Origin of the sequence: Bacillus sp. CGMCC 1.60114 (assembly GCF_042676365.1) — a bacterium.
In the GTDB taxonomy this organism is placed as follows: Bacteria; Bacillota; Bacilli; order Bacillales; family Bacillaceae_G; genus Bacillus_A; species Bacillus_A rhizoplanae_A.
Genome location: NZ_JBHTHG010000105.1, coordinates 25,977 through 80,314, shown reverse-complemented (window position 1 = coordinate 80,314; position 54,338 = coordinate 25,977). Strand labels below are relative to the sequence as shown.

General features: G+C 34.5%; 55 protein-coding genes, 6 pseudogenes and 1 riboswitch. Of the genes and pseudogenes, 23 read left to right on the top strand and 38 right to left on the bottom strand.

Going from position 1 to position 54,338, the window contains the following annotated elements; all coding sequences use genetic code 11:
- Positions 1-398: 398 nt before the first annotated feature.
- Positions 399-806 (top strand): ribonuclease, encoded by a 408-nt coding sequence (locus ACFQZ1_RS15035; RefSeq protein ID WP_377882987.1) that lies wholly within the window; start codon positions 399-401, stop codon positions 804-806.
- Between the two features lie 69 nt (positions 807-875).
- On the opposite strand, the gene ACFQZ1_RS15030 is transcribed toward ACFQZ1_RS15035, so the two are convergent.
- The 4 genes from ACFQZ1_RS15030 to ACFQZ1_RS15015 all read right to left on the bottom strand — a co-directional run bounded on the left by ACFQZ1_RS15030 (position 876) and on the right by ACFQZ1_RS15015 (position 3,899).
- On the bottom strand, positions 876-1,166 hold the full coding sequence (locus tag ACFQZ1_RS15030; RefSeq protein ID WP_377882986.1) for a GNAT family N-acetyltransferase: 291 nt from the start codon (positions 1,164-1,166) through the stop codon (positions 876-878).
- A 73-nt stretch (positions 1,167-1,239) separates the two neighbouring features.
- Positions 1,240-1,911, bottom strand: coding sequence for an HAD family hydrolase (locus ACFQZ1_RS15025; protein WP_377882985.1), 672 nt, complete (start codon positions 1,909-1,911; stop codon positions 1,240-1,242).
- Between the two features lie 93 nt (positions 1,912-2,004).
- Complete coding sequence (locus ACFQZ1_RS15020; protein ID WP_377882984.1) at positions 2,005-2,571, bottom strand: hypothetical protein; 567 nt, start codon at positions 2,569-2,571, stop codon at positions 2,005-2,007.
- Between the two features lie 308 nt (positions 2,572-2,879).
- Positions 2,880-3,899, bottom strand: a complete 1,020-nt coding sequence (locus ACFQZ1_RS15015) for a zinc-binding alcohol dehydrogenase family protein (protein ID WP_377882983.1) — start codon at positions 3,897-3,899, stop codon at positions 2,880-2,882.
- Positions 3,900-4,045: 146 nt separating this feature from the next.
- Between ACFQZ1_RS15015 and ACFQZ1_RS15010 the strand changes: the two genes are divergently transcribed.
- Entirely contained in the window at positions 4,046-4,405 is a 360-nt protein-coding gene (locus ACFQZ1_RS15010) for a winged helix-turn-helix transcriptional regulator (protein WP_377882982.1), read from the top strand.
- 150 nt (positions 4,406-4,555) lie between these two features.
- Here the strand turns inward: ACFQZ1_RS15010 and ACFQZ1_RS15005 are convergent, their stop codons facing one another.
- The 3 genes from ACFQZ1_RS15005 to ACFQZ1_RS14995 form a co-directional block, all read right to left on the bottom strand.
- A complete protein-coding gene (locus tag ACFQZ1_RS15005; RefSeq protein WP_377882981.1) occupies positions 4,556-6,010 on the bottom strand; it encodes a sodium:solute symporter family protein in 1,455 nt (484 codons plus the stop codon).
- Positions 6,011-6,026: 16 nt separating this feature from the next.
- Entirely contained in the window at positions 6,027-6,233 is a 207-nt protein-coding gene (locus ACFQZ1_RS15000) for a DUF3311 domain-containing protein (protein ID WP_377882980.1), read from the bottom strand.
- A gap of 408 nt (positions 6,234-6,641) precedes the next feature.
- Positions 6,642-7,520, bottom strand: a complete 879-nt coding sequence (locus ACFQZ1_RS14995; RefSeq protein WP_377882979.1) for a methyltransferase domain-containing protein — start codon at positions 7,518-7,520, stop codon at positions 6,642-6,644.
- A gap of 366 nt (positions 7,521-7,886) precedes the next feature.
- Here ACFQZ1_RS14995 and ACFQZ1_RS14990 point away from each other — a divergent pair, with 366 nt between their 5' ends.
- The 6 genes from ACFQZ1_RS14990 (at position 7,887) to ACFQZ1_RS14965 (ending at position 11,289) form a co-directional block, all read left to right on the top strand.
- Positions 7,887-8,114, top strand: a complete 228-nt coding sequence (locus ACFQZ1_RS14990; RefSeq protein ID WP_377882978.1) for a hypothetical protein — start codon at positions 7,887-7,889, stop codon at positions 8,112-8,114.
- A 309-nt stretch (positions 8,115-8,423) separates the two neighbouring features.
- Positions 8,424-8,546, top strand: a complete 123-nt coding sequence (locus ACFQZ1_RS14985) for a hypothetical protein (RefSeq protein ID WP_377882977.1) — start codon at positions 8,424-8,426, stop codon at positions 8,544-8,546.
- Positions 8,547-8,840: 294 nt separating this feature from the next.
- Positions 8,841-9,281 carry a MarR family winged helix-turn-helix transcriptional regulator gene (locus tag ACFQZ1_RS14980; protein ID WP_377882976.1) on the top strand — a complete coding sequence of 147 codons (441 nt, stop codon included), beginning with the start codon at positions 8,841-8,843 and terminating at the stop codon, positions 9,279-9,281.
- A gap of 157 nt (positions 9,282-9,438) precedes the next feature.
- Positions 9,439-10,263, top strand: a complete 825-nt coding sequence (locus ACFQZ1_RS14975) for a class I SAM-dependent methyltransferase (protein WP_377882975.1) — start codon at positions 9,439-9,441, stop codon at positions 10,261-10,263.
- 191 nt (positions 10,264-10,454) lie between these two features.
- The gene (locus ACFQZ1_RS14970) at positions 10,455-10,697 is read left to right on the top strand and encodes a hypothetical protein (protein WP_377882974.1); all 243 of its coding nucleotides are present in this window, start codon (positions 10,455-10,457) and stop codon (positions 10,695-10,697) included.
- Positions 10,698-10,761: 64 nt separating this feature from the next.
- Positions 10,762-11,289: an HXXEE domain-containing protein gene (locus tag ACFQZ1_RS14965; protein ID WP_377882973.1), complete on the top strand. Its 528-nt coding sequence runs from the start codon at positions 10,762-10,764 to the stop codon at positions 11,287-11,289.
- A gap of 221 nt (positions 11,290-11,510) precedes the next feature.
- Here ACFQZ1_RS14965 and ACFQZ1_RS14960 read toward each other — a convergent pair whose 3' ends face one another.
- Positions 11,511-12,602 (bottom strand): DUF3626 domain-containing protein, encoded by a 1,092-nt coding sequence (locus ACFQZ1_RS14960; RefSeq protein WP_377882972.1) that lies wholly within the window; start codon positions 12,600-12,602, stop codon positions 11,511-11,513.
- Positions 12,603-13,286: 684 nt separating this feature from the next.
- Here ACFQZ1_RS14960 and ACFQZ1_RS14955 point away from each other — a divergent pair.
- Positions 13,287-14,621, top strand: coding sequence for an MFS transporter (locus tag ACFQZ1_RS14955; RefSeq protein WP_377882971.1), 1,335 nt, complete (start codon positions 13,287-13,289; stop codon positions 14,619-14,621).
- 343 nt (positions 14,622-14,964) lie between these two features.
- Complete coding sequence (locus tag ACFQZ1_RS14950; protein ID WP_377882969.1) at positions 14,965-15,492, top strand: DinB family protein; 528 nt, start codon at positions 14,965-14,967, stop codon at positions 15,490-15,492.
- 536 nt (positions 15,493-16,028) lie between these two features.
- Here the strand turns inward: ACFQZ1_RS14950 and ACFQZ1_RS14945 are convergent.
- The 7 genes and pseudogenes from ACFQZ1_RS14945 to ACFQZ1_RS14915 all read right to left on the bottom strand — a co-directional run bounded on the left by ACFQZ1_RS14945 (position 16,029) and on the right by ACFQZ1_RS14915 (position 20,876).
- Positions 16,029-16,313, bottom strand: coding sequence for a hypothetical protein (locus tag ACFQZ1_RS14945; RefSeq protein WP_377882968.1), 285 nt, complete (start codon positions 16,311-16,313; stop codon positions 16,029-16,031).
- Between the two features lie 198 nt (positions 16,314-16,511).
- A complete protein-coding gene (locus tag ACFQZ1_RS14940; protein WP_377882967.1) occupies positions 16,512-16,994 on the bottom strand; it encodes a DUF2691 family protein in 483 nt (160 codons plus the stop codon).
- A gap of 96 nt (positions 16,995-17,090) precedes the next feature.
- Positions 17,091-17,256: pseudogene (locus ACFQZ1_RS14935) on the bottom strand (IS1595 family transposase); the annotation flags it as partial.
- A gap of 139 nt (positions 17,257-17,395) precedes the next feature.
- A complete protein-coding gene (locus tag ACFQZ1_RS14930; protein ID WP_377882965.1) occupies positions 17,396-18,046 on the bottom strand; it encodes a 2OG-Fe(II) oxygenase in 651 nt (216 codons plus the stop codon).
- Positions 18,047-18,431: 385 nt separating this feature from the next.
- The gene (locus tag ACFQZ1_RS14925; RefSeq protein WP_377882964.1) at positions 18,432-19,406 is read right to left on the bottom strand and encodes an alpha/beta hydrolase; all 975 of its coding nucleotides are present in this window, start codon (positions 19,404-19,406) and stop codon (positions 18,432-18,434) included.
- 78 nt (positions 19,407-19,484) lie between these two features.
- A pseudogene (locus ACFQZ1_RS14920) lies at positions 19,485-19,714 on the bottom strand (DDE-type integrase/transposase/recombinase); the annotation flags it as partial.
- 316 nt (positions 19,715-20,030) lie between these two features.
- Positions 20,031-20,876 carry a LysR family transcriptional regulator gene (locus ACFQZ1_RS14915; RefSeq protein WP_377882963.1) on the bottom strand — a complete coding sequence of 282 codons (846 nt, stop codon included), beginning with the start codon at positions 20,874-20,876 and terminating at the stop codon, positions 20,031-20,033.
- A 110-nt stretch (positions 20,877-20,986) separates the two neighbouring features.
- Between ACFQZ1_RS14915 and ACFQZ1_RS14910 the strand changes: the two genes are divergently transcribed.
- The gene (locus ACFQZ1_RS14910) at positions 20,987-22,234 is read left to right on the top strand and encodes an MFS transporter (RefSeq protein ID WP_377882962.1); all 1,248 of its coding nucleotides are present in this window, start codon (positions 20,987-20,989) and stop codon (positions 22,232-22,234) included.
- Between the two features lie 360 nt (positions 22,235-22,594).
- Here ACFQZ1_RS14910 and ACFQZ1_RS14905 read toward each other — a convergent pair whose 3' ends face one another.
- Positions 22,595-22,918: a hypothetical protein gene (locus tag ACFQZ1_RS14905; protein ID WP_377882961.1), complete on the bottom strand. Its 324-nt coding sequence runs from the start codon at positions 22,916-22,918 to the stop codon at positions 22,595-22,597.
- A gap of 389 nt (positions 22,919-23,307) precedes the next feature.
- On the opposite strand from ACFQZ1_RS14905, the gene ACFQZ1_RS14900 reads away from it, so the two are divergent.
- On the top strand, positions 23,308-23,607 hold the full coding sequence (locus ACFQZ1_RS14900) for a hypothetical protein (RefSeq protein WP_377882960.1): 300 nt from the start codon (positions 23,308-23,310) through the stop codon (positions 23,605-23,607).
- Positions 23,608-23,859: 252 nt separating this feature from the next.
- Here the strand turns inward: ACFQZ1_RS14900 and ACFQZ1_RS14895 are convergent, their stop codons facing one another.
- The 4 genes from ACFQZ1_RS14895 to acnA form a co-directional block, all read right to left on the bottom strand.
- A complete protein-coding gene (locus ACFQZ1_RS14895; protein ID WP_377882959.1) occupies positions 23,860-24,315 on the bottom strand; it encodes a DUF6843 domain-containing protein in 456 nt (151 codons plus the stop codon).
- 22 nt (positions 24,316-24,337) lie between these two features.
- Complete coding sequence (locus ACFQZ1_RS14890; RefSeq protein WP_377882958.1) at positions 24,338-24,844, bottom strand: DNA topology modulation protein; 507 nt, start codon at positions 24,842-24,844, stop codon at positions 24,338-24,340.
- 63 nt (positions 24,845-24,907) lie between these two features.
- Positions 24,908-25,684, bottom strand: a complete 777-nt coding sequence (locus ACFQZ1_RS14885) for a Cof-type HAD-IIB family hydrolase (protein ID WP_377882957.1) — start codon at positions 25,682-25,684, stop codon at positions 24,908-24,910.
- Positions 25,685-25,808: 124 nt separating this feature from the next.
- Positions 25,809-28,532: an aconitate hydratase AcnA gene (acnA, locus tag ACFQZ1_RS14880; RefSeq protein WP_377882955.1), complete on the bottom strand. Its 2,724-nt coding sequence runs from the start codon at positions 28,530-28,532 to the stop codon at positions 25,809-25,811.
- A gap of 285 nt (positions 28,533-28,817) precedes the next feature.
- Here acnA and sspO point away from each other — a divergent pair, with 285 nt between their 5' ends.
- A complete protein-coding gene (gene sspO / locus ACFQZ1_RS14875; protein ID WP_098307008.1) occupies positions 28,818-28,967 on the top strand; it encodes a small acid-soluble spore protein O in 150 nt (49 codons plus the stop codon).
- Between the two features lie 186 nt (positions 28,968-29,153).
- Here the strand turns inward: sspO and ACFQZ1_RS14870 are convergent, their stop codons facing one another.
- Positions 29,154-29,834 carry a polysaccharide deacetylase family protein gene (locus ACFQZ1_RS14870; RefSeq protein WP_377882989.1) on the bottom strand — a complete coding sequence of 227 codons (681 nt, stop codon included), beginning with the start codon at positions 29,832-29,834 and terminating at the stop codon, positions 29,154-29,156.
- Positions 29,835-29,925: 91 nt separating this feature from the next.
- A complete protein-coding gene (locus ACFQZ1_RS14865; RefSeq protein WP_377882954.1) occupies positions 29,926-30,189 on the bottom strand; it encodes a hypothetical protein in 264 nt (87 codons plus the stop codon).
- A gap of 206 nt (positions 30,190-30,395) precedes the next feature.
- Here ACFQZ1_RS14865 and ACFQZ1_RS14860 point away from each other — a divergent pair, with 206 nt between their 5' ends.
- Complete coding sequence (locus ACFQZ1_RS14860) at positions 30,396-30,542, top strand: small acid-soluble spore protein P (RefSeq protein ID WP_377882953.1); 147 nt, start codon at positions 30,396-30,398, stop codon at positions 30,540-30,542.
- A gap of 149 nt (positions 30,543-30,691) precedes the next feature.
- Positions 30,692-31,075: an Hsp20/alpha crystallin family protein gene (locus ACFQZ1_RS14855; RefSeq protein WP_377882952.1), complete on the top strand. Its 384-nt coding sequence runs from the start codon at positions 30,692-30,694 to the stop codon at positions 31,073-31,075.
- Positions 31,076-31,388: 313 nt separating this feature from the next.
- Here ACFQZ1_RS14855 and ACFQZ1_RS14850 read toward each other — a convergent pair whose 3' ends face one another.
- Both ACFQZ1_RS14850 and ACFQZ1_RS14845 read right to left on the bottom strand, forming a co-directional pair.
- The gene (locus ACFQZ1_RS14850; RefSeq protein ID WP_377882951.1) at positions 31,389-32,621 is read right to left on the bottom strand and encodes an MDR family MFS transporter; all 1,233 of its coding nucleotides are present in this window, start codon (positions 32,619-32,621) and stop codon (positions 31,389-31,391) included.
- A gap of 87 nt (positions 32,622-32,708) precedes the next feature.
- Entirely contained in the window at positions 32,709-33,101 is a 393-nt protein-coding gene (locus tag ACFQZ1_RS14845) for a hypothetical protein (protein WP_377882950.1), read from the bottom strand.
- A 140-nt stretch (positions 33,102-33,241) separates the two neighbouring features.
- Between ACFQZ1_RS14845 and ACFQZ1_RS14840 the strand changes: the two genes are divergently transcribed.
- Positions 33,242-34,450 (top strand): alanyl-tRNA editing protein, encoded by a 1,209-nt coding sequence (locus ACFQZ1_RS14840; RefSeq protein WP_377882949.1) that lies wholly within the window; start codon positions 33,242-33,244, stop codon positions 34,448-34,450.
- A gap of 123 nt (positions 34,451-34,573) precedes the next feature.
- On the opposite strand, the gene ACFQZ1_RS14835 is transcribed toward ACFQZ1_RS14840, so the two are convergent.
- The 10 genes from ACFQZ1_RS14835 to ACFQZ1_RS14790 all read right to left on the bottom strand — a co-directional run bounded on the left by ACFQZ1_RS14835 (position 34,574) and on the right by ACFQZ1_RS14790 (position 44,712).
- A complete protein-coding gene (locus ACFQZ1_RS14835) occupies positions 34,574-35,668 on the bottom strand; it encodes an acetyl-CoA C-acyltransferase (RefSeq protein WP_377882947.1) in 1,095 nt (364 codons plus the stop codon).
- Complete coding sequence (locus tag ACFQZ1_RS14830) at positions 35,661-37,124, bottom strand: acyl-CoA synthetase (protein ID WP_377882946.1); 1,464 nt, start codon at positions 37,122-37,124, stop codon at positions 35,661-35,663. Before ACFQZ1_RS14830 ends, ACFQZ1_RS14835 begins: the two co-directional genes overlap by 8 nt.
- A 39-nt stretch (positions 37,125-37,163) precedes the next feature.
- Positions 37,164-37,724, bottom strand: coding sequence for a biotin transporter BioY (locus tag ACFQZ1_RS14825; RefSeq protein ID WP_377882945.1), 561 nt, complete (start codon positions 37,722-37,724; stop codon positions 37,164-37,166).
- A gap of 113 nt (positions 37,725-37,837) precedes the next feature.
- Positions 37,838-39,457 carry a long-chain fatty acid--CoA ligase gene (locus ACFQZ1_RS14820; RefSeq protein WP_377882944.1) on the bottom strand — a complete coding sequence of 540 codons (1,620 nt, stop codon included), beginning with the start codon at positions 39,455-39,457 and terminating at the stop codon, positions 37,838-37,840.
- A 101-nt stretch (positions 39,458-39,558) separates the two neighbouring features.
- Entirely contained in the window at positions 39,559-40,986 is a 1,428-nt protein-coding gene (locus ACFQZ1_RS14815) for an amino acid permease (protein WP_377882943.1), read from the bottom strand.
- A 152-nt stretch (positions 40,987-41,138) separates the two neighbouring features.
- Positions 41,139-41,714, bottom strand: coding sequence for a GNAT family N-acetyltransferase (locus ACFQZ1_RS14810; protein ID WP_377882941.1), 576 nt, complete (start codon positions 41,712-41,714; stop codon positions 41,139-41,141).
- Between the two features lie 24 nt (positions 41,715-41,738).
- A complete protein-coding gene (locus ACFQZ1_RS14805) occupies positions 41,739-42,752 on the bottom strand; it encodes a S66 family peptidase (protein WP_377882940.1) in 1,014 nt (337 codons plus the stop codon).
- A gap of 424 nt (positions 42,753-43,176) precedes the next feature.
- The gene (locus ACFQZ1_RS14800) at positions 43,177-43,422 is read right to left on the bottom strand and encodes a DUF2164 domain-containing protein (protein WP_377882939.1); all 246 of its coding nucleotides are present in this window, start codon (positions 43,420-43,422) and stop codon (positions 43,177-43,179) included.
- Between the two features lies 1 nt (position 43,423).
- On the bottom strand, positions 43,424-43,897 hold the full coding sequence (locus tag ACFQZ1_RS14795; protein ID WP_377882938.1) for a peptidoglycan recognition protein family protein: 474 nt from the start codon (positions 43,895-43,897) through the stop codon (positions 43,424-43,426).
- A gap of 11 nt (positions 43,898-43,908) precedes the next feature.
- Complete coding sequence (locus ACFQZ1_RS14790) at positions 43,909-44,712, bottom strand: protein phosphatase 2C domain-containing protein (RefSeq protein WP_377882937.1); 804 nt, start codon at positions 44,710-44,712, stop codon at positions 43,909-43,911.
- A gap of 163 nt (positions 44,713-44,875) precedes the next feature.
- Between ACFQZ1_RS14790 and ACFQZ1_RS14785 the strand changes: the two genes are divergently transcribed.
- Complete coding sequence (locus tag ACFQZ1_RS14785; RefSeq protein ID WP_377882935.1) at positions 44,876-45,685, top strand: YitT family protein; 810 nt, start codon at positions 44,876-44,878, stop codon at positions 45,683-45,685.
- A 32-nt stretch (positions 45,686-45,717) separates the two neighbouring features.
- On the opposite strand, the gene ACFQZ1_RS14780 is transcribed toward ACFQZ1_RS14785, so the two are convergent.
- Positions 45,718-46,092: a VOC family protein gene (locus ACFQZ1_RS14780; protein WP_377882934.1), complete on the bottom strand. Its 375-nt coding sequence runs from the start codon at positions 46,090-46,092 to the stop codon at positions 45,718-45,720.
- A gap of 398 nt (positions 46,093-46,490) precedes the next feature.
- Here ACFQZ1_RS14780 and ACFQZ1_RS14775 point away from each other — a divergent pair.
- Together ACFQZ1_RS14775 and ACFQZ1_RS14770 are read left to right on the top strand one after the other, a co-directional pair.
- Positions 46,491-46,931 (top strand): annotated as a pseudogene (locus ACFQZ1_RS14775) (PAS domain S-box protein); the annotation flags it as partial.
- Between the two features lie 42 nt (positions 46,932-46,973).
- Positions 46,974-48,398, top strand: a pseudogene (locus ACFQZ1_RS14770) (PAS domain-containing sensor histidine kinase); the annotation flags it as partial.
- A 180-nt stretch (positions 48,399-48,578) separates the two neighbouring features.
- Here ACFQZ1_RS14770 and ACFQZ1_RS14765 read toward each other — a convergent pair.
- Positions 48,579-49,145: an undecaprenyl-diphosphatase gene (locus tag ACFQZ1_RS14765; protein ID WP_377882933.1), complete on the bottom strand. Its 567-nt coding sequence runs from the start codon at positions 49,143-49,145 to the stop codon at positions 48,579-48,581.
- A 429-nt stretch (positions 49,146-49,574) separates the two neighbouring features.
- On the opposite strand from ACFQZ1_RS14765, the gene ACFQZ1_RS14760 reads away from it, so the two are divergent.
- The 4 genes and pseudogenes from ACFQZ1_RS14760 to ACFQZ1_RS14745 form a co-directional block, all read left to right on the top strand.
- Positions 49,575-49,973 carry a MerR family transcriptional regulator gene (locus tag ACFQZ1_RS14760; RefSeq protein WP_377882932.1) on the top strand — a complete coding sequence of 133 codons (399 nt, stop codon included), beginning with the start codon at positions 49,575-49,577 and terminating at the stop codon, positions 49,971-49,973.
- Entirely contained in the window at positions 49,963-50,874 is a 912-nt protein-coding gene (locus ACFQZ1_RS14755) for a DMT family transporter (protein ID WP_377882931.1), read from the top strand. The genes ACFQZ1_RS14760 and ACFQZ1_RS14755 overlap by 11 nt, the downstream gene beginning before the upstream one ends.
- 130 nt (positions 50,875-51,004) lie before the next feature.
- Positions 51,005-52,425, top strand: a pseudogene (locus tag ACFQZ1_RS14750) (IS4 family transposase).
- 142 nt (positions 52,426-52,567) lie between these two features.
- A pseudogene (locus ACFQZ1_RS14745) lies at positions 52,568-52,678 on the top strand (IS6 family transposase); the annotation flags it as partial.
- 165 nt (positions 52,679-52,843) lie between these two features.
- Here the strand turns inward: ACFQZ1_RS14745 and ACFQZ1_RS14740 are convergent.
- Both ACFQZ1_RS14740 and ACFQZ1_RS14735 read right to left on the bottom strand, forming a co-directional pair.
- A complete protein-coding gene (locus ACFQZ1_RS14740; RefSeq protein WP_377882930.1) occupies positions 52,844-53,008 on the bottom strand; it encodes an anti-repressor SinI family protein in 165 nt (54 codons plus the stop codon).
- 16 nt (positions 53,009-53,024) lie between these two features.
- Positions 53,025-53,121, bottom strand: a riboswitch (cyclic di-GMP riboswitch).
- A 150-nt stretch (positions 53,122-53,271) separates the two neighbouring features.
- Positions 53,272-53,397 carry a hypothetical protein gene (locus ACFQZ1_RS14735; RefSeq protein WP_377882929.1) on the bottom strand — a complete coding sequence of 42 codons (126 nt, stop codon included), beginning with the start codon at positions 53,395-53,397 and terminating at the stop codon, positions 53,272-53,274.
- Positions 53,398-54,338: the final 941 nt, after the last annotated feature.

Sequence of the window (54,338 nt, the reverse complement as noted above, 5' to 3'; positions counted from 1 at the left end):
CAAAACCTCCAAAATAAAAAGAGCCTATGTAGTCTATCGTACTACATAGGCTCTGAAAGTTCCCGAAGAAGTTGATTAACTCGAAGAGTTTGTCAACAGCCCCTAATTAGGCTTCTTTTATTTTTTCGACAAAACACGACAATATCTATATATCAAGTTTGTTATGATAATCAAGGAAATATAACATTTTTATATCCAGATTAAATAATATATTAAAAAAATTAGCAATCTTACTTCTTGGTTCTTCACTAGCTTTTACCCTTGCTGCATGCGATGACACACTTGACAAAGCTTCCACTACTAAAAATTCCGGAGACTCGCAGCAAGCAACAGCTAAAGCTGAAAATAAAGACAAAAGCATCTATGAACAGGAGATTAAGCCACAATTCGATGCAATAATGACAGAATATGATGCAATTTGGAATCAACAATGGAAACCTGTCTGGACAGAAATAACTGCAAATCCTAAAGCGATTAATCCTGCTACATTAAAAGAGAAAATGAATGCTATCTCTAACAAGTATGATGAGTTATCTAAAAAAGTTGTGGATTTCAAAGCTGAAGACAAAATTAGCGATTCTGCTTTAAAAGAAAAAATAGCTAATTTTCGAAATGAATTTGTTTTAGCAACAAGTTATAGAGGGAATGCTGCTAGAGCTATTGTAGAAGGTTTAGATGGTGCTGCACCTATAAAAGATAGAATGGAAGAAGCAAAAAAATCTGTAGGGTTATCTGATAAACACCTTACAAACGCTGTAGGAAATTTAAGCTCCGCAGAATCAGAACTAGGAATAAAAAGAAAGTAATCCTATTGATACAAGGATTTCTACCTTAACGTTGTAAATCCGCAAAATCCTGACGCTACCCCATTTCTATCAAGCTAAGAAATAAATTGTTCCCCAAAACGAAAAAAATGAGCCAGTATGATTTAAGCGCTTCATGGAATTTCTTGTAAACACTAAAAAACCAACAATACGTTCACCGTCTTCTGCAACAAATATTACACCGCCCTGTTGACTATTTGTAATAGTTTTCTTTTTCTGCATTTCAATATCTACATGAAATTCTTCGCTTGTAACAAGAAAAAATTCATTTTGAGAGATAATGCTTTTTCGAGTATATAAAATGCCTTCTGCGTCTTTTTCTGTTGCCTCTCTTATGAACAATCCAATCCCCCCAATATTATTTATCTACATGTTCAATTTTTGGTTTTTTGTATTCTTCTATACCCTTGCTTTATTAAACTCTTTGGAATATATTAATTTTGGACAACAACTCTTGTAAATCATCAATTACATGTTCATCTGTGAATGGCCGTCCCCAAAATGTATCCTTCTTCCATATTGCATGCATTCCTACATTCCGAGCTCCTATTACATCATTCTCCGGATGATCGCCTACGTATACACTTTCTTCAGGACTAACTCTTAATCTTTCTAAAGCCCTTAGGAAGATTTCAGCATGTGGCTTTTTAAGACCCTCTTGCTCGGACACTAGTATAATATCCATATACTTCTCAATCTCTAGAGCGGAAATATTCAGTAACTGAAATTTAGTAAATCCATTTGTAATCATACCTAATAATAACCCTCTATTTTTAAGTTCTTGTAAAACATATTCCATATGAGGAAAGGGAGTACAATGATGTTGAAAATTGCTTATGTAATCCTCTAATAATTGCTCCCAAGTTACACTTGAAATAGAATATTCTTGGAGTAATTGCTGATATACTTTGTCTTTCCAAACGTATCCTCTATTATCTAGTTCAATGAACCTCGTTACATATTGTTCTTCAGGTATATGCTTAAATTCATTGATGTACCTTTTATATTGATCTCTAATAAAGAGCTTAAGAGAACAATCCCTATCTAATAGAGTTCCATCTAAGTCAAAAATCATAGCTTTAATCACTCTTTCTTCCCCTTTTCATCAGAATTCTTGCTACTATTTAAAATAAGTCCTAGATAAAAAAACAAATTGTATACATAGTTGATTCACAAATCATCATTTTACTTCTTTCACTTTAATAGACATACTACCAATCGTACTCGCACCGTTTTTCATGGTTACTTTTACATCCCCCGCTTCTTTAAACGTATAAGGAGACAGTTCATAAATTTCTTTTATTTTAAATTTCTGATTCAAGTTTTGTATAGATCTAGCCGTAAGCAAAGACATTTTAGGTTCCCAAACTTCTTCTTTTCCAGATGGATACGTGATGAACATTCGAACATCTGCTGGGTGAATATCCTTCCAAAGTATTATATACATTTTCGTTTCTTGCCCTTTTTTAATCAACGTATCCGAATAATACCCTAACTCTCCAACGTTTCCAAAAACAGTATGTTTCTCATTGTTTACTGTAATATCATTAAACGGGAGTTTGTATGTCATTTTATGATATATTCCGTAAACTAAACAAAAGATAGAAATAATCGCAAGTCCTAGAAGAAATTTTTTCAGTTGTTTCCCTTGAAAACTTACCATCATAACTGAATTTGGAGCGAATTTTTCTGCTAATAAAAAAACAAGGATCACAATTAAAATTCCAATCCCGATAAAAATATACATACAATTCCCTCCCCCTTGATATATGTAAATTGTACCCCTTATAACGCTTTTTCTCACCGCCCTCTCGTTTTCCTTCCTTATTAATATAAAAATTTTGAAAGTGAAGAAACTCACTCTTCTACAGCCATTAAATATTACTAACAAGATGTTTTCTCTGAAATAATATATATATGAGCGATCCTATAAAATTAGAAAGGACAAGCCGTTTATTTTGGGAGAAGATAAACATAATAATTTTTCACCCATATAAAAATGGAACCGTAATACATACAGCTCCATTTTCCATATACCACTATTCCTTTATATTTTTAAAATGTTTCTAATACAATTTTTCCAATTGTACTTCCCGTTTCAATCATCGCATGTGCTTTTCTAATATTAGCAGCGTGAATTGGCGATAACGTCTGGTTTAATGTCGTCTTAATCGTATTTTGCTCAAGCAATTCACTCACTTGATTTAATAAAAGGTGTTGGTTAATCATATCTTCTGTATAGTACATAGGTCGTGTAAACATGAATTCCCAAACAAATGTAGCACTTTTACTTTTTAATAAACCTAATGCTAATGGTTTCTCATTTTCTACAATTGAACAAATCCCCCCTTGTGGTTTGATCACTTCTGCCATACCGTTCCAATGTTGATCCGTATTATTTAAGCAAAAAATGTAATCAACTTCTGCTATTTCAATCTGTGACAATTGTTCTTTAAATGACTTATGGTGATTGATCGCATAATCAGCACCTAAGCTTTTCACCCACTCTTTCGTTTCATTTCGAGAGGCTGTTGTAATGACGTTAAGACCCGCCCATTTCGCTAATTGTATCGCAATAGAACCAACACCACCTGCACCGCCAATGATTAAAATATTTTTTGATTTGTTCTTTTCCTTATTATTAAAATCAATTGCTAAACGTTCAAACATTCCTTCCCACGCTGTAATAGCTGTTAAAGGTACAGCAGCTGATTGTGCGTGAGTTAAATTTTTCGGTTTTGTTCCAACAATTCTCTCATCTACTAGATGATATTCACTATATGTACCAGGTCTTGTGATACTCCCTGCATAAAAAACTTCATCACCCGGTTGAAATAATGTACAATCTTCTCCAACTTCTACAACAACGCCACTAGCATCCCATCCAAGTATTTTAGGCTCTTCTTCTTTTTTATCTTTTGGCGCACGAACTTTTGTATCAACGGGATTAACAGAAATGGCATGAATTTTAACGAGTAAGTCTCTTCCTTTCGGTGTAGGTCTTGGTAATTCAATATCAATCAAACTATTCTCATTTTCGATAGGTAGATATTCTAATAAACCAATTGCTTTCATGTTCATTTCCTCCATTTAATAAAATTTGTCTTCTCCTTGCATTATAAATTGCAAAATTAAATTATGTAAGAAGGCACATTCATGTAGTATAGTATCATTAGTGTTACTGTTACCATCAATAAATATTACTATGGAGTGCTGTCTTTATGAGGAATAGAAAAAGCGGTTATGGTTGCCAGGAGGGTTGTCCTGTTGAAATAACACTTGATGTTATCGGCGGAAAATGGAAAGGTGTTATTTTGTATCATCTATTAGATGAAAAAAAGCGTTTCAATGAGTTGCGGAGATTAATCCCCGGCATTACACAACGAGTGTTATCTTTACAATTAAGCGAACTAGAAAATGACGGAATTGTACATAGAAAAGTTTACCCAGAGGTTCCCCCTAAAGTAGAGTATTCTTTAACTGAATTCGGAAGGACACTAGAACCGATTATTGTCCAAATGAGGAACTGGGGAAAAATGTACAAATCTCGGTTAGTGGAAAAATCAGAAACACTATCATAATAACTGTTTAACCCACATGTTTTCTTGTAACAGTATGATACTTTTTTAGCACATATACACTGGGAATCAATCAGTCACAATAGAAAATTAAATTGAAATAGGAAGCTGTATTATATCAGCTTCCTATAATTTTAAAAAATATATTTAAGATTAGCTCCCCACATGTTTTTGTGACGAAATTGAAGGCTGACTAGAATTTTCTTGTTTTGTGATGGGAGATACGAAGATTGGGTTACTTTTGAATAGCACACTGACTGCATATGCAACGATTACATTTAATATAAGAGCAACAAGGCCGATATTTATATTGTAAATACTAATTTTTCCTATACTCATTCCAAGTACCGCCACATCTCCGACAAGAATACCTGCGGCAATTCCAATTGGAGTAAGTTTACGAATAAAGAAAACACCGATAAATCCTGGAAGAATCTGTCCAAATCCATAATAAGCTGTATTAACAAGAGATATCATTAAGCTAGGGGCAAAAATCGTTATGGCCATAGATAGCAGTAAGTATAAGATAACTACAGCTTTAATTGATTTTAGCTGCGCTTGTTCCGATATATTCTTTATAAGATTACGAGAAACTAAAGCACCAATGACGAGACTAATCATAGATAGCACTACAATGCCTGATAACACTGCTCCTGCTGCAATGACGCCAATTAACCAAGGAGGCAGCAGAGAAATTGCCGTAGACATAAATGCACTGTTAGGTTTGGCTAGATTTGGTATTGTAGCCAGAGCAAAATACGAGATAATGATTAAAAACGGAAACATAAACATATAGAGCGGCATGACAATCTGTGCTTTTTTTATCGCTCGTTCAGAACGGCCAGTAAAAAACACACCTGTAACATGAGGAACTGCATAAAATGCAAATGCTTGAAAAATGATAGTTGAAATTGCAAAGTTCATATCCATTGGTTTGTCAACTTTGACTAAAGCCCCCTGCTGTTTCGCCATTTCAAATAGGTGGGACACACTGCCAACCTTGTGTAAAACTGCTCCGCCTACAATCACAATAGCAAGAAACATCAGGATATCTTTTACGATAGAAATAATAGCCGGTGCTTTGACGCCTGATACTGATATGTATATATAAGCCATAACTCCAGCGATAATAGTCGCTACAGGAGCTGATAAGTGAAACCCCAGTGCATTTAAAGAAACAACCAGCCCTTCGAATTGTAATTGAGCCCATGGAATCAAAAAAACGAGTGCTGTTATCGTAACAGTCAATTCCAGACCTCGATGCGAGTAATGACCTTTAAAAATATCCGCTATGGTCATAGCACCGTACTGCTTACCTGCCCTCCAAATTAAAGGTGCAAAGAAATAACCGACAGCATAAGCCAATAAGATATACCCTAAAAACCATATTCCATAACTTGGCCCTTTTGCATATACACCACCTGGAAATCCTAAAATAGTACCTACACCGTAGATTTCACCTACAGCTAAGAAAAATAGTAATATAGCGTTAAATTTTCGGCCTCCTACTAAATATTGCTCTACGCTGAGTTGCTCACTCTTCTCTCTTGAATATACAGCATACAGAATAGTAGAAAGTATGATAACAGAAAAAATAATAAGTGACATACGGTATCCTCCTTTTCTATAAATCCCCCTTCAAATTATGACGATCATACAACATCCAAGATAACCAAAGACAAAGCGAGGTAAGCGGCAGCCATAGAAAAATCCAAAAATAAATGATTGGGAACCCCATGATGCTTATATCAGATGATGCAATAAATGGTAAGACACCAACAATAGCTACAAACGGAATAATCATTCCAATAAGAATACTGCCGAACTTCATAGTGTACACCTCCTTTCAAAATAATATGACAATTTATAGAATTATCATTTTCTACATAAAATGGTAATTTCCTTTTTTGATTCAAAATTAATAACAATGAATATAGACCAAAGCATATAAAAGCACGGTCGACAAGTAAAATCGGCCGTGCTTTTTGTAAACTCATAACTTATCTTACACAATTTTGGTGATATCGAAACATCACGAAACATAAGAAGCAAAATCATGCTAAAAATAGGGAAGATAGCACATTAGTGCGAATTAAGATCATAGGGGCCTCGTCCATCCAGTCTTGATAGATAAATTGAACTACCCCCACCTACCGTTTCGCGCTTGAGATGGGAGTCTGCTCGCCAGATATGATAAATAAGCAGTTTTCTTCATTTTGAATTCTAAAACCTATGTTTCTTATTTTTTTACCACTCCAAAAGTAATTTTCATACTTGGAGCGTAAATTAAAGAGGAATTAATATTAAACGCTTTAGAAAATCGTAGTTCTGCTTCATACTGATCCTGTGCTTCAGTAAATGTAGCCCCTCGATTTATTAAGTTCTCAATAAACTCTTTCCTTTCAGTAGGAGCTGCACCTAATCCTTCTTCTTTGAGTGAATCATATAATCTCTGTTTATCTGTTTCATTCATATTAGAGTCAAGAAAATTAACTTTATCACTAACCCGGCAATCAATGTTTTTTACACCTAATTCGCTCATATAGGTCGGTAACTTAATCCCGATGTTTCCATCTTTTCCATTTCGTTTTGTATCTTCTTCAAACAGTTTTTGAAGAAAACCAAGCTGAATAATTTCTGATTGGTCGTGTTTGTTAAGATTGTACGAAGACATATTGGAAATCCAGTGCGGTTCAAAACATATGATATTACCTTCATCAATGACTGAATGAATCATTTTCTGCAACATTTTTATCGGATCAGCCATATGTAATAAAAATGCATGACACACCGCTATGTCATACTTACTCTCTAATTCAATTTCAGTAACATCAGCTTCAATAAATTCAGCTTCATATGGAAGGTCCTGAAACAGACTCTTTGCTGTATGAATCAATTGCTGTCCTTTATCAATGCCTGTGTATCTTGAACCTAGCGGTAACAGAGGTAACAGTTTTAGCCCTAAATATCCATACCCGCATCCAAAGTCAATAATATGTACGGGTTTAGAAATTTTCCAAACTGAATTCACTAAAAACCCTAAATAGTCATCGTTGTAATATAAATCTCTTGTATTCTTTAAATAATCCAACTTATGATCCCAATAATAATCTTCCAATATAACAAGCTCCTTTCTCCATGTTTAGTTAGTATTTCGAGTTAACTTAAATCACAAAAGCAGAAATTTATTTCAGTGGAGCTTTATCCTTCATCTACGAATGGTTATGTTCTCTTGAAATTCCCTTTCCTTTCTCCTGTTAAATACCGCAAACAATATACCAAGACAGAAAGAACCTATAAAAGATGAGAGAACTCAATCATCCACGCCCTTATCAAAATTAAGACTAAATAGAAGAGATTTTAGTTGTATGCTATATATATTCAATTAACATAACCTACCATTTTATGTATAATCAAATGGTATATTTCGGAAACTACACGGATTGTAATCTGAAAAATGGGTTAAAAGAATAGGAGGAGTATTATGACTCGTTGTACAAATTGTAAGGCGAAATGGAAAGCAAAAGATGTATGGTCTCTTTTTTTTCAAAACGCTGGTAAGGATTGTCCGTATTGTAATCAAAGACAATATATTTCAGCCGAAACCTTTCGTTTTTCAAGTGAAATTTTACGTTGCCTCTTTTTATTCCTTTTTCCGTTCTTCGTTGAACTAAGCGATGAGAGCCCTTTAGAAGACTTTAAGAAAAAATAATATAGATTTACTCCGTTTTACCTCCCCTTCTATTTTAATAAAAAAAGATTAACCAAAACATTCTCTTTTTAATTTCACTAAAAACGAGAGATTATGGTGAAAAAAATTCTAAGCGTAAGAAAATCAAGGATTTCACTTCCAGTAAATGTATTAACGTAGAAAATATGATATTTAGTTGAATGTACCTCTAATATAAGACTAAACAAAAAAAGGAGAGTATGTATAACAACCCTCACGCCTGAAGACAAGTTCTATTCAGCTGCCTTGTTCCGAAACTTTCGTATATCTTTCATAATAAAAAGGACAGATATGAAAACAACAGCATTACAGAGAAGCATTAAAAACATATTAAACATCGAGTTTCCTCTTGTTGATGCTATGGCACCTCCCAATCCAAAAAAGAAAAGCAAAGAGTTAGATGGATATAGATAATTCCTACGTATGATAACAAATAAAACACTAAATATGACTAATATATATGTAACGTATTTCAATACTTCTACCAGCGCTTCCATTACTTACTCACCCCTATCTCATTCCTTTATATTCCATTTTATCATGTAATACACAGAAAAAATATATTGTATTCATGTGAAATTAACATAGCAGCTCATTATATTACTCCCTCCTTTTGTAAATAATCATTTACAATAAACAGAAGAAAACGTTTATTTTACCGAAAAATAGTAATATAATATTTACTAAATTGATAGAGGGAGAACAATGATGGCTGATAAAGATTTAGTAAACGAATACTTGAATCTGTTGATGAATATGTTTGGAACTTTCAAGTTATTATCCGAAAAATCATCAGAATTTACACATATAGAACAACATGTAGTTGAGTATGTTTCCCAGCAAAGTAAACCTGTAAATTTGAAAACGATAGCTCATGATTTAAACATACCGAAGCAACAACTTAGTGTAACAGTGCGTAACTTAGAGAAGGCTGGCTATATAATTAAGAAACAAGATGATTCAGATAAACGAGCAATTTTAATTTCACTAACGAAAAAAGCTGAAGATGTACAGTATGAACGCTGGAAACAGATATATAACAATTTCACGGATAATCTTGAAAAACTTTCGGATGAAGATCGGCGTGACTTGTTGTACGGATTACATAAAACAAATAGAATGCTAGCAAAAATGGTCGAGGATAATTAATCATGAAGTAAAGAGAACGTGTTTCGATTAATGGAATCGGACACAAAATCCCTTACGTAAGAATAGGCTGAATTTATTTTCACAAATAACACTATTATTGATTTTTCTTCTAGTACAACAGGAGCTCTGATACAGCAGTTTGAAATGGAGGATTTTTATGGTGAAAATGATAGATTTACAATCGGTTCAAGGCACAATGCTCATCCCCCTATGGGGACGTGCCAGTGGCAGCGAGAAGAATCCAGAAATTTTGGATGACAAAGAAGCTATTAACATTATCAAAGAATGTGATTTTGATTTTGCCGATATAGCCGAAACTTTTGGCGAATACGGCGGGATAACCTACATCGTTCGTGCTCGCAAAATTGATGACACAATCCGAAATTTTATCACTAAGCACCCTCGAGCTACCATTGTGAACATCGGCTCTGGGTTAGATACCACTTTTTCAAGAATCGACAACGGTACGATCAATTGGTATAATCTCGATTTACCCGATGCAATAGCTTTTCGTAAAACTTTAATAGCAGATTCACCGAGAAATGTCAGCATTGCCAAATCTTTTTTTGATATTTCGTGGTTTGACGATATTAAGTTTAATGAGAATGATGGAATACTCTTCGTCTCAGCAGGAGTTTTTTATTACTTTCAAGAAAATCAACTTAAAGAAATGTTTTCTGCCATGGCACAGCGCTTTCCTGGCGGCGAATTGTATTTCGACGCGGAATCAAAATTTGCGCTGGGGCTTTCAAACCGTACAGTTAAAAAGTCTGGTAACAAAGGCGCCATGATGTACTTTTACGTCAATAATCCAAAATCTATGGAAAAATGGTCATCAAAAATAAAGGTATTAAACTGTGAATCGTTCTTTAAAGGAATACCTACAAAAAAACAATGGGAAAGCAGCACACGCGTAATGGTACGAATTGTTGATTTGATAAAGATGCTGAAATTCGTCCATCTGCGCTTTGAGGACAGATGAAAGTAACTCTAGAGACCTAATAAGATTACAAGGTATGAAAAATGCCAGTATAATTGACGGAATGTTGATAATGGAAACAATGAAAAAACATGGCTCTTTGCCATGTTTTTTTTCATAAATATCTTTTAGGGATATCGATTTGTCTAATTGAATATATATTATGGAATCATTCATCAAAAAGGGGATATATGATGACATTATCAAAACTGATTCAAACCTTGTCATTATTAAGCGCTGTAGCTGTTCTTGTTGTCTCTGTTTATGGTTTTATCACCGACTCGATCAGCTCCAATATTTTAATGATTCTACTATTTGTAATGACCGTACTTCAAGCAGTTAGAGCTTATCAAATAAAACAAAAAGCTACATTTATGCTTACCTTTTGGGTGGCTATATTTATACTCCTTGTATTAGGAAAAATATACTTCTTATGATACAAAAATGAAGCCTTTAGTAAAGGCTTCATTTTTATTAAGTTAGAATTTTAGGGGGATGACAATGAATAATATACAAGTGATGGTATGGCTTTTTCCAATACTTTTTATTTTTCACGATTTTGAAGAAATAATTTTCATACAACCATGGATAAGGAAAAACAGACGCTATTTATGTGAAAGATTTCCTAGGTTATCAAAAAGGTTATTACCTCATTTTGATAATATCACAACATCATCTTTCGCCCTTGGAGTGGCAGAAGAATTTATTTTAATTAGTATAATTACAATTGTTTCTTATGTGATGAATTGGTATAGCCTATGGGTAGGTTTGTTTATTGCATTTACTTTACATTTAGTAATACATTGCTTTCAAACATTAATCATAAGAAAATATGTCCCTGCTATTATTACAAGCATTATTTGTTTACCTATCTGTATTTATATCATTAAGCATATAGTACAGTTATTCCCATTAGATACTATTGTCTTGTATTCAATTTTAGGCTTTATAATTATGGTGGTCAATTTAGGTATCATTCACAAAGTTATGGATATATTCAACAAATGGTTAGTTCAATATGAACAGTAAAACGAATGCACTTATCTTGGAGTTTATTGATTCGTGAATACAATTTCTTTCATAGACGACTTGATGTACTTTGGAATGCGAGGGCAATTCATCCCCATCTTAAACTGGACTATGCCTTGTGCGTATTGAAGGTGGGGTTTTCTTGCCCGTTAATGCGGGATAAAAAAGAAAAGAACCAATTTTTTGGTCCTTTTGTACGCCTTCTTGAATTAACACACCCTTTAGTTCAATTTTCGATTTGGCTTTCCATATCTCACTAAAACGTGCCACAATAGTTTTAATTCCTGAAGCACCTCCTTATATGTTCCGCGATCGCTCCAAGATACTGGATTGCGATTCAAGTCCAATACGGCAGATCCAATTATGTTCGCATCGATATAATTATTTCGTGCAATGCGCTTTGCCAAGGAAGGCATTGTTGGACCTCTAAAATCCGTAGGAACCTCGTCTACCATAAGTACAAAGCCCATGTGCCAATAAAGTTCAATGGAATACTTAAGGCATATTTGTTCTAAGGTTCTCCCTACATGAGTGTCCTTGAATGAAGGATCTGCAACAAGCACTTCCACGTCTTCTTTAAGGGAAATATCTCCATGAACCTGTGCTTCAATATAGTGGTTAAGATTGCGGTTTGGCTCTTTGTTTGCTAGGTCCGTAAATGGCCTTTCTAGATTAACAAGCAAATGATTGATTAACCTTGCTGGCGTCAGGTTTCTTTCACCGATTGCAAAATCTTTTAAGAACGCCTCTTCCAAGAGAGCAGCCAAAATGATGTCAAACTCTTCATAAGTCCCCTTTTCTTTTGGGTCTTGATGCGAATCCAAATACGTGTATGTGGTGCGATAAGAAACCTCAGGAGATAGAAGAAAATAGCATGATCCAAAACGTGGAGCAGGCCCATCTAGATGTAACATCAAATTTAGTGCCCCATATTTAGGCCGTTGGTTATTGGTTGTGCCCTCCAGTTGATATGCTCCTCCAAAAATTCTTTTCTCCCAAAGGTCGCGTTCACCACCAGGGTAAGCGGATACGCTGCCATTAGATAATAATGTTTCAAACTGGCTCTTATATACTCCTTGCTCAAGCAGTGCTTCAGCAACGCTTTTCATAGTCGAATCTGGTCTATCTGGATGAAAATGTAGACCAATCTTTGCGTAAGACTTTAAATTAGCAACAGCATTTTCAAATATTTTATCCGAGATATTAGACATTTTAAGTATGTGATTAATTGTTGCTTTAGCCTCATGTTTATGGTTCCTTGCATACTTTGTAATATGCTCTAAAGCCAATAGTTGAGACCTCGATAATTCCATGAACAGATCTCTCCTTTCAAAAAAATTCCCTTAGTATAATTTGTTCTCCTTGTATTTCAAATGAAGTTTGATTCACAATCTATTCCCCAAGCCGTAGATTTAAAAGTACTTAGCTAAATTTCAATATGAGATTGAATGAATCCTTCTGAAAAGTATTTCGACTTATTCTTTACGGAAAGTGTTTCGAATGTTTATGAATGGAAAAATATGAATTGTTATTCATGTGGATACACCAACATCGTGTGATATTCACAGTGCTGGTAATATCTTCAGCAAGCATCTGTATATTGACTTTTATGCATAACTTAACTATGATTAAATATCAAACAGACAGTATTTTCTAAAAATTCTATATTTTATAGTTAAGGAGGTGAAATAACGAGGAAAGAACGTAACGACATACATCTGGATAGGATGTTACATTTCCGATTTCCTAGCTTACTTAGAAAGCAGGGAGAAAAGATTGCATTTTTTATAGGTTCAACACGGTGCGAAATATCACAATTCATAACTACACTGCTTCACTTGGATGAAGCATACAAAATGTAAAAGAAGTTATTATTTTTGAATTACATAAAGAATGTTTCGTTTTATCAATTGTTGTTTTACTTACTTATTTCGTTTCAATGTGAATAAATCTACTACAGCTGCGCTAACATATCCATGAAAATAAGGGGGCACATGATGAAGAATAAATATAGATATTTTATCATTTTAATGATCGTTCTCATGACTGTTATTAATTATATAGATAGAGGTGCACTTTCATATGCACAATCTGCAATTATAAAAGAATTCCACTTAAATCCTGTAAGTTGGGGGGCAATTCTCGGCTACTTTGGATATGGATACATTTTTGGGGCCTTATTTGGCGGAGCACTGGCAGATAAAAAAGGACCGAAATTTATGTGGATTCTTGCTGGTGCTAGCTGGTCACTCTTTGAATTAGGAACAATATTTGCTGGGCAAGTAGGCGCTGCGCTATTTGGTGGTTCAGCATTAGCTGGTTTCGCTGTGTTTCGAGTATTATTTGGTTTTGCGGAAGGTCCTACATTCTCAACGATGAATCGAACAATGGCTAACTGGGTTTCTCCAAAGGAAAAAGGCTTCGCTGTAGCACTTGGATTAATAGGAACACCAGTAGGTGCTCTCGTTACTGCACCAATTGTTGTTGGTCTTCTCTCTATTACCAACTGGAAGATCACGTTTATTATTTTAGGTATAGTAGGATTACTATGGACAATCGTATGGTCTAAAGTCTTTACGGATTTGCCTGAAAATCATCCAAAAGTTTCAGAAACAGAGCTGCAAGAAATTCGAAATACGGATAGCTTACTTGTTGGTGAAAGTCAATTCGAAAACAATCATCAAATACATACACCTTGGTACCATTTTTTCAAAAACCCTACCTTAGTCATGAATGCCATTGGGTATTTCGCGTTTTTATATGTGAATATTTTACTATTGACCTGGACTCCTAAATATTTGCAAGATGAATTTGGATTTTCATTAGCCTCGCTTGGTTATTTAGGAATGATTCCATGGGTTGGTGCTATTTTTACAGGATTATTAGGCGGGAAAATTTCAGATAAAATACGTGAGAAAACGGGGAATCTGCGTCTGGCAAGATCTTGGTTTACAGTTGCTTCCTTATTTTGTACAGCTATCTGTTTTATGCTCATTCCGACTGTCAAGAGTCCTGCAATGGTACTCACCTTAATGTGCATAGGGAATGCATTCAATTACTTACCGAACTCGATTTACTGGACGGTTGTATTAGATACTGAACCAAATAAGGCGGGCACATTTGGTGGCGTAACTCATTTCATTGCAAATCTCGCTACGATCATTGCTCCAACTTTAACAGGAAGCCTTGTTGTCAAATATGGATATCAAGCAATGTTTATTGCTGCTGCAATTGCAGTCATAATAGGCATGATAGCCATGGTTTTTGTGAAACCAGGGAAACAAAAACCTTCATTAATAGATTCTAAAGCTGTTCATAGTCGAAAAGCGTAATGTCAATTGTTTCGATATCTCGATAATCCAAAGACAAAAAACACCTAATTAAATAAGTGATTTTTTGTCTTTCTGGTTTATAAAATACATTTTTAAATCTTTCAAGGATGTTTCCTGTATCTTTAGTGTTCCGTATGTTTCATTTCCAAGTCTAAATGCAAGGCTTATTCTATAAAAGTCTTCATAATATCAAAAAAAGAAATTAGAGTGATTGCTGTAATAAATGTTTACCAAAAACTAATGTATAATAATGTAAATGATTTTGAAATTTTGAAGATATTGTCTGCATGAGGATGATGTTTGAAAATGTACTTTTGTATCATTAACGAGAGGGGAAATTTATGTGAACTTTAATGTAAATGAAGCTGTTGAGATTCTTGATCGTACACCACAAACATTGGAATATTTTTTATCTGGCTTATCTAATGGATGGTTGCAATGCAATGAAGGAGAAGCGACATGGAATGTCTCTGAAGTGATTGAGCATCTCATTGAGGGAGAGAAAAACAATTGGATACCGAGGCTAGAATTTATTCTCCAGGAAGGTGAAAATAAACCCTTTCCTCATTTTGATCGTTACTCCCACTTAATCAATAAATCTGAAGGATCTATTGAACAAAAATTGTTTGAGTTTAAAACAATTAGAAAGCATAACATAAACAAACTTACATCACTTATTAATTCTGAATTACATCTTGAATTGACGGGATACCATCCTGCATTTGGTGTAGTGAAGGTAAGAGAATTAATTTCAACATGGGTTGTTCATGATTTAACACATATTTCTCAAATCGTTCGTGTTATGTCTGAAAGGTACAGAGAAGACGTTGGCCCATGGGATGTATATTTGAGTATATTAAAAAAGAAATAACAAAAATCATCGATTCCTTAACGTACAGGAAATCGTTTTTTTCTTTGTAGAATTGTATTTAGCGTACGAAATTCACGTTTTGATGGCTCTACCCCATCGCTATCAGGTTAAGAAATTCATTGTTCCCCAAAACGAAAAAAACGTTATTCTTTTACGGGTAATTTTGATAAAAACCTGTAAAATTATGATGTCATAATCACTCATTCTAATAGAATTTGTTTTTATTAATGTAAATCGTGGAACTGGCGCGGGGGCCAAAAATGCACTTGATTCCGAATCGATGTTTCCATGAGTTTCAGTCCTTTCTGCTTCAATCCCTCTATAACAAAACGCACTTTTCGTAATCACACAAACGAAAACACGGCAGAGAAATAAAACCGGCCGTGTTTTTTGTACAGTCATAATTAGTGTTACAGAACATAAAAAAACGAACAGATTTATGCATTCCGTTCGTGTCAGGAGTATACCTAATCATTGTCACTCGACAGAAGAATCATGTTTTTTCTAAATTATAGGATGAATCCCTACTGAAAAAACTAGTTTATAAAAATTTCTTCTATTAGGATTTCTTCGGAAATCTCATCATTCGGTTTATATCCCTGTTGTAACAAATCATTAATGTAAATTCGATTATAAATAAATGCAAATACAAACGCCGATAAAAATGGTAGAAATATTGAAAGAATTAACAATATTAATCCCCATTTCCAGTCACCTCTAAAAAAAGGCGAAAAAAAACTAAAAAAAAGTACAGTCCAACTAAATCCAACTTTTGCTACTTTTAGCTGCCTTGTTCGTTCATGAATCAGATAAACATCCATATAAAGACCATTCCCTTTTAACTATATATAAACTTATAAATATTTTAGCTCAATTTGTATCACAAGTATACCTAATTATTGTCACACTTGTATTTGAAATTTCCTTTTTATGTAGGTTCTATTAAGCTGAAATGTTGATATTTAATTATGAACAATGACTGTCTAAATTTGACAGTCATTGTTCAGCTAACATATGCATTAGATACGCCAGTTTTCAGATTTATCTATAAATCGAAAATCCACATATCCTTGTGACAAAATTTCTTGTTGTATATTGGGAAAATCCCCTATATTTTTCACAAAAATAGCTATCTCATAACAATCTATAATTACGAACATCAAACTACATTTACTATTTAAAAATTCTTGGATAGTATGTACTGGCGTATTTTTTATTTCGAGTATGGGTATTTCGTGTGGGTAAGCTCTAAGATTTAAAAATATTGGATAAAAGTATTCTATCCCTTTTAACTCTTCTTTTAACTTACTCCCAGTCTCAAACTCTTTGTTATCTAAAAATCTATAATCATCATCCCAATCATTATTCGTTTTTACTAATACATCATTTTCATCGATGTGCCAATTGTAATTCACCATTTTTATAAATAATTCTAATATGTTCTCTATTTGAAGGTTATATTTACCCCTAGGCACTTCAAAATAAACACCGACTTTATCCATTTTCAATACATCCTTTTGCTTTTTAATTTACCACTTATTGAACTAAGCTATCTGTTAGTTCAATAAGGCTGTCTTACATTCATTAGATGATTAACTTTATTTGACGAATTCTTTATTTGTTAAATAGCGCTCGCATAGGCTGATACTTACAAATACATCTTTAATATTCGTTGTTGTTGCGACAAACCCTTTCATTTCAAGAAATTAAACCCCTACCTTTAGTGATTACCGCACCTTTATATCGGTTAATCCAATGACTTAACGAACATGATAATCGTACACATATATTCAATAGATGTTAGTAACAGCTCTTTTGGTAATTTCATTTTTTTACTGAAAACAAAAAAACTGCCTAATTGTAACAGTATAATCCCATACTAAACTCGTAATTGAGTGGTATCTTAATACAAAGTTCTTCTTCTCATCCATTGCGTCGCAACCCATTTTTCACCTTTGATAACAGGTGCACCGCCATGTAAAGTGAGCTCGTTTAATGATGCATCCTGATAAAAATATTCAAAATATACCGCCATTCCTTTTTTCGGAGATACAGAAAGGTTGAGTTTTGGAAAGAAAGTCTCTCCGCCTTCTTCTACATGATTTAAGTACATGACAAGAGTACTAATACGATTGTTATTTGCTGCCGCACTGTTTTCTGCAAAAAAATCATAATGCGCTTTATATTCTTGGTCAACAGTATAATTTAAAATATGTAATCCTTCTCCATGTTCAACTGGAACATTCATGATTGAAGCGATTCGTCTTTCGATTCTAGTAGCAGCCTCACTTTCTTCTAAAAACGTACCACTACTCGTCCGAATATCATTTATTTTGCGCGAAGCACCAATTTTAGAACGTTTCATTTTATTTTTAGACATTTCAATTAACATTTCACACTCTTCATCGCTTAATACATTCGCTAACACGACAATAAGAGGCTCTTCTAATCTTGAAATAATTTGGATTTCTCTATCTTCTGTTACAATTGTGTTTCCAACGTGGTTAAAAATCGTTAGTTCCTTATTTTTAACTGGTTGATTTTCCGCTGTCATGTTCCCCATCTCCCTTAAAAATGATTGGATATTATGAATATATCACACTTTCTCTCTATTCACTTTATTCTGATAATAATAACAAAAACTTTTCCGTTATATGTTTTAACACGAGAAAAAATCTCGACCCAAACGAGAGCTGAGATTCATATTCTTTTCTCTTTCTCATATTGTGTTAAGGAGAGATGGTTGATAAAGCAGAAGAACCGTACGGGTAAACATGCTTCATAAGCTGTTTGGAAAGAAGAATCATGGCTCATTGAAAACCCCTAATCCTCCAAAACCTCCGAACAAAGCAATTAGACTTCTCCACGTAGCTGTAACATTTTAAGATTAGTGAAAAATAGAATCGTTGCAATCATCCATAATAAAAATACAAGTACTATCATCCCATTATTCGAATTCGAATAAAATCGATAGCATATTGGGCAATTTTCTTACGATTAAGTACAATTCCTGAATGACCACAATTATATACATACCGTCTAGGCCTTCCCCACGATTCCCATAAATGGCTTGTATCTTCAATATGAACGTATTGATCATGTTTTGCTGAAATTAGTAAAATATTATCTTTATTCATCATAGGAATAGCTTGACTAGGATCTATTATCTTCCAATATTCAACCAAATCTTTATAAGTGACTCCATTATCTTGTAAATCAGCTTTGATGTATTTACCAGGATTCGTCTTCCATATTGAATAAGAAAGACGGTTCGCATAAAATACGGAAACTAACACATCAATTTCTGATTCAACAAGGGCCGTTAAATTAGTAATAAATCCTCCTAAGCTAACACCAATTAAAACCACAGGCCCTTTTTTATTTTTCTTAATCCATTGTATCAATCCCCTTAAATCGGCTACAGCCTGTTGGGTTGATTGTACTGTTCGCTCAATATTGGCACTAATCATGTATTCTCCACTATATAGTGAACACTCAGGTTTTCGTTCAAAATGATATGGCAGCGTAAAATAATACATATTCCATCCCAGGCCAATCATTTGATTATGAAATATGTTTTTTACACGTTTACTGGAATCCATTCGCCACCCGTGGACCAAAATAACATTAGTTGCATCTTCATTTCCAGCTAAAAACGCTTCTCCTGGTATAATGTCATTACATGAATACCCTGACTTAACATTACTATTATATAAAAATTTAACGATTTTATAATTTTGTTCATTCGAACCTTCAATACTGAATTGAATATCTACAGGTCCTGTCTTATAAAAGGTTTGAACATCTTCTCCATCCAAATTTGCTTTCGGAAAAGAAGAAAATTGGCATTCATTACTTCTTTTTTTATGCAAATCATATAAAGCAAATTGATCTATTATTTTTGAGAAAAACAAAAATTCTTCCTCCAATTCTATAATTAATCATGAAATATCGTAACATCTTAAATACTATTTTGTTATAGTACTTCTGATCTCTTTTTTCAACTGTTCAATTGCTATAGAATGGGCCAAATTCTTATCTACTGTCATGATGCGAGGCTTAGCAACATGACAAGACCGCAAAACTTTCTTGAAAAAACGCTTCGCAGCCATTGTGTCTCTTGTTTCACTAAGATAAAAATCAATCGCGTTTCCTTTGGAATCCACTGCACGATATAAATACATCTGCTGGCCTTTACTTTGATATATGTCTCATTCACCCTTCAGGAACAACTTTATTATTTGTGAACAGAAACAATAACTGTTTAAATTTCCCTCAACTAAAATAATAACCTACCTTCTTGCAAATCCTCTGGATGTTTGACATACAAAGTATAATCCCCCATCGCTTTGTGCAGTACATCTAATAAAACTGGTGAAAGTTTTTAAAACCAGGTAAATACGCCGCATTTCGAATCGTATTAAAAAAATCATCTTTCCTTCTTAGTATAGCTGTTTCACTGCCCAATAGTGAAAGCGGGCAGTCTTCCTTATTCCAATTAATTTCGTTATTTTCTAAGAATTGAGCTACACAGCAATTTAGTTTATCATCTCAACAAATCTCTGTAGGGCAGCCGAAAAAAGTACATCTTTTCTCATAATAAAATAAGTTGGTACCTTGGAATATTTCTGAGGTAGAGAAGTCAAAGTTAAAGACTGCTCATGGTCTTTTAGAATTGATTTAACCATGATAGCTATTCCCATTCCTGCCTTCACACAACCGATAATTGCTTCAATCGTACCGAATTCTAATACACGCTTTGGATAAATGCCCTCTTCTTTTAACCACTTTTCTACTATGCTACGATAATGGCAGCCATCACCAAAGGCTAACAAAGCAATTTTATTCAGCTCTTGGATATCAATTAAAGGCTGATGGCTAATAATTGTTAATTCTTCCTCACAAAACAGAATTGAAGTCAAGTCTGGATGATGAACATCTTCGACAATGAATGCTCCTTCTAGTTTACGTTCGAGTACAAGTTGAGTTAGCTCAGTGCTTGTATGAGTCTCCAACACCAATTCAACATCAGGATAATTTTCATAATAGTTTTTCAGAAGAGGAGGTAAACGGACTGCAGCTGTAGAGTTGGTAGATCCAATCTTCAGTGTACCAAGAGGTTTAGAATGATTACTTTGTACTAATCTTATTGATTGTTCAGTTAAATCTAAAATCTGCCTAGCATATGTTAACAAGATCTCGCCATTGGAGTTTAAAATTACGCCCTTTCCATTACGGTAAAATAATGGGACTCCTAATTCATCTTCTAACTGTTTAATTTTCATAGTCACATTTGATTGAACATATCCTAGTGATTTTGCTGCTTTCGATATGCTTCCTTCTTCGGCTACCCTTTTAAATACAGTTAGATCTTTAATATCCACATAACTCACCTCCAAGATATCAATTTTTTTGATGTTTTTTATCTTTATTATTTATTTTACATGATATCCTCATATTCATACAATAAAAGAGAAAAGGAGGTAATGATAAAATGCTAAAGCAAAAAACAAGAGATACTTTCACTAGCTCATACAAATGGATGATCCTATTAATTGCAACTATTTCACAAACATTCGCTACGTTTGTTACGTACGGAATTGGTCCTTTAGCCTCTTTCTGGCAGCAAGTACATCACCTATCTCAATTTCAAACAGGATTGCTTGTATCAGTTGTAAACATCGGACCTATCTTCTCTATGTTGTTCTTCGGAAACTTAATGGATCGACATGGAGAAAAATGGATTGTAGGAGTAGGGTCTGTCTTACTTGGAGTGAGTATGTTGTTTGCCTATCAAGTTACCAATTATACATATTTAGTTGTTATTTTACTATTTGCAGGAGTCTGGTATGGAACGGCACAACCTGGAGGTAGTAAAGCTATTGTAAAGTGGTTTCCTCCTCAGCGTAGAGGACTTGCAATGGGGATTCGTCAAACTGGAATTCCAATTGGAGGTGCTTTGGCTTCTAGTACGCTTCCTTTCTTTTTTTATAAATATGGCCTCCCTTCTGTAATCCTTGTGCAAACAATTGTAGCTATTAGTGGAGGCTTATTGTTCATCCTATTTTATCTTGAGGAGCGTTCTTCTATTCAAAAGGCTGAAACATTTTCCTTCTTAGCAAAGTTAAAGAAGATACAAGGAAACTATTCTCTCTACCCTATCTTTCTAATTGGAATAACAATGATATCCTTACAAATGGTGCTTGTTGCACATCTAATGAGCTATCTTACAAATGAAGTTCATACAAACCTCCATCATGCTGGGACATTATTAAGTGTGATATTGCTAGGTGGAATGATTGGAAGGATCCTTTTAGCATGGACTAGTGATAATATATGTAAAGGAAATCGTGTAATTCCATTACAGATAACTATTGGTATCACTGTCTTATTACTTCTTTGTATGAGTTATGTCATATCTTATATGACTTTTTGGTTACTCATAATCCTATGCTTCTTTCTTGGATTCTTTGCTATCGGATGGTTTAGTTTATTTATCATATTGGTGTCAGAAAAATCAGATCCGCAATTTATTGGCTTAACTGTAAGTTTTGCTTTAACATTAAATCAATTCGCTATTGTGCTTGCACCTGCGCTGTTTGGCATACTGGTTGACTATCTACACAGCTATAGTGCTCCATTCGGTATCCTAGCTCTTTTCATTGCCTTGAGTGGAATATGGTTAACTATTATCGAGTATCGTAACAAACAATTACCTATTCAATTCACCGACGGAGTCTAAAATAATGATTACTCAACCATTCCTCTAGAGAACATATATCTAGGAGAATTGTCTTTCTATACTCATTCGCAAAGGTTTTAATACAAAGATAGAATAAAAGAGAATAACGTGTATATACTCCTTACGGAATCGCATCCAAATTCGAGAATTGCTTCCAAAAATAAAAGTGCCCGAAGAACAAAATGCACATTTGATGACACTCTTGTATCAAACATACGAAAACACGGTCGACAAGTAAAATCGGCCGTGTTTTTGTACAATCATAGCTTATCTTTTGTGATTTTGATGATATCGGAAGTCATTAATTTATAGAATCCCTGTTATTCCCATAAAAAGAATAGATAATCAAACCTACTCCCGTTAATCCTTTTCCTTTTTCAACAAAAATACCCATACCTTTAGTGTTAGCTTAAAAAACCAATAAAACACAAAAAAGTTGAAGAAAAACCCCAATGGATTAAACCAAAATTCCCATCCACCAAAATAAATGAAATCTTCTGCAGGTATACCGAAGTGAAGAAAATCCCCATCATTTTGTCCTGTTGTAGGAATAAAGGCAAAAACAATAGCAAAAATCAGACTTATAAAATACAACTTCTTTTTGGTTGGATCCATTTTTCTGTGGCTTAACAAATGAAAAGTTATTGAGAATACTATCACTAAAACGAAAAGTATTACCCCCATTTGACACCTCCTCATTATATGTTTTTAGTTCAATAGCTTAATACTGTCAGGAGCAATATCAAATGTTAGCCGAAGTTGTTACTTGGGTAATTTTCTTCGCTTTTTCTTGGTTTATATACTGTATCGAAATGTAAATCTAAACATTCCTTTATCAATAGTCAATCTATTTAGAAACCTAGTTTACCTAGGGTAGTTCGCTTAATATCAAGCGAACTTATTTTTTTGAAGAAATCGGAAAAATGTGTTGGAATAAATTAATAGATTGCGAAGGTAGTACTTAAACTAACGGGTTAGTTCGAAATTTTTCCTATTTCAACCAATTTATTGGTTAATTGTGTTAGGATTAAATTGTATTTATCTAGAAAGGTTGTGTTTATTCGGAAAACAAAATGGTTATTCCAAAGAAGAACGGTATAATTAACTATATTTCTTTAATTATTGGAATTATTTGCTTTTTCATTGTTTTTGTAACACCGACAAGAATAGCAAATATCGGAAATTTGGTTGGAGATTATATAACATTTTTTCTTACGGGAATAGGTATCGTACTTTCTATAATTGGGATAGTGAAGAAAACGGAGAAAAATGTAATTCCTATCATATCTTTAATCCTCTCCTCCTCCTTCTTTATATTTTGGATAATCGTGATTTTCTTATTGTTTACTGGTCAAATTGAATTTGCTCCGTAGTGTGCAAATACTTGGAAATTTTAGTTCAACCAAATAAACATATAAATTCCAAATTATTTATTTGCTTTAAAAGCACTCTATAGTGTGCTTTTTTCTTTTTAATAAAGGCTCTGTTAAATTTAAATGTTGATTTTTATATAGTAATTAGGGGAACCTTCATTCGTCGAGGTTCCCCATTCTTGTTCAACTAACGCCCCCCGTTAGTGAAATTATGCTATTTCATATCCGTTAATTTAAAATAAATTGTTTTTATTATCTTTCGATGGCTGGGCATCCTTGATTTTCAATTTCTTTAGAACCAAATATTTGATAAAAATAGTCTTTTTTAGGTTTTCCATCTTCTTGTGCAGACCCATTAGCACCCAAAAGTATTTTATCCTGTGGTAACTCTTTTATTTTCTTGCCACTTTCATCTACATAAAATGCTTTTAATTGGAATGATCCTGAGTGTTTTTTATTAACCCATCCAAATTCCATCGGAGAAGAAGTATTTATTATACCGTCTTTTGGTACTTTATAGATAATTTCATTATTTTCTATCTGCAAAGGTTTTGCATCTTTCACATCATAATTTATAACTACGCATCCCTCAAAACCATTCGGTAATAAGTATGTTTGGTCAACTCCTTGTTGGTTACTATTTAAAAATAGATAAGTTGCTCCTACTACAATAAAAAATAATAATACTATTCCTATTTTAGCTTTCATAAGCACACCCTTTAGTTTATAATCATTGCACTTGCTCTAAAAATTGTTGAACTTCTTTTGGTGATTTTAAGATAATAACTTTTTTATCCCTAGATAATTGATTAAGTCTTTTTAAAATTACAGGTCTTTTGGTCGTTGGATATTCCCATATCCATTTAAAAAATTCTAAGTCAAACCTTTCTTCGCATCCTTCACCCATATCTGGTCTTGTTCTATTTCGATATTGTACTATTCTTTTGAAAGCACGATAGACACATATTGTTCTATGAATATCAAGAAAGATGATTGTATCAGCTGCGTTAAGTCTTATTTCCATTGTCCCGCCATAATTTCCATCAATAATCCATTCTTCTTGTTTAATTAAATTATTTTGTACTTTTCTTTGTTCATCTTTTGGAACCCCTACCCAATTGGGTTTCCAAAATAATGTATCAAGATGATAAACATTTATTTTTAGCTTTTCGCCTAAATGTCTTGCTAATGTGGATTTCCCTGAACCACCCGAACCAATAAGTACAATTTTTTTCATAAACCCCTCCTTATTAATATCTCAAAAAGGTAATAATCCTTTTTAAACAATCATGCATCTAGTTTAAATGACACCAAATTTCTTTAATGCATAAGCTATTCCGCCTTCGCTTGCCTTTTTTGTAATGAAGTCCGCTTTTTGTTTTAACTTTTCTTCCCCATTTTCCATAGCAATCCCCAATCCTACATACTCTAACATATCGATATCATTTCGACCGTCACCGAAAGCAATTGCGTCTGATTTACAAATATTTAGATAATCCAACACTTTTTTGATTGCGACTGATTTGGAAACCTCTGTCTCTTCAAGTACGTTCATTACGTAGCCGTGAAAACGCTCGAACCTAAGCCTCGGAAATCTGTCTAGAAATTTCTGAGCTTCACTTTCGTCCGCATACAAACAAATACAGTAAACCTCTTCTGAAAGAGACTTCATTTTTTTAGGGTATTGTTCAAGATTCAATGTCTCTTTTAATACCTTCATAACCCGTTCATCATCGGAGCCTATTCCATTCATGGCGAATAGCTCAGTAAAATAAGAAATACCATGTCCGTTCAACTCAGCAAAATCCGAAACATCTTGAACTGTTTCTGCTGAAAGTACTGATTTATGAATAATGCTATCATCACATTTTATAAGCGCACCATTGGCAGAAATGAATGTATCAATACCCATCGTCTTGAATTCTTCACACAAACTGTATGGTCTTCCTGTTGTAATTACAACTTTTATTTCTTTTTCAATCAACTTTTCAATTGCTTCTTTCGTGCTTAGCGGTATACTTCTATCAACTTCACTCAATAGGGTGCCATCAACATCAAAAAATACAACCTTGTACATATTTAAGCCTCCCTTGTTATCTCAAGACTTCTTTCACGATTAAATACAATAAAAAATAAAAACTCAAAGTAAAATTTACTTTGAGTTTTTATTTTTGTTATTTTTCAACTAGAAAATCTACAACTTAGTTAGATACCTTAGACTCTTCTAATTTCTCACGAAGAACCATTTGTAAGATACCGCCGTGACGGTAGTAGTCGATTTCTACTTCGCTATCGAAGCGTGCTACTACTTCAAATTGTTTTTCGTTTCCTTCTGAGTCAGTTGCAACAACTTTTACAAGGTCGCGTGGTTTTACTGTTTTATCGATTTGAATTTCAAATGATTCTTGACCAGTAAGACCTAATGTTTCTGCACTTTCACCATCTTTAAATTGAAGTGGTAATACGCCCATTAACACAAGGTTACTGCGGTGAATACGCTCGAAGCTTTCTGCGATAACTGCTTTAATACCTAAAAGGTTTGTACCTTTTGCAGCCCAGTCGCGTGAGCTTCCCATACCGTAGTCTTTACCAGCGATTACAAGAAGACCTGTTCCGTCTTGTTTGTATTTCATTGCTGCATCATAGATAGATGTCACTTCGCCTGTTGGCCAGTATGTTGTGAATCCACCTTCTGTGCCTGGTGCGATCTGGTTTTTAATACGGATGTTTGCAAATGTACCGCGCATCATTACTTCATGGTTACCACGGCGAGAACCGTAAGAGTTGAAGTCAACTGGTTGCACACCATTTTCTAATAAGTAACGGCCTGCTGGTGTGTTTTTACCGATAGATCCTGCTGGTGAAATGTGGTCTGTTGTTACAGAGTCGCCAAATTTACCAACTACGCGCAGTGCTGAAAGTGTCTCCACTTCACCTGGCTCTTTTGATAACCCTTCGAAAAACGGCGGATTTTGGATATATGTTGAATCATTATCCCAAGTATATAACGCTTCGTTTGAAGTTTGGATTTCATTCCAGCGTTCGTTGCTGTTAAATACTTGCGCATATTCTTTCTTAAATAGTTCAGATGTTACTACATTTTGCACAACTTCTTCGATTTCTGCCGCTGTTGGCCAAATGTCGTTAAAGTAAATTGGGTTACCGTTTGCATCTTTACCGATTGCATCATTTTTCAAGTCGATATCAACTGTACCAGCAAGTGCATATGCAACTACAAGCGGTGGTGATGCTAAGTAGTTTGCTTTTACAAGCGGATGAATACGACCTTCAAAGTTACGGTTACCAGATAATACAGATGTTACTAATAAGTCATTTGAAGCAATTGCTTCTTCTAATTCTGGTGCTAATGGACCAGAGTTACCGATACAAGTTGTACAACCGTAACCTACTGTTTGGAAACCTAATTGATCTAAGTAAGTTGTTAATCCTGATTTATCTAGGTATTCTGTAACAACTTTAGACCCTGGTGCTAATGATGTTTTTACGTAATCAGGTACTTTAAGGCCTTTTTCAATTGCTTTTTTCGCAACTAAGCCTGCACCAATTAATACATATGGGTTAGATGTATTTGTACAACTTGTAATCGCAGCGATTGCAATTGCACCTGTTTCCATCGTTACTTCTTGATCTTGTAATACTACTTTCACTTCTTTATCAAATTCTTGCTCTAAGAAGCCAAATCCTTGGTTACCAACCGGTGCCACAACAGCTTTACGGAACTCATCTCTCATGTTAGAAAGAGGAATTAAGTCTTGTGGACGTTTTGGACCAGAAAGGTTAGACTCAATTGTATTTAAGTCAATTTCAACAAGATCTGTATAGATTGGATCTTGACTATCAGCTGTATAGAATAAGCCGTTCGCTTTACAATATTCTTCAACGATGCGAATTTGCTCTTCGCTTCTGCCTGTTAAACGTAAGTAATCTAATGAAATATCATCGATTGGGAAGAAGCCGCAAGTTGCACCGTATTCTGGTGCCATGTTAGAAATTGTTGCACGGTCAGCTAATGGCATGCTTTGTAAACCGCTACCGAAGAACTCAACAAATTTTCCAACTACACCTTTTTGACGCAATACTTGTGTTACTTTTAATGCAACGTCTGTTGCTGTTGTACCACTTGGAAGTGTACCCGTTAATTTCACACCGATTACTTCTGGTACTGGGAAGTATGAAGGTTGTCCAAGCATTCCAGCTTCTGCTTCAATACCACCAACGCCCCATCCAAGAACGCCGATACCGTTAATCATCGTTGTATGAGAATCTGTTCCTACTAATGAATCTGGGTATGCAACAAGTTCACCTTCAGCATTTTTCACCGCATGAACAACTGGTGCTAAATATTCAAGGTTTACTTGGTGAACGATACCTGTTGCTGGTGGAACTGCACGGTAGTTATCAAATGATTTTTGTGCCCAGCTTAAAAATTTATAACGTTCTTCATTGCGTTTAAACTCTAAGTCCATGTTAAATTGAAGCGCATCTGATGTACCTGCTCTATCAACCTGTACAGAGTGGTCAATAACAAGATCAACTGTAATTTCTGGATTAATTTTATCAGGATTCCCACCCATATCTGCCATTGCCTTGCGAAGAGAAGCTAAATCAACAACAGCTGGAACCCCTGTAAAGTCTTGTAAGATAACACGAGATGGTTTAAACGGTACATCGATATCTTGAATATCTTTCGTACCCCATTTCGCTAAATTTTCAACATGTTCTTCTTTAATAACGCGGCCATCAACTTGACGAAGTACTGATTCAAGTAATACTTTAATTGAATAAGGCAATTTAGAAACATTACCTACCCCTGCATCTTCAAGTGCTTTCAAACGATAATAATGATACATATTTCCATCTACTTCAAATGTTGCACGAGCGTGAAATGGATTGTGTTTTACCATTATGGTTACCCCCCTGTTAAACGTGACTGAAATTGTCTGAATATAAAATGTAGCCAAACTTTTCAATACCTTACGATAATATATTATTACAACTTAATGGATAAGTAAATAAGAAGAAACTTATAGTTTTTCATAAGTTTTCTTTATAGCTTCGTTACTGCATAGTAAATTACTCGTTAACAGATACTATTTCTATAAAGTGAAACTGCTTTTTAGAAAGCGTTTTTCTTTATAGAAAGTAAATGGAACTCTTCAGGCTCTTACAGTCAATTAGGGGGTATAATAATGGGAAAACGTAAAGCAAATCATGTCATTCCAGGAATGAACGCAGCCTCTGCACAAGGACAAGGTACAGGGTATAATGAGGAATTTTCGAATGAGCCATTAACAGCAGCTCAGCGTCAAAACAATAAAAAACGTAAAAAGAATCAATAAAGTGAAACTTCCATCAGTGGGGTTTTTTTTCATCCCCCACTGATGGAAAGCTCTCACCAATCGGGCTTTTACGGGCAGTTATCCCTCACCTATCTTCCTCGTTTCTCTTTGAAACTTGAGGTGGGGGCTTACTGCCCTTTAATGCGGGATAAAACAAAATCCCAAAAGGTTATCTTTTGGGATTTTTTAATGCTTATACTTCAATAACTCTGATACTTTCACGAATCGATACCCTTGTTTTTGCAAGGCTGGTAAAATCTCTTTTAATGCTTCGACAGTTTGGCTTCTATCGCCTCCTCCATCGTGCAATAAGACAATATCACCACTCTTCGCATTGTTTAAAACGTGATTTACAATCTTATCCTTACCAGGACTAGACCAATCTCTTGGATCTTGATGCCAAGACCATAATACAATTTCATATCCTGCTTCTGTTGCCGTTGTAAATACAGATTCATTAATATATCCACCAGGCGGGCGAAAAAGAAGAGGTTTATCTACCCATTTTTGTAAATACCGTTTTCCCTCTAGAATATCATTTTCAAGTTTTTGTCCTGTTGCACTGCGTGCATACAAATGATTCATTGTATGATTACCAATTTCATGCCCTTCCTTTAACACCTGGTCAATTAAATATGGATTACGCTTAACTCTGAATCCAATCATAAAAAAAGTTGCCTCAGCATTGTATTGGCGCAATATATTTAAAATTTGAGGTGTATATGTAGAATCCGGGCCATCATCGAAAGTAATTGCTATTATTTTTTCATTAGTTGGCACTTCCCATGTAACGTGACCAGTTGGTTCTAACTCTTTTCTCATTAACATTTTTGCATCAACATGTTCAATTCCTATCATGCTTAACATAACAATAAAACAACAAATTATAATACATTTTTCTTTAATCATCATTAGCTCGTCTTATGTGAAAAGGCTGCTGAGACTACTCAACAACCTATTAATCACGCACTTCCTCCACATTTTGCATAATATGTTGCAAATCTTGTTCATATTGTTGCAATTGCTTTCGCTGCGTTTCAGAAGCAACTTCTAATGCGTTTTGGATTTGTTCATATGCTTCGTGCACTTCTTGGCGTAAATGCTTTAAATCTTGTGGATAATTTGGATCATTTTTTACAATGTTGTTATATACATTTTCTGCATCTACCGTTCCTTGCTGGGCAGCTTGAAATGCTTGTTGCTTATCTTTGTGATACGGCATAACCATTCCCCTTTCAATTATTACTCTCCATTATCTTTTACCTTTACCTCAAAAAACATTCTCGTATAAATTTATGAAGTTTTCTCATCCTAATATAGAGCGAAACTTTAGACTAGGTACTTTCCTTCAGCTAATTCATTTCGCTAATCGGGCTCTACTGTTCATTTGAATAACCGCTAAAGCAAAAGAAAAAGAGGGGTATTATAATGGAGAAAAACAATAGCAAATCCATTCGTAAAAATTCTCCGCAAGGACAAGTTTCTGGTGGTCAACCAGAACCGTTAAGCGGATCACACAAAGTAAAAAATAAAAAACATACGCGTCAAAAAAATCATGCTCACCACGACATGTAAAAAAGAAGACAGTGCATGCGCACTGTCTTCTTATCATATATTTCTAATATCTTCTCTTCTTTTTAAGCACATTTCCTCCTTTCTTTTTCACCTCTATTCTCAAAGTGAATATCGTAATATGAATGAATTTTTATGGAGGTTTTCTTACAATGGGCAAGAAAAAGAAAAAAGACTGCCTTTTTCATGTTGATGGCTTTGAAGAATGGATGAATCAATTTTGCTCCGATTTATACGCAAATTCCCCCTCTCCAAACGGTATCCACGTTGACCTTTTTGAAACAGAGCAAGAATATATTTTAGAAGCCGATATTCCGAGCATATTAGAGCGAAATATTCTGATTAAAAAGATGGAGACAGGCCTACAAATTAACGTATTTGGTAATAATTCTGCCTTGCAGCATATGATTTTCTTACCAACTAATATTATATATAAAAAAATGTTAGCCTATCTTGAAAATAGTCTTCTTACCATTCACATTTCTAAAACAGAAACAGCACAATTGACCGAACAAACTGTCCTCTTTACAGAGTAGTCATACGTAAATTTAACACATGATATAAGAAACAGCCCTTCTGCAAAATAAATTAAAACTTTTATTAGTGGGAGTTTTTCATTCTCCATTGATAGTTAATTAAGCCAATCGGTCAGCCCCCACCTCGTTTCTCTTTAAATCTTGAGATAGGGATTACTGCCCGCGAATGGCGCGAGAAAGCAGAAAGTTACGAAAGATTTGAAAGCGATCAATATCTTAGAACAACTATTGCACTGGCAATAATAAAAGGAGGCTGATTCTTAAAATGATCAGCCTCCTTTATTCATAAAACTTTATTTCGTCCTTACACGCATTACATTTGCGCTTCCCATTTTTCTTCTATCGTTCTTTTACGCTGCAAACTCCTTGTCAACAACAGAATTGGAAATGCAAGCATTGAAAGCACCGCCAAAATAGTAAAAATCGTAAAACCATTATGGTAGCCGTAATAATCTAACAGAAGTCCGCCAAACCATGGCCCAATAACAGATCCGATTCCTGAAAATCCCATTGCTCCAAAATATGTTCCCTTTAAATTTGCAACAGCAATTTGATCAATAAACACATCTGTCATAGAAAACATTAATACTTCTCCAATTGTAAATATGATCGTACAAACGAAAACAGCCCACATTGATTCCACAAATCCAAATCCACATAATCCTACACCAACAAGTAATGTACCAATCATAATGGATACAAGCGGTGTATACTTTTTACAAACTTGAATGAGTGGGTACTGAACAATTACTACAGTAATTGCGTTTAATGTTAATGCGTAAGAAAATAATTTCACTCCATTTTCAAATAGATGGGAGTTCGCAAAATATTGAGAAAGCGTTGATGAAAACTGTGAGTATCCTGCTGTACTAATAATAATTCCAATTAATGCAACTAAAAAAACAATGTCTTTTCTTATAACACGCAAGGAATCCATAAAAGTAACTCGTTCTGTCTCTTCTGTTTTTTCTTCTCCAACATGATACTTTCGAAATTGTAATGCGAGTACAATTGTATAAAGAGCATACATAATAGCTGCTATAAAAAATGGTGTTGTTGATTCAGCAGTTCCAACCTGAAGACCAACAAGTGGCCCAATCGCAACACCAACATTAATAGCACCGTAACGCAAGTTAAACATCATTAAACGATGCTCCGGCTTTGTTAAATCGGATAATAAGGCGCGAGACGTTGGCTCAAAAAATGAACGACACATCCCATTTAGCGCATTTAGTAAGAAAAATGCTAAAACATGCTCTGCAAATCCAAATCCAATAAATACACAAATCCAAACAATAATAGATGCTAGCATAATCTTTTTTCGCCCATAACGATCTGATAAATTCCCGCCAATGAAACTTGCAAATACACCTACTAATGCGCTCGTTCCAATAATTGCTCCTGTAACTCCTGCTGATATTCCTTTTGCATTCGTCAAGTAAATTGCTAAAAACGGAATGCTCATTGATGTTGCAAATCTTGCAAATAATGTTCCAATAATAATAGTCATCCCGATAGGATGAATATGTTGTAACTTCCCCTTCATCTCTCTCACCTTCTCTATCTACAAATACAATACAAAGAAAAAGAAAGCTGAAAAGCAGCTTCCTTTGAAAACATGATTTTTGTTTTCCTAAACGCGAGCCGTTCTTTTTAGCTCCATATCAATACCATATGTAAACTGTAATTCTTTTAATACTGCCTCTACTTCAATATTTACATTATGTTTACTAATAAATTCAGTCACCCAATTCTCTACTTCTTCATGTGTGTAGCTATATTCTCCAGCTATCCAACTTTTCATATCAAAACATTCATTAATACAAACTTGAATAAGCAACTGATCATACATAGAGACTATATCTTCTTTCTTCCATAGCAATTCCTTCACATATAACCGATCAAATGTGACACTTTCTCGGTTACATTCTGTTAAATGACGGGTCATTTCATGCAATTCTCGGTATATCTCAGAAATATTCGTATTCAGATGAATCAGTTTACGTACACCATTTTCATATAACATTTCATCCACCCCCGTTATGTTCCCCTTTTTCTTATTATAGCAAGAAAATTCTAAAAAAGAGAATTTTTCTTATGAAATATTAGGAAAGTGATACGGATTGTTTTACAATGAAAATAGTTACATTTGAAAGGAGTATAGACGTGAACCAAAAATTATATTACAAAGATACATACTTACAAACATTCACAGCTCAAATTACAAATCAAGCGCGTGACAAAGATGGCAATATATATGTTGTATTAACAGAAACAGCCTTTTATCCAACGGGCGGTGGTCAACCACATGATACGGGGCATTTAAATCAAACTCCTGTTATAAATGTAGAGGAAATAGATGGAGAAATTCTTCATTACATTACTGAAGAGATACACACAAATGAAGTAACAGGATATGTTTCTTGGAAACGTCGTTTTGATCACATGCAACAACACGCTGGACAACATATTTTGTCCGCTATATTTTGGGACCATTTTAATATTCCAACAATCGGTTTTCATCTAGGAAGAGAGATCGTAACAATTGATTTAGAAACTTCCGACCTTTCTTTAGAAACAGCCGAAGAAGCTGCTTACCTTGCTAATCAAATTGTATTTGAAAATCGTCCCATTACAGTTCAATGGGTAAACCAAGAAGAAGCAAAACAGCTTCCCCTTCGCAAGGAACCAACTGTAACAGAAAACATTCGTGTTGTGATTATTGAAAATCTTGATTATAACGGATGTGGCGGTACACATCCAAAACAAACTGGTGAAGTCGGCCCTATTCAAATTATCAATTGGGAGCGTCATAAAGGAAACATTCGTCTTACATTTGTTTGCGGCTGGCGTGCAATCGAACTTATGAAGCGCAATCAAGTTCTTGTAAAAAGCGCAGCCCAGCAATTACATGGTAAAGAAGACGATATTCCAAACAAAATAAAGCAAATCCTTTCTTCTCAAAAGGAAAATGAAAAAGCACTGCAAGCAGCCAATGAAAAACTCATTCTTGTAGAAGCAAATGAATTATTACAACAAGCAGAGAAAACTTCGTTTGGAAAACAAATTGCAGTTAATTTTACAGAGCGTTCTATGCAGGAACTCGCAAAATTAGCAGCTATCCTTACAGAAAAAGATGAACATATCATTACATATCTTGTTACACAAAACGGTGAAAATTTACAATGCATTTGCGCATGCGGTCAAGCCGTTAAGCAAAACATGAACACTCTTTTAAAAACAGCTCTTCCTCTTATAGAAGGAAAAGGTGGAGGTAACCTAAAAAGTGCACGCGGCGGTGGGAAAGCAACTGTTACAGGCGAAGCATTTTTAAATCATCTCATTCACATACAAAAAGAAACGCAAGAAGCATAAATAGCTTCTTGCGTTTCTACTATATTTGGAGATTCTTCTCTTTCATAATATGAAGTAATTGATGATAAGAATGGATATAATAATCTGCATCTTGAATTGCTAAATTTTGAAAGGTTGTGATTCCTAGCTTTCTACCTTTTCAAATAAAAGCGCAAGTCCAATCCCTCCGCCTATGCCTATCGTTGCAATTACATATTTCATCTTTTCTCTTTGCACTTGATAAAATAATCTTGTCACAAGCATTGCTCCCGATGCGCCGTACGGATGTCCAAGAGCAATCGCACCGCCGTTTACATTTAATTTTTCATACGGAATGTTTAACTCACGCGCGCATGCAACTATTTTAGAGGCAAATGCTTCATTCATTTCAATACAATCAATATCTTCCATTGTAAGATTCATCTGTTGTAATAATTTTTGTACCGCAAATATTGGTCCACTACCAGGGAAATTAGGATCTACACCAGCAACGGCACTATGCACAAATCGTAGCACCGGTTTATAACCAAGCTTTTCAGCTTGCGTTTCATTCATAATAAGAAGAGCACACGCTCCATCATTCACTCCACATGAATTACCTGCCGTCACTGTTCCCTCTTCTAAAAAAGCAGGGCGTGTTCGTTTTATAATTCTTTCATAATCCATACGCGGTTTAATTGTTTCATCTACGGTAATGTGAGAAACTGGTACAATTTCTTCTTGTAAATATCCTTTTTCTAATGCTGATAATGTTCGTTTATAACTCAAACATGCATACGCATCTTGCATCTCCCTTGTAATTCCGTAACGCTTCGCTACATACTCTGCAGCAACTCCCATATCAGGATCACCAATACGTTCAGGTGAGAACCGTGCTCGTTTCTCAAATAGTGAAGTACTTACACTTTCCGCTCCACCTGCAATATAACAAGTTCCCGCTCCGCCCTGAATCAGATGACATGCCAGCCGAATCGCTTCCAGTCCAGCACCGCACTGACGATCGATTGTCACACCAGGTACTCCATATGGGAGACCTGCCTCTAATGCCGACAGCCGAGCTACATTCCCACCAGGCCCAACAACATTTCCGAATACAACATCATCGATTTCTTTTTCGATACCTTTACTTATATATGTAAGTAAAGGGGCCGCTAATTTTTCAACAGAATAATCTTTAAATATCCCATTTATCTTTCCAATCGGAGTACGTTTTGCTTCAACAATTACCGCTCTATTCATACGTAAACTCCTGCTTTTCAATGATTTTTTTTGCTTCTGTCCGTGCAACTTTCCCACTGCTTGTATGCGGAATTACATCTACAAAATACCATTCTGTCGGAATTTTATAGGAAGACAACTTTCCTAAACAAAATTGCTTTAGCTCTTGCTTTGATACAACTCCTTTAACAAGCACTGCAGGTTTTTCTCCCCAATACACATCTTTCTTACCAACAACAACTACTTCATCAACATTTGGATGCATCTGCAATACACGTTCTATTTCTTCAGGAAAAATGTTGATTCCGCCATAAATAATCATATTTTTTTCTCGACCTACAATATATAAAAATCCAGCTTCATCAACATAACCCACATCATGAACTGTCATCCACCCATCACTTGTTACGTGACAAATTGGTGTATTATCTATTATATACCCCATGAAAAACTGTTCGCTCTTCACATAAATTGTGCCAACTTTTCCTTGCTCTACTTCTTGTCCATCCCCATCACGAATACTAATTTTCACATTATGACATGGTCTTCCAACTGAAGATGGTTTATTTTCATTATCATCATGTGATAGTGCTGTAACAAAGCTTAATTCAGACGCGCCGTAAAATTCATATCGTTTTGCCTTTGGAAAGACCTGTTTTATTTTTCGTTTTGCTTCAGCTTCCCATTTTGCACCTGATGAAATAATCTTTATCTCTCGTTCTATAACTCTTTCTTCTTTGTATAGGGATTCTAGCATCGTTGGAACTGTATACATAACAGAAGTAGATTCCGTCTCTAATATTGAAAGAACACGGTTTGGAATGAACTTTTCTGTCATGTGTATCGTTTGTCCTAAAAATAAAGCACTCATTGCACCGTATAAAAAGAGAGAGTGAACGAACGTTCCGGAGAGCAATACTGCATCATCTTTTTTCATATGAAAATCATGAACATTACAAGCAAAGCTTTCTACCCATGATTGTTGTGAACGAAGAAACGCTTTTGCTTTTCCCGTTGATCCTGATGTGAACCCCATATAAAAAGGTAACTCTCCTACCTTTTCTACACAATTTACTGTAATAGCACCATGTGCTATTCTTTCAGACCACATACTCATAGAAAATACTTTACTATTTGTTTGAGGCAATTGATCACGTTTATGCTGCGCTACAACTATAATAGAAGGCTGTACGATTTGTAGTCGTTCCTCAAGTTCATAAGTATTCCACTTTGGATCAAGTGGTACACAAATCCAGCCTGCCATAGCAGACCCAGCAAAAATTTGTAAGAATTCCACACTATTATCAAGTAAAATCGCAATCTTTTTATTAGTTGATCCTTCCATGTGAAGCCAATTAGCAACTTGGCAAACAGATTTATACCATTCTTTATATGTAACTTCTCTATCTTTTATTTTTATTGCAATTTTATTCGGTTGATATTGAGCATGTGCTGCATACGTTTTTGTAATTCCCACCTATTTCACTTCCTTTTCTATAACAAAAAGAAACACGTATTAACGTGTTTCATAATTTGTACGATAAATTGTTCGTTTCAATGAACGTTGTAGTCTCGTAACAAGAAGTGCCGCAAATACAGCCTTCAATATATCTCCCGGTAAAAACACAACACTTAATTGTGCTGCCTTCACTACACTTATATCCATCACAAAAGCTTGTACGATAACACCAAAGAAATATACAACGAAAATACCACCAATAATATTAATTAAAAATAATTTCAGAAATGATACGTTGCGAAGGCGTTCTACGAAATACCCAATTACAAACGCTCCGATGACATATCCCATTAAATAACCAGCACTTGGTCCGACAAAAACTGAAAATCCACCACGTCCTCCAGCTAACAATGGCGCGCCTGCTGCTACAACAAGTAAAAATACGAGTTGGCTAAGAGCTCCAAGACGAGATCCTAACAATCCACCTGCAAGCATTACACCAAGTGATTGCAATGTAATTGGTACAGGTGTAAATGATAATGCAATGGGTGGTATAAATCCTAACACGGCCATAATGGCACTAAATAAAGCTACAAAAACTAAATTTCTTGTATTCATATTATGTTTTCTCCTGTTTGTAAACTATAAATAAAAATAAGGTAACATATCATATGTGATATGTTACCCTGCTCTTTTTATAATGTCAACTAAAATGTAATTATAGTTAACAATCACTTTCTATCTTCTATATAATATTGCTCCAATTCTTTTCGAAGCGCTTGCTTCAAAAACTTTCCAACTGACGTTTTTGGAATTTCTTTCATAAAGACAATCTCATCTGGCAGCCACCATTTTGCAAATTGTGGTTTTAAAAAGTCATATAATTCTTCTTTTGTAACAGATTTATTTTGTTTTACAACAACACATGCAACAGGACGTTCTTGCCACTGTTTATGAGGTACTGCAACAACAGCCGCTTCAAATATTGCTTCATGCGCCATCAGTGCATTTTCTAAGTCAACAGATGAAATCCATTCTCCCCCGCTTTTAATCACATCTTTCGTTCGATCCACAATTTTAATACTTCCTTCTTCATCAACCGTAACGACATCTCCTGTATATAACCACCCATCTCGAAAACCCTCTACTGTTCGTTCATCGTTATAATAACTTGCCGCAATCCATGGGGCACGCAGGCATAGTTCCCCCATTTCTTGTCCGTCCCATGCTACATCTCCGTTTTCTCCGATAACTTTCATTTCAACACCAGGTATTAAGTAGCCTTGCTTTGCACGAATCGTAAGTTGCTCTTCATATGGTAATTCACATTGATAACTTTTCAATCGTGCAAGTGTGACTAGTGGACTTGTTTCTGTCATCCCATACGCATGTACAAATGGAACATTATATTTCTGTTCAAATGCGGCAATGACACTTTTCGGTGCAGCTGAACCGCCGCATAAAATACGTTTCATATTTGATAGATCATAACGATTCTTTTCTAATTCTTGCAGTACACCAAGCCAAATTGTTGGTACACCCGCAGCTATTGTCACTTTCTCCTCTTCTATCATTTCCAGTAAAATCTTCGGGGTAAACATCGGACCTGGCAGAACTAAATTGGAACCGAACCAAGTAGCAGCAAACGGTAGTCCCCATGCATTTACATGAAACATGGGAACAATCGGCATTGCGATATCACTTTCAGAAAGTGCTGTTGTATCTGCCAGTCCAAGTGTCATACTATGTAAAACAGTGCTGCGATGTGTATATACGACGCCTTTTGGATTTCCAGTTGTAGCAGACGTATAACACATTCCCGCTGGCATATGTTCATCTATGTTTTGTATAAACGAAAATGATGGATCTCCTTCTTCAAGGAGCGTTTCATAATGATAGACAGGTTGTAGCGATGTTGGAGGAAGTTCTTTTTTGTCAGTCATAATGACATAAGCTTGTACAGTTGATAGCTGATCTTGAATGCTTTCAACGAGCGGTACAATATCTTCATCAATTAGCAAAACGCGATCTTCTGCATGTTGGATAATAAAAGAAATATGTTGTGGAGATAAACGAATGTTAATCGTATGCAGTACAGCACCAATACCAGGAATCGCAAAATATGCTTCTACATGACGATGATGATTCCACGCCAGTGTGCCCACTCGTTCCCCTTGCTTTACACCTAACTTTTGCAATGCACTAGACAAACGTCTCGTTCGCTCACCTAGCTCTTTATACGTTAGGCGTGTAATTGTACTATGTGTACGAGAAATAATTTCTTTCTTTGCAAATAACTTCTCTGCCCTTTCTATCATTGAGCTAATTGTTAATGGTACATCCATCATCATGTTTTTTGTCCCCCTTTATAAAAAGGCTTTCATTTTTTCGGACAACTTCATAGCGACACAATAATAATAAATAACAGCCACAACTTATTACTATTTACTTGTTACTTTACATGATCAGACACTTCATCATTGTTCACGAATACTTTTCTTTCATTTGCTTTTTCCCAAACAAAATACCCTATTGTTACTACAAGTAAAAACGGAATACCCGTTGTAAGTGTTGATTTAAACATGTCAGTAAACCAAGTGGTTATTAAAATTGCAAACATTAATACGGCTCCTAATGTAGTTAAAAATGGGTATCCCCACATACGAACTGGTAAATCCCTTCCTCCGAATGCAACCCACTTCTTTCGAAAATATAAATGAGTAACAAAAATCATCATCCATGTAAACATAGCTCCGAACATTGAAATACCCATCATGAGCATGAATGCTTGATTCGGTGAAACAATTGTTAAAATTGTTGCCAGCGCAATACCAATTGTCGAGAAGAACAAAGCTGAAACAGGAACTCCTCTCTTGCTTAGTTGACCAAACCTTGCCGGTGCATAACCAGCTCTAGATAGCGAAAACATCATTCGAGTTGTAATATATAATTGACTATTCATTGAAGACAAAGCTGCGATTAAAACAACAAAATTCATAATGCCAGATGCACCTGGAATATTTAATAATTCCATTACTTTAACAAAAGGACTCTTATCAACACCAGCAGCTTTCCAAGGAACAATCATTAACATGAAAGCCAATGTTAAAATATAAAAAATAATTAATCGATAAATAGTTGAACGAAGTGCTTTAGGAACTGCTTTCTCTGGATTCTTTGCTTCGCCAGCGGTTACAGCAATCATTTCAATGCTTAAATAACTAAATAAAGCTACACAAACCGCAACCCACATGCCCCACCAACCATTTGGTAAAAATCCACCGGCATTTGTATAATTTTGAATTCCTATTTCCGGATTCGTGTTAGTACCAAATACAACGTAAGCACTCAAAAGAATAAAACCAACAATAGCTACTATTTTAATCATTGAAAACCAATATTCAATCGTTCCAAATAAACTTACACTAGTGGCATTCACAAAAATAAGTAACGCTGAAAAGAGAATAACCCACATCCAACCAGGGGCAGTAGGAAACCAATATTTCATATACACCGAAACCGCTGTCACTTCAGTTCCGACCGCCACTACAATACTTGCCCAATATGCATAGCGCACAGTAAAACCTGCCCAGGGACCTATATAATGTTCAGCATATGCTCCAAATGACCCAGAAGTAGGGTGCGCTACTGTCATTTCTGCTAGACACCCCATTAATAAAAAAGCAATAATGGCTCCAATCCCATAACTAAGTATTACGCTAGGACCAGCCAAGCCAATAGCCATCCCACTTCCTAAAAATAAACCTGTTCCAATTGCTCCGCCGATTGCAATCATAGACAGCTGCTTCGTAGATAGTCCACGATGCAAGCCTTTCTCTCTTTCTATAATTTCTTGAAAATGCGCTTCTTCCTTCTCCATATAGCCCCTCCATTCCTACTAATAAGTAAAAACTTAGATAAGTATAAAAATAGAACGGTTTATTTGTCAATATTTTTAGAAAATTTAGATAAATATTTATACATTTTTTCTTGTCTTCACCCTTAAAAACAAACAGAAGAGTAAGCTCTATATTACTCTTCCGTTTGGGTATTATATTCATCTCGCAAAATAGCATACATTTTTGTATCTCGATATGTCCCTTTCACAAACATATCTTTTCGAAACGTTCTCTCATATTGCATTCCTAAGCGTTTCATCACTTGTTCTGATTGAACATTACTAGCATGACACCTTGCTTCAATACGGTTTAACTGTAATGTTTCAAATCCATAACATATGAATGCTTTCGCTGCTTCCGTCGCAAATCCTTGTCTCCAATAGTTTTTCGATAATGCATATGCCAATTCTGCCTTATGATGATTCTTGTCATATTCGATAAAACCACACGTTCCAATCATTTTCTTTCCCTTTTTCAGCTCTATTCCGTAAGCTGCAACTTCTTCTTTTTCATATTGATGTAGGATTGATTGAATGAATATTTGTGAATCCTGTAGTTTTTCATGTGGATACCATACCGTATAGGTTGTGATTTCTGGATCTGAAGCATATTCAAATACATCAGCAGCATCTTCTATTCTTAACGGTCTTAAACGCAATCGTTCTGTAGTGAGTGTTGGATATTTTTCCGCAATATTTTTATATTCCATTTACTTCATTTCCCCCCCACATCACTACCTAAAGTGCTGTATAATTACTCCTTTACCATCTGCAACTTCGATTTCTGCAAATGCTCCGTTTATAAATGTAATTTGCGGAGGCATATGGCCACAGTCTATATCATAAATAATTGGAATTTGAAGTTCATTAGTAAGTTCTTTATATATATCTTCAACAGTATAACCATTGACTGGATGGTTTGCAGCACTCCGACCAAATAAGATACCTGAACAATTATCAAACCAACCTGCTAATTTCATTTGAACCAATGAACGTCGCAAATCAGTCGTAGTTAATTCGCAGTTTTCAAAATACCAAATGAAAGAATCGTCATTCAAATGTTCCTTTCTAAACTCTTGCACTCTACCAAACGGAGTGCCAATGAGATGTCTAATAACATCGATACACCCACCTAGCAATCGACCTGCAATTTTCGCATTTTTATTCGAAATTGTTTTCCAATTTGTATCTTCTGTTAAATGAAAAACACACGGAGATGGATTATTATGCTGCCATTTCTTTTGAAATTTCTCTGAGGAGTATTGGATAATTGAAGAACCTGTTTCCGTTGATAAAACAGTTTGCCACATCGCTGTTGTATCATCGGAGTATTCACCTCTTACATCTACGAAATTTGTTCCGTGAGCAGTCGCTATTCCTGTGTTTAAAGTTATTGCTAATAATAAAGTACTTGTGTCCGAGTACCCTAGTATCCATTTCTTGTTTATCTTTTCAAAATCAATTTCTTCTAGTATTTCAATTAATAGTTCACCACCCCAAGGAGGAATGATCATATCAATGTTTTCATCTTGCATCATTTCTATAAATTCATTTGCTCTCTTTTTCGCACTAGAAGACTTAGCTTTCTCTTGTGTCCAAACTGTTTCTCCGCAAATAACTGTATAGCCTTTTCCTTCCATACTTTCACAAGACTGTTTAAACATATTATGCAGTGCTACATCTACCCCAGACGAAGGTGCTGTTACACCAATCGTTGCCCCTTTTTGTAAAAACGGATATTTTATCATACGTATTTCCCCATTCTCTTCTATATATATAAATTTATATTCGTTGAACTACCCCGAAACCCCTTCATTTCAAACAATCGAAATCGTGTTTAATCATTATTGCTTACTCTTAAAACAGACTATTCATATACTTAATTTAAAATAATAGACAGTCATGGGTGTAATAGATTCCATATACAATGAAATGTCAATAGCAACGCCTAAAAATTAAAAAGGAAGTAGGAGAAATATGTCGTATTAAGTACATAGTGAAAAAAATCTCTAATGATCGGGAAAGGTGAATAGATACAAATATGAAACATGTTACGAATGTAGAGTTAGCCAAAGTGATATGGAATGAAAATTGCTTATACAAAGGCAATTTGGACGAAAAGAGGCTAACTCACTAGACTGTGAGTTAGCCTCTTTTCTTTGTATAAACTTATTACTTAATTGGTTTTTCTAATACATATAAATCTTCTTCTAAATTTGTAAGTTTATCTGCGACAAGCTTTCTAGCGTCTCTTATCGCTTGATTATAAATATGCGGTCCTAGTTCTTTTATCATTTCTTCAATTAACCTCTCTGCTTGAAAACGCCCAATCTCTTCTAGCCCTTCTTCTTCAAAAAACTGTTGAATATGTTCTACAAGTGCTTCTTTTTTCTCATTTGGTAATTTCATAAATATCATGCTATAAATCTCCTTTTTCATTATTAGATAGAATGTTGCGCAATTCTACCATTGAAAAACGCGTTCCAGGACACGTTTTCGTTACCCCGTCTAACTCACGATGACCAAGAACCCGATCACTATCCAAAGAAAACTGACGCATTAACTGTTCGCATAACCAATGCAAAGAAATCATTTGTACTGGCGTTGGATCATAGGTGTCAAAATTTCCAGATATACAAATTCCTATACTCTCAGTATTATATCCTTTCGCATGAGCCCCTATATACAATCCCCTGCCCTCGTAAATCGTGCCATCTTCTTCAATAAAGTAATTATATCCTATTCCGCTCCACCCTCGTTTATTTTGATGAAAATTATGTGTCTTATATATATCCCACCCATTTTCTGCTGTATGATGAACAATAATTTGTATAACAGTTTGCAACGGTTGCAGAGGATCGTGAAATGATAAATTTGCTTTTTGAATACGCATAGTCTCACCCTTTACAGACGAATAATGATTGCTGTTTTATCATCTGGACGAACAAACTGTTTTGCTTCTAATTCCTCTATTATTTGTACGTACTGTGTAATACCATGTTCCCATACAAATTGTGCACTTTTTTCTAACGGCCATTCTCGATGAAACAAGCCATCTGAACAAATAAATAAATCTGTAATCTCTTGCCGTAAAAGTTTCCCTTTCTGAATAAACAAGACTACTTCACTCATCCCATTTGCAACAGAATAGCCATTAGGAATATTTGCCATATAACGATTGTAGCTTAATTGCGACTTTCTATCATCAAATATTGCTTCACTCGGAACAAAAAGTCCTTTTTTGCGGTCTTCTTCACGCTTTTTCTTTGCCCGTTTACTAATTCCTTTCACAGTGTCTTTCGTAAGTACTTGAACTGTTCCATCACAAAATTTAGCAACAATCATACAATCTCCAAGCTGCGCATACTCTATTGTTTTATTTGTTATATGAATAGCAGCAATACACGTACACCAAAGTTGATCTTTTTTTGTTGTATCAATATGATAGGATTGCATTTTTTCTTGCAACAACTGATTTGCTTTAGCAACTTCATTTTGCAATGAATCCACACCTGAAATAGATTCAAAGTATTGCTGAAACAAATGCGAAGCTAAGTATGCTCCGTTATGCCCATTCTCATCTTGAAACTCAATAAGCGGCGTCGCCCCATCACACACACCATATAACTTTAAATCTTCATTACAAATCAGTGCATCTTCACATTCTCCTTTCAACGGACTTTTTTGCTGAAACACTTGAATCTTCATACTTATCCTCTCCCCTTTTTAAGAGCAGAAATCGCTTCCATTTTTCGAACTAATCTAATTTCCCTAAATAAACTGTTTTCCCTCAAATCTTACAAACTCATATATAATTTTGAATTAATATGAGTTTGTATATAAAGCATTTTTAGTGAAGGACGGGAAAGATATGTATCGATTACTTGGAGTGATTTTAGGTTCTTTAGTTGTAGCACTTTCTTTTAATCTTTTCCTTATCCCCCACAAGATTTTAAGCAGTGGGATTAGTGGAATTGCAATTATCATTGGAATCTTAACCCCATTTAATACTGGAATAGTAAACTTTTTACTGAACTTACCTATTCTTATTTTAGGGTATATTGGACTTGGAAAACGATTTATCGGTTACACAATCGTATCAGTTATCACACTTTCGGCAGCTTTATACGCTATTCCTGTGCATGCAGTGGCAACCGATGCGCTACTTTCTTCGTTATTTGGCGGTGTAATTGCCGGGGCGGGTATTGGACTTGTTTTCAACTGCTATGGTTCAACAGGCGGGTTTGATGTTATCGGTATGTTACTTTCACGTAAAAAAGATATTCAGCTTGGTGGATTCTTAATTGCACTTAATACTATTGTAATCATTATTTCTGGATTTTTCTTCGATTGGGATACTGCCTTAAACAGTTTATTATCTATTTTTGTTACAGGAAAAGTAATTGATGCGGTTCACACAAAACACCGAAAAATCACTCTAATGATTGTAACAAGTCACGCAGAAAAAATGAAAGAAAAGCTCCTCTCAAGTCTTGTGCGCGGGATTACCTTACTCGACGGAGAAGGTGCATACTCAAATGAGAAAAAACATGTATTAATGACCGTGATTTCTCGAGAAGAACTAACTGGAATGAAAGCTATAATTTCTGAAGTTGATCCGCAAGCGTTTGTAAACATTACAGAAACAGTGGAAGTATTAGGGTTATTTAGAAGAGGTTAAAAGCGAGATGGGATATTATCCATCTCGCTTTTTTACAACACTTTTCGTTCCATAAATTCAATACGGTTTCCAAATGGATCTAATACATAAAATCTTGTAACATCAGGGCGTGCTGTATCGGCTATAACAGAAACCCCTTTTTGCGTTAAATCATCTTGAAAATGTTCAATGTGTTGAACAAAAAAAGCAGGGTGAGCTTTTTTTGCAGGAGAAAAATTTTGTTCTACACCAATATGAATTTCTTGATTTCCGCATCGAAACCAACAGCCTCCTCGCTTTTTTAGTTCTTCTGGTTTTGGAATTTCTTCTAATCCAAGTATGTCTCCATAAAACGTGCGTGCTTTTTCTTCACATCCTGCTGGTGCTGCTAATTGTACATGATCAATCCCTTGAATCTTAAACGTCATAATAATCCCTCCCTTTATTATCCTTATTATATCAAAGGGGGGGTTATAAATAACTTACATACTTATTATGAAGATGTATAAGAAAAACGAAAGAACCTCTTATATTTTCAGTTATAAAATGAATCTATCAATAGAACGATTACAGGTAATTATTCCTTGCCTATCTTCTTTGTTTTCTCAGAATCTTAAAGAGAAAGACTTACTAACCGTTTTCAGAAAATAAAACTTATAATTTAGAAATATATATTAGAAATTGACTATTCATACTTAGCATGTCTATACTCTTAAAGGATATGACATTAGTAATGTTATATATTTAAAATAAAACATATAAAATAGTATATCAGCTATCTAAAATCATCATATAAATACAGAATTTATATCCGGGGGAATAATGAATGCGAGGGAAACGGTTTACGTCTTTTAAAAAAAGTATACATCCAAAAAGACGCGCTACTATTACAAAAAATAAAATGACAGAATGTATAAATGAAACAGAGCATTGCACATCTCTTTTCAAACATAATCCCGATGGTATCTTATCTGTCGATTTACAAGGTAATATATTATGTGCCAATCCTGCAGCAGAAAGAATGCTAGGATATACAGCTAAAGAATTTAAAAAGATGACAATCTATTCTTTCATTACTCCACAACATACAGAACAAAATTTACAAATCTTAAAAAATATAATGAATGAAAAACATCAAGATTATAAATTATCTATGATACATAAAAATGGTTATCCTGTCGAAGTAATTTTGAAGAGTTCTCCAATTGTTGCGGATCATAAGATAATCGGAACATATATAATAATGAAAGATATCATGAAGATAAAACAACTAAAAGAAGATGTTACATTAACAAAGCAACAACTGGACTCACTTCTAAAAAATACAGTAGATGCCATTGTTGTTCTTGATTTAAAACTTCGAGTAATGAAAGCAAATAAAGCTTTTGAAAATCTTTTTGGCTGGACTGAACAAGAAATGCTCGGAGAAACAATACCCACTATCCCAGACTTTTCAAAAGAGAAATACAACAAAATCTATCAAGAACTTGCTAACAACAAACTTTTCACATCACAAGAAACACTTAGACAGCACAAAAATGGGAATTTAATTAATGTAAGTAATTTTATCTCTCCTATTGTAAATACGTACGGAGAAGTGGTAGCATTCGTAAGTAGTTTAAGAGACATTACAGAGCGTAAAAAAATGGAACACGCATTAAAAGAGAGTGAAAAACGTTTACGGACTCTTATAAATGCAATGCCAGCGTTTATCCTTTTGAAAGATGCAGAAGGAAGATGGCTTGAAGCAAATGATTATGCTATTTCAAGTTTAAATTTTGAAAATGTGCCCTACCGCGGTAAAAAAGATAGTGAGTTAATCCAATATAATGAACTATATCGTAACTCCTTCTTATACTGTGAAAAATCTGATGAATTTGCATGGGAGAAAAAAGAGAGCATACGTGGTGAAGAAATTATTATGCATTCTAATTCCACTCCTCTTATTCTCGATATTATAAAAGTACCTCTTTTTCATCTTGATGGTTCCCGAAAAGGAATCGTCATTATGGGACAGGATGTTACAGATTTGAAGAAAACAGAAGAACTATTGAGAAAATCTGAAAAACTAGCAGTTGTTGGGCAACTAACGGCTGGAATTGCCCATGAAATACGAAACCCATTAACTTCTTTAAAGGGATTTTTGAAATTGTTAGAACCCGATATTATTGAAAAGAACAAATGGTATGTTGATGTCATGTTAAGTGAAATTACTCAAATGGAATCGATTACAAATCAGTTTATGGCAATGTCTAAGCCACAAGCTATATCTATAAAATCCTGTCAAATTCAAACGTTAATTGAAGAAGTAGTAACATTTATTTTACCAACAGCAATCATGCATAATACACATATCAACATGGATCACGACTCTGTTTTGCCAGCAATTCCTTGTGATGGAAATCAGCTCAAACAAGTATTCATCAATATCTTAAAAAACGCGATAGAAGCAATGCCTCACGGAGGTACTATTTTCATTCGAACAATACAGATAGAAAATCATTCTATATTAATCAGCATTACGGATGAAGGCTGCGGAATTCCACAAGATCGCATTTCACGTTTAGGTGAACCTTTCTATAGTTTAAAAGAAAAAGGAACTGGATTAGGTTTAATGATGTGTTATAAGATCATTGAAGAACATAACGGAAAATTACAAATTACAAGTGAATTAAACAAGGGAACAACTGTAGATATTCGGTTACCTATCATTTCAGAAACAAAAATTAAATAAAGTGTAACTTCCATCAATGAAGGTTCCTCATCCCCCACCTATCTTTTCACTTTACCCGAATCTTGAGGTGGGGGATTACTGCCCAAAAGTAATGGGATAAACAAGAAAAGAAAACAGGATCGATACTTTCCTGTTTTCTTTTCTTTCATTAAATAATATTTCATTACACTTGTATGATGATTAACGCAACCCTACGAAAGCACAAGCACGATTATAGCTATACACAATGCATGAAACAAAAGAATTCCATAACCATAAAATAACGTGAACAATAATACTAGTTAGACTGCCAATTAATGCGCTTCCTATAATATCTGATGGATAATGCTGCCCGCTCCAAATACGCGAGAACCCTGTTAAAAACGCCAATAGCCACATAAACCACCCCAATAAACGTTTATAAAAAAGGATAGAAGTTGCAACAGCAAATGAGAGCATCGTATGTTTACTCGGAAATGAAGAATTCATTCTTGATGGAATTGGAGGTAATATATGCGCATTATGATTCAAAAAAGGACGAGCTCTAAAATAGAATTGTTTTATAAAAAAATTAATAAGTAACGTTATACCTGCAGAGAATGTTGCCTGTATCGTAATTTTTTTATAAAACCTGTTACGAAACCACATTAGAATTAATAAAAGAGCATACACATAGCGCGCTTTTTGAGAAATCATTATCATAATGCCATTTACAGACGGATAACGACCAACCAATCGATTAATGGCTCTAAATATTTTATAGTCCATAAAAATGTCTCCTTCAGTTTCACTTCAAATGGTATTCTTAGTATTTCTATATACAAAGGAACTATGCATTACTCTCTAAACGAAAATATATTATTAAAATATAAAGAAATAAAAAGAGCCAATGTTCAAAATCCCATTAAAATGAAACTTTGCATTAGCTCTGCCAATAATTCAGGTTAGGAATAAAATATTATTGATACAAACGTTAATAGGGGTAGCACCACATGCCCATCAAGCTAAGATTTTTAATTATCCCCATAACGAAAATTTTATTTATTATTGACTACTGATAATGAGACTTATGTAAATTAAACGAAAAGGTTCGGAAAAGTTCCGTGCCTTTTTATTATTTCTTCCTCCAGTTGTCATTTAATCCTTGACTTAGAGTTAAGTCTAAGTAGTAGCATGTAAAGAAAGGAGGAAATGAAAATGTATAGTATATCAGAAGTGGCTATAAAAACAGGATTCACGGCTCATACTTTGCGCTATTATGAAAAGATTGGTCTATTGTCTTCTCCATTAAGAAAAGGTGGGAAAAGAAGATATACAGAAGGTGAAATTAGATTACTTAAATTCATGAAAATGTTAAAGCAAACAGGGATGTCTTTAGAAGATATCCAAGAATTTTTAAAGGATGGATGTCTTCTAGAAAATATTGATTCTACTGACATCCAGTTAAAAAAGATTCAAATCCGAGTAGATATTTTAAAGAAACACCTACTCCTTTTAGAAGAGCAGAAACAAGAGATTGAAACGGTTATGAATGTGGCGAAGGTGAAATTAGAGACATATGAAACGATGATTGGAGGCTTAAAAGGTGAAGAGTAAGATATATCTTATGTTAATAGGTTTTGCTGTATTTACAGGGGCTACTTTCAACCTAGCTAAGTATTCTGTTCACTATTTCTCAGCTGCGAGTGCTGCAGCATGGCGATTTGGTATAGCTGCATTGGTTATGGTACTTATCTTGGGATTTCAAAAACAAATAAAGATAAGAATCATTAAGACTCATTGGAAAATGTATATCTTACTTGGTATTATAGGCATCTTTGGATTCAACACTTTTTTCTTTTTAGGGATGAAGTATACTTCGCCTTTAAATGGGGCATTGATTATGGGAACTAATCCTTTAGTAACTGCACTTTTTGCATATTTTATTTTAAAAAATCCGATTACAAAACAGCAAATGCTTGGCATGGCTTTTGCTTTAGTAGGTGTTATATTGGTGCTTACTCAAGGTTCATTAGAAATTATTCGAACTTTATCTATTTCTAAAGGTGATTTACTTATCTTAGCAGGGAATATATGTTGGGCTTTATACGGTGTATTAGGAAGAAAATATTTAAATGGTAGTTCTTCAATGGAGACAACCACCTATACGATGGTAATTGGGTCTCTTTGCCTTACGATACTAACGGTCTTTTTACCAAGTCCTCAACCTTTATCTTACGTTACGCTCTCAGCTTGGGGTGCTATTTTATTCATGGCTCTATTTACGAGTGTATTAGGCTACCTTTGGTGGAATAAAGGTATGGCTACTATTGGTGCAAGTAACACGTCTTTATTTTTCAACTTAGTTCCAGTAGTCACAATGATTCTTTCTATGATAACTGGTTCTACTATTTCATTACCTCAAATAGTAGGTACATGTTTAGTTATTTTAGGAGTTCTAACAGCTTCTGGCTTCATGCGTTTGAAAAGAAAACAAAAAGTTTCAGCTTCATTATAAGAATGAATTTAGATAAATATTATATAGGGATACCGTTACATTTCTATAAAGCTCATAAAACAAAATTTCCCCTAAAATGAAAAAATGCGCTATTTTTTCTGTAGAATCATAGGAAAGGATGGCGTTTTATATGAATCTATCGATTTCTGATGAACTACAATTATTTTCCGAGGAGTTACAACGACATATGTCACCTCATGCTTTAGAACAATTGGCTAGGGATATAGGATTTGTTCAACGAAGAAGTAAACATCGAGCACAAGATTTAGTAGCTCTGTGTGTTTGGTTAAACCAAAATGTAGCTCGTTTTTCATTGACGCAATTATGTAGTAGATTAGAAGCTAGCACTGGTATTTCTATGAGTCCAGAGGGACTCAATCAACGTTTTAACCTTCAGGCTGTTCAGTTTTTACAACAACTCTTAGCACATTTACTTCATCAACAATTTTGTTCTTCTAGCAAGATTCCAACTTTGTATACAAACTATTTTCGGCGTATTCGTGTATTGGATTCTACACATTTTCAGATTCCAGATAAATTTACTTCTATATACCAAGGTTCAGGTGGGAGTGGTCAAAATGCTGGTGTGAAAATTCAACTAGAGTATGATCGATCCACTAAGTGGTCAGTTTCTACATGTTCATGTGGGATCAGGAAAGCACAATGATAAAACGTATGGTTCTACTTGTTTAACGTCCCTTCAACCGAACGATGTATGTATATGTGACTTAGGATACTTCGACTTAAAAGACTTACATACTATAGAAGAGTGTAATGCTTATTTTATTTCAAGATTAAAGCTCAATACACGTATATATCAAAAGAATAATGAGCCTGAATACTTTAAAAAAGCACTCTGAGTATATCCAATTAGATATGGAGCAATTCATTGACCAATTACAGTCCAGTGAAACATATGAAATTCCTGAGATTTATATTGGAATGTATCAAAAGCTTCCGGCAAGACTAATTCTGTATAAATTAACTGAAACGCAAATGAAACGTAGACAAAAGGATTTAGCATCTAAAGAACATAAGAAGCAAATTACCTATAAAGAACGTAGTAAACGGCTTAGTGCGATTAACTTTTACATTACAAATATCCCTTCGGAATACCTACAAAAAGAACAAGTATACGATTTTTACTCTTTACGGTGGCAAATTGAACTTTTATTTAAAACATGGAAATCACTTTTTCGTATTCATCACTGTAATTCTGTAAAATTAGAACGATTAGAGTGTCATTTATACGGACAGTTAATTAGTATCCTCCTTTGTTCCTCCACTATGTTTCAAATGCGCCAACTACTCCTTGCCAAGAAGAAACGAGAGTTGAGTGAATATAAAGCGATTTATATCATCAAAGATTATTTTCCACTTCTTTATCAAGCTTTACAAAAAGAAACCCAAGAGATATCAAAGATACTACTGCGTTTGTTTAACCTTCTACAGAGAAATGGGCGAAAATCCCATAGGTATGAGAAGAAAACAGTCTTTGATATCTTAGGCGTCGTATACAACTTTTCTATGTCTCACAATCATGTAGCGTAATCCAAAAAATTGAAACCCAATAGGGTTTGTTTGGTATGCAAATCTTTAATGAACTTACACTAAATCTTTAGAAAACAGAAAAAATCTCACATGAAATTAAACTTATATAATCTTAGCTTGATGGGCATGCGTCAGGACCCCAATTAAAGGTATTGAAACCATTCATGCCCTATATAAACAAAGGCGAAGTCTTCAAAGAGACTCCGCCTTTTCAACGTACAATGAACTTCAACAATTACTAGCTACTTCCTAAACATTGTTCTTCATTTACCAACCTGTTTATGCTTTTTTCAAACTTTGCAACAGAACCTTTTAATGCGTGTCCCATTTTCAGAGTTCACTTCACTAAATGACAGAGCTTTTTGTCTATCCTAATAAGATAATCAAGCCACTTTTACGAACATAACCTCTTTAAGTGTTAATTACCGCATATCTTGTTCTGTTCGCTGAAAAAAAAGCTACGTACTTCATTAACAGTCAGGCCCATTCTCTTGGCATCGAGAATTAATTCTTGCCATTCTAAATCAATAAAATCCGGTTCTTGCTCTTGATCTTTAACTTTTTTTTCAACCTGATTTTCCATCTAATCCCCCGTTTGCACCGGTAGCCCAGCCATCATAATGAAAATATCATGTTTATCACCTTAGATCTGGAGCTTTGCGTCCTTATCTTTCGATAAGTTTGCCTTTATCAATCATATACCTTCTGTTTATCTTTACATAACTACTTGTTGATATTATATAAAGAACCTAAACTTATGCACAATAGAAAAATAGGAAAAAAAAAACTATTTTTCTATTTTAAGCAATTTCATAAAAATACTTAAACGGATGTAGAAAATACTTATTATTTGTTTTCTTTTTCAGTTTTTTTTAACTCCAAAAACGCTTTAAATTCTTCTTTCGAAATACCAGCCTTCTGTAATTCCTCAAGTAACAAAATCCAATCCTTATCCAATTTTATGTTCTTCACCTGTATCCTCCGGAAATTTTAATTCATATCATAAGATATTTTACCAGATTAACATCCCTACAATATAGAAATATATCAGTTCAACTTAATTTCTCGGGTTCTAGTGCAAAATAACTAACTTGTTATCAATTATCTTTAGTTCAAATCTTTTCATTCTTCATCCCTTGGCATAATATTTCACTATCTACACATATTACAAACAGGCTAGACCACAGCCTATTTCCCCTTTGGGATGAGCAGTTAGCTTTTGCTAGCTGCTTTTTGTTTTACCAATATTTACATAGATATATTTTTCAGAAAATTCGATATATTACAAATAAGCCTTCATGTGGCAGTTATACCATCTCCCTAGCTAGTCGAAGTTAGGGAGTTTTGACTTTTCGATAAAAATGAAATTTTTGTTTAGTTTCATCCCCCAATAATCCAGCCTATTAAAATACCAAGTACTAGGAACGACTAGATACAACAGCCCATAACGCTATCCATTCCATATTCAATTTCTCCCCTGTGACTAAATGAAGTATTTATTAATACCTTCGAATTTTTTCTAATAATTAACATATGGTATTTTATTTCCGTTTTTGGTAATATAAAGATATTTCTTAGGGTTTCCATATTTCTCTGTTAGGACCTGTAGCGTACCTCAGGTCCTAATTATTTTTTCACAAAATAGTTGTTTGATAAGAAAGCGAGATGGAATAGTTGAGTAAATACAATAATTTATATGTTTCACTTAAAAGTATTGATGATCAAGTAATATTGTTTAGTCAAGAAAATTTCAGTACAATACTTGATCATTTGAATAAAGATAAATTTATTATGCTTTTTGAATGTGTTGATGAATTGTACCTTCCTTGTGCAATAAATACAGATGACGTTGTAAGTGTTTTCCAAGTAGAAAAGTAGAATAGTTGCGATAGGTAAGACTTGGTTTTGGTTTA

Bases quoted from the DNA above. Each gene is read 5' to 3' on its own strand.
- ACFQZ1_RS15035 (WP_377882987.1), top strand. From the start codon at position 399: ATGACAGAATATGATGCAATTTGGAATCAACAATGGAAACCTGTCTGG.
- ACFQZ1_RS15020 (WP_377882984.1), bottom strand. From the start codon at position 2,571: ATGTATATTTTTATCGGGATTGGAATTTTAATTGTGATCCTTGTTTTT.
- ACFQZ1_RS15015 (WP_377882983.1), bottom strand. From the start codon at position 3,899: ATGAAAGCAATTGGTTTATTAGAATATCTACCTATCGAAAATGAGAAT.
- ACFQZ1_RS15010 (WP_377882982.1), top strand. From the start codon at position 4,046: ATGAGGAATAGAAAAAGCGGTTATGGTTGCCAGGAGGGTTGTCCTGTT.
- ACFQZ1_RS15005 (WP_377882981.1), bottom strand. From the start codon at position 6,010: ATGTCACTTATTATTTTTTCTGTTATCATACTTTCTACTATTCTGTAT.
- ACFQZ1_RS15000 (WP_377882980.1), bottom strand. From the start codon at position 6,233: ATGAAGTTCGGCAGTATTCTTATTGGAATGATTATTCCGTTTGTAGCT.
- ACFQZ1_RS14990 (WP_377882978.1), top strand. From the start codon at position 7,887: ATGACTCGTTGTACAAATTGTAAGGCGAAATGGAAAGCAAAAGATGTA.
- ACFQZ1_RS14985 (WP_377882977.1), top strand. From the start codon at position 8,424: ATGAAAACAACAGCATTACAGAGAAGCATTAAAAACATATTAAACATC.
- ACFQZ1_RS14980 (WP_377882976.1), top strand. From the start codon at position 8,841: ATGGCTGATAAAGATTTAGTAAACGAATACTTGAATCTGTTGATGAAT.
- ACFQZ1_RS14975 (WP_377882975.1), top strand. From the start codon at position 9,439: ATGGTGAAAATGATAGATTTACAATCGGTTCAAGGCACAATGCTCATC.
- ACFQZ1_RS14970 (WP_377882974.1), top strand. From the start codon at position 10,455: ATGACATTATCAAAACTGATTCAAACCTTGTCATTATTAAGCGCTGTA.
- ACFQZ1_RS14965 (WP_377882973.1), top strand. From the start codon at position 10,762: ATGAATAATATACAAGTGATGGTATGGCTTTTTCCAATACTTTTTATT.
- ACFQZ1_RS14960 (WP_377882972.1), bottom strand. From the start codon at position 12,602: ATGGAATTATCGAGGTCTCAACTATTGGCTTTAGAGCATATTACAAAG.
- ACFQZ1_RS14955 (WP_377882971.1), top strand. From the start codon at position 13,287: ATGAAGAATAAATATAGATATTTTATCATTTTAATGATCGTTCTCATG.
- ACFQZ1_RS14945 (WP_377882968.1), bottom strand. From the start codon at position 16,313: ATGGATGTTTATCTGATTCATGAACGAACAAGGCAGCTAAAAGTAGCA.
- ACFQZ1_RS14940 (WP_377882967.1), bottom strand. From the start codon at position 16,994: ATGGATAAAGTCGGTGTTTATTTTGAAGTGCCTAGGGGTAAATATAAC.
- ACFQZ1_RS14930 (WP_377882965.1), bottom strand. From the start codon at position 18,046: ATGACAGCGGAAAATCAACCAGTTAAAAATAAGGAACTAACGATTTTT.
- ACFQZ1_RS14910 (WP_377882962.1), top strand. From the start codon at position 20,987: ATGCTAAAGCAAAAAACAAGAGATACTTTCACTAGCTCATACAAATGG.
- ACFQZ1_RS14905 (WP_377882961.1), bottom strand. From the start codon at position 22,918: ATGGGGGTAATACTTTTCGTTTTAGTGATAGTATTCTCAATAACTTTT.
- ACFQZ1_RS14900 (WP_377882960.1), top strand. From the start codon at position 23,308: ATGGTTATTCCAAAGAAGAACGGTATAATTAACTATATTTCTTTAATT.
- ACFQZ1_RS14895 (WP_377882959.1), bottom strand. From the start codon at position 24,315: ATGAAAGCTAAAATAGGAATAGTATTATTATTTTTTATTGTAGTAGGA.
- ACFQZ1_RS14890 (WP_377882958.1), bottom strand. From the start codon at position 24,844: ATGAAAAAAATTGTACTTATTGGTTCGGGTGGTTCAGGGAAATCCACA.
- ACFQZ1_RS14885 (WP_377882957.1), bottom strand. From the start codon at position 25,684: ATGTACAAGGTTGTATTTTTTGATGTTGATGGCACCCTATTGAGTGAA.
- acnA (WP_377882955.1), bottom strand. From the start codon at position 28,532: ATGGTAAAACACAATCCATTTCACGCTCGTGCAACATTTGAAGTAGAT.
- sspO (WP_098307008.1), top strand. From the start codon at position 28,818: ATGGGAAAACGTAAAGCAAATCATGTCATTCCAGGAATGAACGCAGCC.
- ACFQZ1_RS14870 (WP_377882989.1), bottom strand. From the start codon at position 29,834: ATGTTAAGCATGATAGGAATTGAACATGTTGATGCAAAAATGTTAATG.
- ACFQZ1_RS14865 (WP_377882954.1), bottom strand. From the start codon at position 30,189: ATGCCGTATCACAAAGATAAGCAACAAGCATTTCAAGCTGCCCAGCAA.
- ACFQZ1_RS14860 (WP_377882953.1), top strand. From the start codon at position 30,396: ATGGAGAAAAACAATAGCAAATCCATTCGTAAAAATTCTCCGCAAGGA.
- ACFQZ1_RS14855 (WP_377882952.1), top strand. From the start codon at position 30,692: ATGGGCAAGAAAAAGAAAAAAGACTGCCTTTTTCATGTTGATGGCTTT.
- ACFQZ1_RS14850 (WP_377882951.1), bottom strand. From the start codon at position 32,621: ATGAAGGGGAAGTTACAACATATTCATCCTATCGGGATGACTATTATT.
- ACFQZ1_RS14845 (WP_377882950.1), bottom strand. From the start codon at position 33,101: ATGTTATATGAAAATGGTGTACGTAAACTGATTCATCTGAATACGAAT.
- ACFQZ1_RS14835 (WP_377882947.1), bottom strand. From the start codon at position 35,668: ATGAATAGAGCGGTAATTGTTGAAGCAAAACGTACTCCGATTGGAAAG.
- ACFQZ1_RS14825 (WP_377882945.1), bottom strand. From the start codon at position 37,724: ATGAATACAAGAAATTTAGTTTTTGTAGCTTTATTTAGTGCCATTATG.
- ACFQZ1_RS14820 (WP_377882944.1), bottom strand. From the start codon at position 39,457: ATGATGATGGATGTACCATTAACAATTAGCTCAATGATAGAAAGGGCA.
- ACFQZ1_RS14815 (WP_377882943.1), bottom strand. From the start codon at position 40,986: ATGGAGAAGGAAGAAGCGCATTTTCAAGAAATTATAGAAAGAGAGAAA.
- ACFQZ1_RS14810 (WP_377882941.1), bottom strand. From the start codon at position 41,714: ATGGAATATAAAAATATTGCGGAAAAATATCCAACACTCACTACAGAA.
- ACFQZ1_RS14805 (WP_377882940.1), bottom strand. From the start codon at position 42,752: ATGATAAAATATCCGTTTTTACAAAAAGGGGCAACGATTGGTGTAACA.
- ACFQZ1_RS14800 (WP_377882939.1), bottom strand. From the start codon at position 43,422: ATGATATTTATGAAATTACCAAATGAGAAAAAAGAAGCACTTGTAGAA.
- ACFQZ1_RS14795 (WP_377882938.1), bottom strand. From the start codon at position 43,897: ATGCGTATTCAAAAAGCAAATTTATCATTTCACGATCCTCTGCAACCG.
- ACFQZ1_RS14790 (WP_377882937.1), bottom strand. From the start codon at position 44,712: ATGAAGATTCAAGTGTTTCAGCAAAAAAGTCCGTTGAAAGGAGAATGT.
- ACFQZ1_RS14785 (WP_377882935.1), top strand. From the start codon at position 44,876: ATGTATCGATTACTTGGAGTGATTTTAGGTTCTTTAGTTGTAGCACTT.
- ACFQZ1_RS14780 (WP_377882934.1), bottom strand. From the start codon at position 46,092: ATGACGTTTAAGATTCAAGGGATTGATCATGTACAATTAGCAGCACCA.
- ACFQZ1_RS14765 (WP_377882933.1), bottom strand. From the start codon at position 49,145: ATGGACTATAAAATATTTAGAGCCATTAATCGATTGGTTGGTCGTTAT.
- ACFQZ1_RS14760 (WP_377882932.1), top strand. From the start codon at position 49,575: ATGTATAGTATATCAGAAGTGGCTATAAAAACAGGATTCACGGCTCAT.
- ACFQZ1_RS14740 (WP_377882930.1), bottom strand. From the start codon at position 53,008: ATGGAAAATCAGGTTGAAAAAAAAGTTAAAGATCAAGAGCAAGAACCG.